Source organism: Pseudomonas sp. FW305-3-2-15-C-LB1 (assembly GCF_058787615.1).
In genome coordinates, this window is record NZ_JBYSZX010000012.1 from 1 (window position 1) to 56,125 (window position 56,125).

At 61.2% G+C, this 56,125-nt stretch carries 51 protein-coding genes, 2 pseudogenes and 2 riboswitches (1 of these 55 cut by a window edge); of the genes and pseudogenes, 26 read left to right on the forward strand and 27 right to left on the reverse strand.

Translation table 11 applies throughout. The features are described 5' to 3' along the window. Positions 1-1,228 (reverse strand): annotated as a pseudogene (locus AC3WP7_RS21290) (type IV secretion protein Rhs); the annotation flags it as partial. A 253-nt stretch (positions 1,229-1,481) separates the two neighbouring features. Between AC3WP7_RS21290 and AC3WP7_RS21295 the strand changes: the two are divergent. From AC3WP7_RS21295 to AC3WP7_RS21315, 5 genes are all read left to right on the forward strand, one after another. Then, positions 1,482-3,983: a TonB-dependent siderophore receptor gene (locus tag AC3WP7_RS21295; RefSeq protein ID WP_102592980.1), complete on the forward strand. Its 2,502-nt coding sequence runs from the start codon at positions 1,482-1,484 to the stop codon at positions 3,981-3,983. Between the two features lie 80 nt (positions 3,984-4,063). Further along, positions 4,064-4,393, forward strand: coding sequence for a hypothetical protein (locus AC3WP7_RS21300; protein WP_043206222.1), 330 nt, complete (start codon positions 4,064-4,066; stop codon positions 4,391-4,393). Between the two features lie 101 nt (positions 4,394-4,494). Continuing rightward, positions 4,495-5,190 carry a fumarylacetoacetate hydrolase family protein gene (locus AC3WP7_RS21305; RefSeq protein WP_092248803.1) on the forward strand — a complete coding sequence of 232 codons (696 nt, stop codon included), beginning with the start codon at positions 4,495-4,497 and terminating at the stop codon, positions 5,188-5,190. Positions 5,191-5,226: 36 nt separating this feature from the next. Next, positions 5,227-6,135 (forward strand): helix-turn-helix transcriptional regulator, encoded by a 909-nt coding sequence (locus AC3WP7_RS21310; protein WP_092248806.1) that lies wholly within the window; start codon positions 5,227-5,229, stop codon positions 6,133-6,135. Between the two features lie 190 nt (positions 6,136-6,325). Further along, positions 6,326-6,583, forward strand: coding sequence for a hypothetical protein (locus tag AC3WP7_RS21315; protein WP_093514539.1), 258 nt, complete (start codon positions 6,326-6,328; stop codon positions 6,581-6,583). 266 nt (positions 6,584-6,849) lie between these two features. On the opposite strand, the gene AC3WP7_RS21320 is transcribed toward AC3WP7_RS21315, so the two are convergent. Together AC3WP7_RS21320 and AC3WP7_RS21325 are read right to left on the reverse strand one after the other, a co-directional pair. Next, the gene (locus tag AC3WP7_RS21320; protein WP_093514538.1) at positions 6,850-7,794 is read right to left on the reverse strand and encodes a GGDEF domain-containing protein; all 945 of its coding nucleotides are present in this window, start codon (positions 7,792-7,794) and stop codon (positions 6,850-6,852) included. Positions 7,795-7,939: 145 nt separating this feature from the next. Then, a complete protein-coding gene (locus AC3WP7_RS21325; protein ID WP_170856113.1) occupies positions 7,940-8,080 on the reverse strand; it encodes a hypothetical protein in 141 nt (46 codons plus the stop codon). Positions 8,081-8,279: 199 nt separating this feature from the next. Here AC3WP7_RS21325 and AC3WP7_RS21330 point away from each other — a divergent pair, with 199 nt between their 5' ends. Genes AC3WP7_RS21330 through AC3WP7_RS21345 form a run of 4 tightly spaced genes read left to right on the forward strand, consistent with a single transcriptional unit; the run spans position 8,280 to position 10,077 of the window. Beyond that, on the forward strand, positions 8,280-8,591 hold the full coding sequence (locus AC3WP7_RS21330) for a YXWGXW repeat-containing protein (RefSeq protein WP_092248816.1): 312 nt from the start codon (positions 8,280-8,282) through the stop codon (positions 8,589-8,591). Positions 8,592-8,606: 15 nt separating this feature from the next. Beyond that, positions 8,607-9,185 carry an RNA polymerase sigma factor gene (locus tag AC3WP7_RS21335; RefSeq protein WP_071490701.1) on the forward strand — a complete coding sequence of 193 codons (579 nt, stop codon included), beginning with the start codon at positions 8,607-8,609 and terminating at the stop codon, positions 9,183-9,185. Then, positions 9,182-9,613: a hypothetical protein gene (locus tag AC3WP7_RS21340; RefSeq protein ID WP_092248819.1), complete on the forward strand. Its 432-nt coding sequence runs from the start codon at positions 9,182-9,184 to the stop codon at positions 9,611-9,613. Before AC3WP7_RS21335 ends, AC3WP7_RS21340 begins: the two co-directional genes overlap by 4 nt. Further along, positions 9,610-10,077 (forward strand): periplasmic heavy metal sensor, encoded by a 468-nt coding sequence (locus AC3WP7_RS21345; protein WP_092248823.1) that lies wholly within the window; start codon positions 9,610-9,612, stop codon positions 10,075-10,077. Before AC3WP7_RS21340 ends, AC3WP7_RS21345 begins: the two co-directional genes overlap by 4 nt. 36 nt (positions 10,078-10,113) lie before the next feature. Here AC3WP7_RS21345 and AC3WP7_RS21350 read toward each other — a convergent pair whose 3' ends face one another. Beyond that, positions 10,114-10,476 carry an NUDIX hydrolase gene (locus AC3WP7_RS21350; RefSeq protein ID WP_092248826.1) on the reverse strand — a complete coding sequence of 121 codons (363 nt, stop codon included), beginning with the start codon at positions 10,474-10,476 and terminating at the stop codon, positions 10,114-10,116. A gap of 126 nt (positions 10,477-10,602) precedes the next feature. Between AC3WP7_RS21350 and AC3WP7_RS21355 the strand changes: the two genes are divergently transcribed. After that, a complete protein-coding gene (locus AC3WP7_RS21355; protein ID WP_092248829.1) occupies positions 10,603-11,583 on the forward strand; it encodes a Gfo/Idh/MocA family protein in 981 nt (326 codons plus the stop codon). Between the two features lie 37 nt (positions 11,584-11,620). Beyond that, positions 11,621-12,250, forward strand: a complete 630-nt coding sequence (locus AC3WP7_RS21360) for a ribonuclease T2 family protein (protein ID WP_092248831.1) — start codon at positions 11,621-11,623, stop codon at positions 12,248-12,250. A gap of 26 nt (positions 12,251-12,276) precedes the next feature. Here the strand turns inward: AC3WP7_RS21360 and AC3WP7_RS21365 are convergent, their stop codons facing one another. Then, positions 12,277-12,975 (reverse strand): SDR family oxidoreductase, encoded by a 699-nt coding sequence (locus tag AC3WP7_RS21365; protein WP_092248834.1) that lies wholly within the window; start codon positions 12,973-12,975, stop codon positions 12,277-12,279. A gap of 105 nt (positions 12,976-13,080) precedes the next feature. Here AC3WP7_RS21365 and AC3WP7_RS21370 point away from each other — a divergent pair, with 105 nt between their 5' ends. After that, positions 13,081-13,515: a winged helix-turn-helix transcriptional regulator gene (locus tag AC3WP7_RS21370; protein WP_092248837.1), complete on the forward strand. Its 435-nt coding sequence runs from the start codon at positions 13,081-13,083 to the stop codon at positions 13,513-13,515. Between the two features lie 8 nt (positions 13,516-13,523). Here the strand turns inward: AC3WP7_RS21370 and AC3WP7_RS21375 are convergent, their stop codons facing one another. Beyond that, positions 13,524-14,366 (reverse strand): alpha/beta fold hydrolase, encoded by an 843-nt coding sequence (locus AC3WP7_RS21375; protein WP_102592981.1) that lies wholly within the window; start codon positions 14,364-14,366, stop codon positions 13,524-13,526. A gap of 226 nt (positions 14,367-14,592) precedes the next feature. Between AC3WP7_RS21375 and AC3WP7_RS21380 the strand changes: the two genes are divergently transcribed. After that, positions 14,593-15,180 (forward strand): LysE family translocator, encoded by a 588-nt coding sequence (locus tag AC3WP7_RS21380; protein ID WP_102592982.1) that lies wholly within the window; start codon positions 14,593-14,595, stop codon positions 15,178-15,180. Here the strand turns inward: AC3WP7_RS21380 and AC3WP7_RS21385 are convergent. The 9 genes from AC3WP7_RS21385 to gloB all read right to left on the reverse strand — a co-directional run bounded on the left by AC3WP7_RS21385 (position 15,122) and on the right by gloB (position 29,553). After that, on the reverse strand, positions 15,122-15,997 hold the full coding sequence (locus AC3WP7_RS21385; protein ID WP_071490691.1) for an AraC family transcriptional regulator: 876 nt from the start codon (positions 15,995-15,997) through the stop codon (positions 15,122-15,124). The genes AC3WP7_RS21380 and AC3WP7_RS21385 overlap by 59 nt on opposite strands. A 49-nt stretch (positions 15,998-16,046) precedes the next feature. Then, complete coding sequence (locus AC3WP7_RS21390) at positions 16,047-19,538, reverse strand: hypothetical protein (protein ID WP_102592983.1); 3,492 nt, start codon at positions 19,536-19,538, stop codon at positions 16,047-16,049. Between the two features lie 157 nt (positions 19,539-19,695). Next, on the reverse strand, positions 19,696-21,297 hold the full coding sequence (locus AC3WP7_RS21395; protein ID WP_093514534.1) for an ABC transporter ATP-binding protein: 1,602 nt from the start codon (positions 21,295-21,297) through the stop codon (positions 19,696-19,698). Position 21,298: 1 nt separating this feature from the next. After that, positions 21,299-22,318 (reverse strand): ABC transporter permease, encoded by a 1,020-nt coding sequence (locus AC3WP7_RS21400; protein ID WP_012723835.1) that lies wholly within the window; start codon positions 22,316-22,318, stop codon positions 21,299-21,301. Position 22,319: 1 nt separating this feature from the next. After that, positions 22,320-23,396: a microcin C ABC transporter permease YejB gene (locus AC3WP7_RS21405; protein WP_025857226.1), complete on the reverse strand. Its 1,077-nt coding sequence runs from the start codon at positions 23,394-23,396 to the stop codon at positions 22,320-22,322. Beyond that, positions 23,397-25,235 (reverse strand): extracellular solute-binding protein, encoded by a 1,839-nt coding sequence (locus AC3WP7_RS21410; protein WP_092248855.1) that lies wholly within the window; start codon positions 25,233-25,235, stop codon positions 23,397-23,399. After that, complete coding sequence (locus AC3WP7_RS21415) at positions 25,232-27,061, reverse strand: extracellular solute-binding protein (RefSeq protein ID WP_102592984.1); 1,830 nt, start codon at positions 27,059-27,061, stop codon at positions 25,232-25,234. The genes AC3WP7_RS21410 and AC3WP7_RS21415 overlap by 4 nt, the downstream gene beginning before the upstream one ends. Positions 27,062-27,271: 210 nt before the next feature. Beyond that, a complete protein-coding gene (locus tag AC3WP7_RS21420) occupies positions 27,272-28,687 on the reverse strand; it encodes a lytic transglycosylase domain-containing protein (RefSeq protein ID WP_092248861.1) in 1,416 nt (471 codons plus the stop codon). 98 nt (positions 28,688-28,785) lie between these two features. Then, positions 28,786-29,553 carry a hydroxyacylglutathione hydrolase gene (gloB, locus tag AC3WP7_RS21425; protein ID WP_102592985.1) on the reverse strand — a complete coding sequence of 256 codons (768 nt, stop codon included), beginning with the start codon at positions 29,551-29,553 and terminating at the stop codon, positions 28,786-28,788. 65 nt (positions 29,554-29,618) lie between these two features. On the opposite strand from gloB, the gene AC3WP7_RS21430 reads away from it, so the two are divergent. The 5 genes from AC3WP7_RS21430 to AC3WP7_RS21450 all read left to right on the forward strand — a co-directional run bounded on the left by AC3WP7_RS21430 (position 29,619) and on the right by AC3WP7_RS21450 (position 34,717). After that, positions 29,619-30,377 (forward strand): class I SAM-dependent methyltransferase, encoded by a 759-nt coding sequence (locus AC3WP7_RS21430; protein WP_071490683.1) that lies wholly within the window; start codon positions 29,619-29,621, stop codon positions 30,375-30,377. Positions 30,378-30,407: 30 nt separating this feature from the next. Beyond that, the gene (rnhA, locus tag AC3WP7_RS21435; RefSeq protein WP_102592986.1) at positions 30,408-30,860 is read left to right on the forward strand and encodes a ribonuclease HI; all 453 of its coding nucleotides are present in this window, start codon (positions 30,408-30,410) and stop codon (positions 30,858-30,860) included. A 70-nt stretch (positions 30,861-30,930) separates the two neighbouring features. Next, positions 30,931-31,671 (forward strand): DNA polymerase III subunit epsilon, encoded by a 741-nt coding sequence (gene dnaQ / locus AC3WP7_RS21440; protein WP_165447934.1) that lies wholly within the window; start codon positions 30,931-30,933, stop codon positions 31,669-31,671. A gap of 200 nt (positions 31,672-31,871) precedes the next feature. After that, on the forward strand, positions 31,872-34,127 hold the full coding sequence (locus AC3WP7_RS21445; RefSeq protein WP_071490681.1) for an Orn/Lys/Arg family decarboxylase: 2,256 nt from the start codon (positions 31,872-31,874) through the stop codon (positions 34,125-34,127). 8 nt (positions 34,128-34,135) lie between these two features. After that, on the forward strand, positions 34,136-34,717 hold the full coding sequence (locus tag AC3WP7_RS21450) for a GNAT family N-acetyltransferase (protein ID WP_083351445.1): 582 nt from the start codon (positions 34,136-34,138) through the stop codon (positions 34,715-34,717). Here AC3WP7_RS21450 and AC3WP7_RS21455 read toward each other — a convergent pair. Beyond that, the gene (locus tag AC3WP7_RS21455) at positions 34,714-35,607 is read right to left on the reverse strand and encodes a LysR substrate-binding domain-containing protein (protein ID WP_102592987.1); all 894 of its coding nucleotides are present in this window, start codon (positions 35,605-35,607) and stop codon (positions 34,714-34,716) included. The two genes, AC3WP7_RS21450 and AC3WP7_RS21455, sit on opposite strands and share 4 nt — an antisense overlap. A 109-nt stretch (positions 35,608-35,716) precedes the next feature. On the opposite strand from AC3WP7_RS21455, the gene AC3WP7_RS21460 reads away from it, so the two are divergent. Next, positions 35,717-36,061 (forward strand): hypothetical protein, encoded by a 345-nt coding sequence (locus tag AC3WP7_RS21460; protein ID WP_092248874.1) that lies wholly within the window; start codon positions 35,717-35,719, stop codon positions 36,059-36,061. Positions 36,062-36,122: 61 nt separating this feature from the next. On the opposite strand, the gene AC3WP7_RS21465 is transcribed toward AC3WP7_RS21460, so the two are convergent. Next, complete coding sequence (locus AC3WP7_RS21465) at positions 36,123-36,359, reverse strand: hypothetical protein (RefSeq protein WP_058426290.1); 237 nt, start codon at positions 36,357-36,359, stop codon at positions 36,123-36,125. 229 nt (positions 36,360-36,588) lie between these two features. Between AC3WP7_RS21465 and AC3WP7_RS21470 the strand changes: the two genes are divergently transcribed. After that, positions 36,589-37,146: an NADPH-dependent FMN reductase gene (locus AC3WP7_RS21470; protein ID WP_092248877.1), complete on the forward strand. Its 558-nt coding sequence runs from the start codon at positions 36,589-36,591 to the stop codon at positions 37,144-37,146. Between the two features lie 45 nt (positions 37,147-37,191). Here AC3WP7_RS21470 and poxB read toward each other — a convergent pair whose 3' ends face one another. Beyond that, complete coding sequence (gene poxB, locus AC3WP7_RS21475) at positions 37,192-38,916, reverse strand: ubiquinone-dependent pyruvate dehydrogenase (protein ID WP_092248880.1); 1,725 nt, start codon at positions 38,914-38,916, stop codon at positions 37,192-37,194. 77 nt (positions 38,917-38,993) lie between these two features. Continuing rightward, positions 38,994-40,226: an NADH:flavin oxidoreductase/NADH oxidase family protein gene (locus AC3WP7_RS21480; protein WP_093530421.1), complete on the reverse strand. Its 1,233-nt coding sequence runs from the start codon at positions 40,224-40,226 to the stop codon at positions 38,994-38,996. 71 nt (positions 40,227-40,297) lie between these two features. On the opposite strand from AC3WP7_RS21480, the gene AC3WP7_RS21485 reads away from it, so the two are divergent. Beyond that, entirely contained in the window at positions 40,298-40,711 is a 414-nt protein-coding gene (locus AC3WP7_RS21485; RefSeq protein ID WP_102592988.1) for a MerR family transcriptional regulator, read from the forward strand. Positions 40,712-40,816: 105 nt separating this feature from the next. Here AC3WP7_RS21485 and AC3WP7_RS21490 read toward each other — a convergent pair whose 3' ends face one another. Further along, positions 40,817-41,311, reverse strand: a complete 495-nt coding sequence (locus tag AC3WP7_RS21490; protein ID WP_102592989.1) for a DUF934 domain-containing protein — start codon at positions 41,309-41,311, stop codon at positions 40,817-40,819. After that, positions 41,295-42,953, reverse strand: coding sequence for a nitrite/sulfite reductase (locus tag AC3WP7_RS21495; protein WP_093127471.1), 1,659 nt, complete (start codon positions 42,951-42,953; stop codon positions 41,295-41,297). The genes AC3WP7_RS21490 and AC3WP7_RS21495 overlap by 17 nt, the downstream gene beginning before the upstream one ends. Before the next feature lie 465 nt (positions 42,954-43,418). Here AC3WP7_RS21495 and AC3WP7_RS21500 point away from each other — a divergent pair. Further along, positions 43,419-44,116, forward strand: a pseudogene (locus AC3WP7_RS21500) (type 1 periplasmic-binding domain-containing protein). Here AC3WP7_RS21500 and AC3WP7_RS21505 read toward each other — a convergent pair. Together AC3WP7_RS21505 and metH are read right to left on the reverse strand one after the other, a co-directional pair. Continuing rightward, the gene (locus AC3WP7_RS21505; protein WP_058426282.1) at positions 44,113-44,331 is read right to left on the reverse strand and encodes a DUF2970 domain-containing protein; all 219 of its coding nucleotides are present in this window, start codon (positions 44,329-44,331) and stop codon (positions 44,113-44,115) included. The pseudogene AC3WP7_RS21500 and the gene AC3WP7_RS21505 overlap by 4 nt on opposite strands. 52 nt (positions 44,332-44,383) lie before the next feature. Beyond that, complete coding sequence (gene metH / locus AC3WP7_RS21510) at positions 44,384-48,094, reverse strand: methionine synthase (RefSeq protein WP_093514528.1); 3,711 nt, start codon at positions 48,092-48,094, stop codon at positions 44,384-44,386. A 166-nt stretch (positions 48,095-48,260) separates the two neighbouring features. On the opposite strand from metH, the gene AC3WP7_RS21515 reads away from it, so the two are divergent. The 3 genes from AC3WP7_RS21515 to nfuA all read left to right on the forward strand — a co-directional run bounded on the left by AC3WP7_RS21515 (position 48,261) and on the right by nfuA (position 52,306). Beyond that, positions 48,261-50,552: a fatty acid cis/trans isomerase gene (locus tag AC3WP7_RS21515; RefSeq protein WP_092248892.1), complete on the forward strand. Its 2,292-nt coding sequence runs from the start codon at positions 48,261-48,263 to the stop codon at positions 50,550-50,552. A gap of 87 nt (positions 50,553-50,639) precedes the next feature. Next, positions 50,640-51,662 (forward strand): acyltransferase family protein, encoded by a 1,023-nt coding sequence (locus AC3WP7_RS21520; RefSeq protein WP_102592990.1) that lies wholly within the window; start codon positions 50,640-50,642, stop codon positions 51,660-51,662. Between the two features lie 59 nt (positions 51,663-51,721). Beyond that, a complete protein-coding gene (gene nfuA, locus AC3WP7_RS21525) occupies positions 51,722-52,306 on the forward strand; it encodes a Fe-S biogenesis protein NfuA (RefSeq protein ID WP_003173594.1) in 585 nt (194 codons plus the stop codon). A gap of 185 nt (positions 52,307-52,491) precedes the next feature. On the opposite strand, the gene cobM is transcribed toward nfuA, so the two are convergent. The 4 genes from cobM to AC3WP7_RS21545 all read right to left on the reverse strand — a co-directional run bounded on the left by cobM (position 52,492) and on the right by AC3WP7_RS21545 (position 54,598). After that, positions 52,492-53,238 carry a precorrin-4 C(11)-methyltransferase gene (gene cobM, locus AC3WP7_RS21530; protein WP_093127489.1) on the reverse strand — a complete coding sequence of 249 codons (747 nt, stop codon included), beginning with the start codon at positions 53,236-53,238 and terminating at the stop codon, positions 52,492-52,494. 69 nt (positions 53,239-53,307) lie between these two features. Beyond that, entirely contained in the window at positions 53,308-53,700 is a 393-nt protein-coding gene (locus AC3WP7_RS21535; RefSeq protein WP_102593302.1) for a cobalamin biosynthesis protein, read from the reverse strand. Further along, the gene (locus AC3WP7_RS21540; protein ID WP_102593301.1) at positions 53,697-54,398 is read right to left on the reverse strand and encodes a CbtA family protein; all 702 of its coding nucleotides are present in this window, start codon (positions 54,396-54,398) and stop codon (positions 53,697-53,699) included. Before AC3WP7_RS21540 ends, AC3WP7_RS21535 begins: the two co-directional genes overlap by 4 nt. An 11-nt stretch (positions 54,399-54,409) precedes the next feature. Next, entirely contained in the window at positions 54,410-54,598 is a 189-nt protein-coding gene (locus AC3WP7_RS21545) for a CbtB domain-containing protein (RefSeq protein ID WP_093127496.1), read from the reverse strand. A 97-nt stretch (positions 54,599-54,695) separates the two neighbouring features. Next, positions 54,696-54,901: riboswitch (cobalamin riboswitch) on the reverse strand. Positions 54,902-55,025: 124 nt separating this feature from the next. Next, positions 55,026-55,225, forward strand: a riboswitch (cobalamin riboswitch). 93 nt (positions 55,226-55,318) lie between these two features. Between AC3WP7_RS21545 and cobW the strand changes: the two genes are divergently transcribed. Beyond that, positions 55,319-56,125, forward strand: partial view of a cobalamin biosynthesis protein CobW gene (gene cobW, locus AC3WP7_RS21550; protein ID WP_071490665.1) — the 5' portion only. It continues 255 nt past the right edge of the window; only the first 807 of its 1,062 coding nucleotides appear in the window; it begins with the start codon at positions 55,319-55,321; its stop codon lies beyond the right edge, outside the window.

The following is a 56,125-nucleotide window of genomic DNA, read 5'->3' on the forward strand; positions in this document are numbered from 1 at the left end:
GGAGTTCCTCGCCGGTGACCATCGACACCGGGCAGCCGTTGGTGGCGGTCTTGTCCGAAGAGGCGGCAGCATCCCCATTCGGGTTGCGAGCAGAAACCGGCACGTCATCCACATGCTCTTTCTGCTTCAGCACCGCGTTCTGCCGCGCCTTCCAGCGTATCTGCATCGTGCCTTGCTTGAGCCCGCCGACTACCCCGCGAACCGCCACCGCCTTGTAGCGATCCACCGCCTGCATGAATTTGGTCAGAATCGCCAACAGGCCCTTAACAAAACCCACCGCCGCCTCAAGAATCGCCGCTCCATACTTGACCAACCGCAAGCTCAGATACGCCACACCCGCCGCCGGCAAGGCGATGGTCAACACGGCGCCAATCACCAGGTCAATCAGCAGCGACACCACTAACCCTGCCGCTACCTCGGCCATTTCACTGGGCGGTAATGCGTCCAGCCAGAGCATCGCCGTGCGTACCATCAGGTACAGCGCCGCCTCGTCACTGGCCAGCAACATGGCCTGCTCCATGACCTTTGGCGTATCGGTGGCGATTTGTGCCAACTTGGCGGCTTGATCACCTAACTGGTCGGCGAACTGCAGCGGGTCTTCAAGAATCGCCTGTACCAGCTTGATGCTGTCCCACACGTCGTGAATTGCCGCCCAACTGCCCGCCAACAGACCGCTGCCAATCGCACTGGCGGTCGAGCGCTCCCAGTGCGGTTTAAAGCCAGACCACTGCTCCCGAAGCCACTGCTGCAGATCCCCCATCAACCCGTCGTAGGAGGCAAACAACGCGTCGACTTGCTCGCTGGAAACACCGCCCTGCACCCGCACCTGATAGCGCCCACCCGCCGCGCAGTGGTGTGAGCCCTTACCCTGTTCATCCAGCATGATTACGCTGGAACTGCCGTCATCCAGGCCGATGACCTCAACCGGGATATTGCCGATCGGCACGTCATATACCGACTCGAACTTGCTCTCGATCTTCAGTTCACCGCCCATCGGGCAGCGGGTCACGGTCGAAAGGTCAGTGTCGGAAAGACTCACCGAACGCTGCGAATCGCCAACCCGCAATACCCGGTCCATCCCCAGCAACGACGGCATGTCAGCCGCATGGCTCACTGAATCCAGCGCGCGCGAATACCAGGCGTTCATCTGCTGGCGATAAATCACCAGGCTCTGATGAAAGCCATCCAGCTCAAATTCGATCAGGGCAATGTGGGCAGCGTGGGTCATCCGTGACGTCTCGGCAAAGGGCAAGGCGTCGGAGCATGCCGCAGCAAAATGCGGCTGGATGAACGGTTGGAAAATTCAGAAAGAGCCCACTACGCAGGGGGAAAAACCGCGAAAAGTCAGCTCGAAGTGCTACACCGAAAAGCGATAAACCTGATTGCAAAATTGCCCGCCAAATAAAAATCGCTCGCATCCTTGCCCGATTTCCCGACATGGCCGTCATGGTTAATAGAACCTCCCTTACGCAGGATTTCCCATGTCGCGCCTTGCTCGTCCCTTGCACCCACTGGCTCTGTCAGTGGCGATGGCTTTTGCCGCCGTGCCGTTGCTGACCGTTCAGTCTTCCTATGCCGAAGAGAGCAGCAGCGCGCTGCGCCGTTTCTCGATTCCTGCGGGTGACTTGAGCCAGGCACTCAATAGCCTGGCCGAGCAGGCGGGTCTGGTGCTGGCCTTCGATGCGGGCCTGACCCGGGGCAAGCGCAGCAAGGGTTTGAGCGGGCAATACGACACCGACGTGGCACTGAGCCAATTGCTCGCCGGCAGCGGCCTGCAAGCCTTGAAGATTTCCGCCGACCGCTACCGCCTCGAAGCCATCCCGGATAACGGTGGCGCCATGGAACTCCAGGCCACCACCATCAGCGGCGCGTACCAGGCCGAAAGCCCGACCGGGCCGGTGGCCGGCTATGTGGCCACGCGCAGCTTGTCGGGTACCAAGACCGACACCGCGCTGATCGAAACCCCGCAGTCGATTTCCATCGTCACCAAAGACCAGATGCGTGCGCAGAACGCCGAGAGCCTCAACCAGATCCTGCGCTACAGCGCCGCCGTCATCCCGGAAACCCGTGGCGCCACCGCATCGCGTCTCGATCAACTGACCATCCGCGGTTTCTCCCCGGCCACCTACCTCGATGGCCTGCGCATGCCGTCGAGCCGTGACGCCTTGCCGCAGAAAGATGCCTTCGACCTGGAACGCGTGGAAGTGCTGCGCGGCCCTGCGTCGGTGCTGTACGGGCAGGGCACGCCGAGCGGGGTAATCAACATGGTCAGCAAGCGCCCGCTGGACACGCCGTTTCATGAAGTGGGCGTGGAATACGGCACCTTCAACAAGAAGCGCACCACCTTCGACTTGAGTGGCCCCCTGGATGATCAGGGCGTGTATTCCTACCGTGTGGCCGGGCTTTTCGACGATGCCGATGGGCAGGTGGAGCACACCGAGACGCGCCGTCAGTCATTGTCCAGCGCCTTTACCTGGCGTCCGGACGATGCCACTTCTCTGACCCTGCTCGGGCATTTCCAGAAGGACCCCAAGGGCGCTTCCTACGGCTCGGTGCCGGCCTGGGGTTCGGTGCTGCACAGCCCGACTGGACGCAGCATCGATGTGGATTTCTACGATGGCGAGAAGAACTTCGAGAAAAGCGACCGCGAGTACTACTCGATCGGCTGGGCGTTCGAGCATCACTTCGATGACGTGTGGACTGTGCGCCAGAATGCGCGTTACCTGCGCAGCGAAGGCCAGTACCGCAGCCTGTACAGCAACTACCTGATGGCGGATTACCGCACCATTCGCCGTTCGACCATCGCCAGCGATGTCGACCTGGATGCCTACACCCTCGACAACCAGCTGCAGGCCAAATTCGACACCGGCCCGTTGCAGCACACCTTGTTGATGGGGCTCGACTACCAGAACACCAGCACCGACACCAAGTCCGGCTCCGGCGTGTACACCGCAGGTCCGACCCTGGATATTTTCAACCCGGTCTACGGCGCAGCCATCCCGGTGCCGGCCTACACCACTGATGGCACCTCGCGCAGCGAACAGACCGGCGTGTATCTGCAAGAGCAGATGAAGTGGGACAAATGGGTGCTCTTGCTGGGCGGTCGCTATGACTGGGCCAGCACCGACAGCAGCACCAAGACCCTGCGCACCGGCGCCAAATCCGAGTCGTCCCTGGACAGCAAGGCGTTTACCGGTCGTATCGGCCTGGTCTATCTCTTCGATAATGGCCTGGCGCCGTATGCCAGTTATGCGGAGTCGTTCAACCCGCAATCGGGTACCGGTTACGGCGGTTCGGTGTTCAAGCCGACGGAAGGCAAGCAGTATGAAATCGGCATCAAATACCAGCCGCCGGGCAGCAACAGCTTCATCACTGCGGCCATCTTCGACCTGCGCCAGACCAACGTGCTGACCACCGACCCGGACCCCACCCACCTGTGCGGCACCGGGCGCTGCCAGAGCCAGGACGGCGAAGTGCAATCCCGTGGCTTCGAGCTGGAAGGCAAGGCCAGCCTCAACGACAACCTCGACATCACGGCGGCCTACGCGTACCTGGACAACCGCATCAGCAAATCCAACAACACCGTGCGGTACGCGCCCATCAGCGATATCGGCGTAGGTCCGGCCATCCCCGCCGAAGGCACCACCACCTACGGCGTGCCGCGCCACACCGCCTCGGCGTGGGCCGACTACACCTTCCATGACGGTCAACTCAAAGGCTTCGGCGCCGGCGCAGGAGCGCGTTATGTCGGGTCTTCGTGGGGCGATACCGCCAACACCCTCAAGGTGCCGGGCTACACCTTGTTCGATGCCGCCGTGCACTACGACATCCCCAACATCACCAGCCTCAAGGACAACCTGCGCCTGGCGCTCAATGCCACTAACCTGGCGAATAAAGAGTATGTCGCGTCCTGCTACTCCTATTCGTGGTGCTGGTATGGCTCGCAGCGTACCGTGCAGGCGAGCGCAACCTATCAGTGGTGATAAGGCAATTTAATGGCCCCTTTGTAACTAAATCCTCGCCAGAATCGCTTTTATTTTCAGGTGGTTAGGTGGGGATGCAAATGCGCACTGTTGGAATCATGCTGATCGCCTGCTCCCTGGCCGGCGGCGCGGCAGCCGTGCAGGCTCGGGAGCTGCGCGAGGGTGACAAGTACATGTGCAGTTGGGGCGCCGGCACCGCGGCCAGGGCCCAGGAGTTGAAACTGTCGGGGGTGTCGCTGTACGCGGCGCGGCAGAAGATCCAGAGCATGAAGTTCAACAAATCCTGGATGCGCATGATGGCCATGGGCATCACCGAACAGACCTACGACAGCCGTTCGCGGCTCAAGCCCGAGGCGATTCGCCAGGGTTTCTATCAGGATTGCGTGCGCTACAAGGTCGCACGCAAATGATCGAGCAAGCACCGCCCCGTGCAAAATCTGCGTAAGCCTGTCCAACTTTCCCTCGGCGCCCCTGGCCATACTGGCGCCAGGCAAATCCAGAGGCACAGGCCATGACTGACTACGTATTCATCCCCGCACCAACCCCATCCCTCGCAGTACAGGGCAGCGATGCGCGCTTCCCGCTGCGCCGTGTGTTCTGCGTGGGCCGCAACTACAGTGAGCATGCGCGTGAGATGGGTCACGACCCGGACCGCGAGCCGCCCTTTTTCTTTATGAAACCGGCGGATGCCGTGGTGCCCGCCGAAGGTGTGATCGCCTACCCACCGCTGACCGCCGACCTGCACCATGAAGTGGAACTGGTGGTGGCCATCGGCAAGGACGGCGTGGATATCAGTCCGGAACAGGCGGTTTCCCACATCTGGGGGTATGGCGTCGGCGTCGATCTGACCCGCCGCGACCTGCAAGCCCATGCGAAAAAACTCTCGCGGCCGTGGGAGTGGGCCAAGGCGTTTGATGCGTCTGCGCCGAGTACCGCATTGCGCCCGGTGAGCGCGGTAGGGCATCCGTCCAGCGGAAAAATCTGGCTTGATGTCAATGGCGAACAGCGCCAGGTGGGCGACCTGGCCGACCAGATCTGGTCGGTCAGCGAAGTGATCAGCCATGCCTCAAAGTCTGTCGCGCTGAAGGCGGGCGACCTGATCTTCACCGGCACCCCCGCAGGTGTCGGTGCCTTGCAGCCGGGCGATGTGGTCACGGCGGGCATCGAGGGCATCGGCGAGTTGCAGTTCACCCTCGGCCAGGCTTGAGGCTAAAGTGGTGACCCGGCCACCCGAGAGACCGTTATGCCAGGCACCCGCGTTACCACCTACGGCATGCAGCAGCGCAGCGACCGCCCCGACTTCTACATCCGCGACAAGCGCGGGCGGGCGGCGCTGACCAGCCCGCATCGGCATGAATACTTCCAGATCCAGGTCAACCTCGGCGGCGACACTGTGCAGCACATTGGCGGCGCTGTGCGGCCGTTCCCGCGCAAGGCCCTTGCCTTTATCCTGCCCCATCGCCTGCATGTGATCCCCCACCCCGAAGACGGCGAATTCATGCTGATCAACTTCAGCCAGGGGTTTCTCCTGCCGCAACTGACCTGCGACCCCCTCGACCTGGAAGACATTCCCATCGGCCAGGCGCCGGAGCTTTCGCCGTTTCGCTTCCAGGAACACCTGGACTTCATCCTCGATGATGCGGCGTTTGAGCAGGTGCAAAGCTGGCTCGCTCACATGCGCGAACTGGATGCCCGCCGTTCCTTTGGCGCCCGCGAGCGTCTCAAGGGCTACCTGTTTCAACTGATCGGCCTGGTCTGCGGACAGTATGCCGAGCCGTTGCAGGCGTACGCCGCCAACAACGCCACCCGGCGCGGGCGCAAGGATGCGTTGGCGCGGGTGCAACGCTACATCCGCGAGCATCTGCACGAGCCGACCCTCAACCTTACTGACGCGGCGGCGGCGGCGTTCCTGTCACCCAACTACCTCACGCACCTGTTGCGCAAGGAGACTGGCAAGCCGTTTTCGCAACTGGTGCTCGACCGCCGCCTGCAGTTGGCGCGCACCTTGTTGCTCAACAGTGCGCAGATGATCGGTCCCATTGCGCACCGCTGCGGGTTTACCGATGAAGCGTACTTCTCCCGCTGCTTCCGCAAGGCCCATGGCCTGGCCCCAGGGCAATTCCGTCGCCAGCAACATGGCCAGGCCTTGTAGGGCGGCGGTTTTACAAATCCACGACAATCGCTGTGTTTCAATTTACATACAATTGGGTCCTTCATTGGGAGGCCAGTATGCAAACGCTTATCCGCGCGGCGACGCAGGACGATGTCGACACGCTCTTCACCCTTCGCACCTCGGTGGTGCAAAACCATCTGAGTATGAGAAGAGCAGGGCGCAGTGAGCCATGAGTCCATCCGAGCCGCCGTCCAACAACTTTCGCTACTTCGTGATCGGAGTGCTTTGCGCGGCGGTGTTGCTGGGGGTCTATTTTGTGCAGCTCAATGCCCAGGTCGACCGCGAGCGGGATGCGACCAATGAGCGCTTGGCGCTGTGCCGACAGGTGGAAAGTGTGGCGCGCTCGGTGTTGCCCAATAGCCTCGATACACAAGATGCCTGCGAACAGTTGAGCGAGCGTATATCGGAAAGTGTGAAGTCGCCTTAACTCAATAACCCTTTCTTATCAGTGGAAATAGCACCAGAAGTTGCACCAAAAAGTGGCACTTATAGGGTTGGCTACCTTAAAAAATGTGTGGTTATTGAATGACTTACAGCGCTTTTAATCCGACGAAAGGATTAAAATAATCTTGTTACAGCTTTTTACAATCGTTACTATAGCCGGGCGTTCACCTCCCACGGTTTATGCATTTTTAAATCCCAAGTTTCCATCAGCTACTTGGGATTTTTTTTGCCCGGGATTTGACCTTCGCGTCAAACTTCACTGTCGCCGAACTCCGCGCGCATCCGTCCATTGCGTTTGGCCTGGTACAGCAACTTGTCGACCTCTTCGACGAACCCCAGCATCGGCGTATCAGGTTTGACGATACGTGTACCCACGCCCAGGCTCAGGCTCAGCAGGCTCGATACCGCCGAATGACCATGCTCGATCTGCTGCTGGCGGATCAGGTGCAGACAGCGTTGCGCCACCTGCCTGGCCGATTGCGCATCGGTTTCCGGCAGCAACCACACGAACTCTTCGCCGCCGATGCGCGCAATGAAATCCCGTGGCCGATTGGCCGCCTGGGACAAGGTGTGTGCGACCTGGCGCAGGCACTCATCGCCCTTGATATGGCCGTAGTGGTCGTTGTACTGCTTGAAAAAATCGATATCCAGAATGATCAACGACAGTGGCAACTGGCTGCGCTGGGCGCTGGCCCACTCCCGTTCCAGCACGGTGTCGAACATGCGGCGGTTGGCGATGCCGGTCAGGCCATCCTGGTAGGAGTACTCCTCGAGTTGTTTCTGCAAGCGCACCAGGTGCTCTTCGGTCTTCTTGCGCTCGCTGATATCGAACATGAAACCGATCAGCGCCTCGACCTCGCCGTCCTTGCGCACCACGTGCACCACATCGCGGATCCACACGTAGTCGCCATTCACCGTCAGCGCGCGGTAATCCGCTTCGTGATCGACCCCGGCGCGGGACTGCGATACGCAGAAATCCACCACATATTCACGGTCGTCCGGGTGCATGCGCTCGACCCAGTCGTCCACGCTGACCCAGCTTTGCGGGGTCCAGCCGAGCAACTCCTCGATCTGCGGGCCGATATAGCTGAAGGTCATGCTCTGCCAATCAATACGCCAGGGGATGGCCTTGGTCGACTCCAGCAAGGTCTTGTACACATCGCTGTCGGGCTGGCTCGGAGGGTCGATGCTCATGGGGCGGCTGCTCTGGATGATGGCGAAAAGCCAAGAGCGTCTTTCGATCGGGGCGCCGAGTCAAGCCTTCGGCGGCGCAGCAGACGAGAGGTCGCCGGACGGGGCGACCCTCTGTTGACCGGGGTATCCGGTGTACTGCGCTGGGTCAGGCATCGACGGTGTGGCTCGGGGCATCGAGCGCGCCGTAGTAGCGCCAGCAGCAATGGCGATGTTCCGGCAGGATCACGCAGCCACTGAGGCTGACGATCAGCAGTGCGGCAACCAGCATGTAAAGTCGGCGATACATGGTGTTTCCTCTTGGGTTGATCAGCGTCAATCCTTCAACGCGGCCACCGGCATAAATCCGTCGCAAAGCTTTCAAACATTTCATCAAGCCCTGCCACCCCCTGAGCAATACTGCGCAAAAAATCTGCGACGGATTTTCCGGCCCCCGCCGTTCAACCCATCAGCACCCGCACTTTCGCGTGTTGCATGAAGGAGTTGCCATGAGACCCCTGGCCAAATTGCGCTATGCCTTGCTTGCTCCGCTGGTCCTTGCCGCGCTTGTCAGCACCCCTGTGTTTGCCCAGACCGAAATCATCATCCGCCAGGCACCGCCACCGGAACGCGTGGAAGTGATCCCCGTGGAGCGCCCGGGTTACGCCTGGGACCGCGGCCACTGGCGCTGGGAAGGGCACGGCTATGGGTGGGTGCCTGGGCACTGGCAGCCGGTGATGCGCAATGCGCGTTGGGAACCGGGCCATTGGGAGGCTCACGGCCCCAATTGGTACTGGCGTGAAGGGCATTGGATCCGCTGACCGAGAATTGCCCGATTGAAAGACACTGATCCGGACGTTGAACTGCTGGCGCGCATCGGTAACAACGAACCAGCGGCCGTCAACGAAATGGTGACGCGCAAACTGCCGCGTCTGCTGGCGCTCGCCGGCCGGATCCTGGGGGATGCCGACGAAGCCAGGGACGTGGCCCAGGAAAGCTTCCTGCGCATCTGGCGCCACGCCGCCAGTTGGCGCAGTGGCGAGGCGCGCTTCGACACCTGGCTGCACCGGGTGGCGCTCAACCTGTGCCACGACCGTCTGCGCCGGCGCAAGGAGCGCCCGTTGGAGGACGAGGAAGCGTTGGCGCTGACAGACAGCGCACTGACGCCGGATGAACAGCTGGAAGCCGCCGATCGCAGCGCCCGGATGGCTGCCGCCCTGGCGGCGCTGCCCGAGCGTCAGCGCGAAGCGATTGTGTTGCAGTACTACCAGGAGCTGTCGAACATCGACGCCGCGGCCCTGATGAACATCAGCGTCGAGGCACTGGAGAGCCTGCTGTCGCGGGCCCGACGCCAGTTGCGCAGCCAACTTGCCGACACACCCGGGCTTGCCCGCCCAGGAAGGGGAAAACCATGACACCCGAACGTTTTGCTTACCTGGCCGACGCCTATGGCGCCGACCTGCACCGCTGGCCCCGCGCCGAACAGCCCGCAGCCCAGGCTTTGCTGGACAGCGGCAATGTGCTTGCGCATGAGGCCCAGCAACAGGCGCGCTGGCTCGACGGTCAACTGGACAGCCATCAACTGGCCTACGTCGATCCTTCGCTGGCGCGGCAGATTCAGCTGTCGGCCCCGCGCGGCCATTCGTTCTGGTCGCGCTATGCCCGCTGGTTGTCGCCGGCCGGCCTGGTAGGCGTGGGTGTTGCGGGCATTGTCACCGGGATGCTGGTGGCATCCCTGAGCGTGCCGCTGCCGATGCTGTCGTCCGAGGTGTTGCCCAGCGTCTTCGATCAAGGCGATGCGCAAGTCATCTTTACCGTCAATGCCGAGGACACCGAGCAATGAGCCTGAAGTCCCTCAAACCCTGGCTGCTGGCCTCGGCCTTGCTCAACGTGTTCCTGATCGGCGGCGTCGGCGGTGGCCTCTACCACTGGATGGCCAGTGCAAAGCCCGCGGAGGCGGTGGTCAATCAGCACGGCTTGCGCCAGGCGATGATCAAGCTGCCGCCGGAGCGCCGCCGGGAATTGCGCCAACTGCTGCGGCACAACCGGGCCGACAGCCAGCCGCTGATCATGGCCGGGCGTGAAGCGCGCATGGGCGTGATCAAGCAATTGGAAGCGCCGACCCTGGATCGGGATGTGCTGGTGGCGGAACTGGCCAAGGCCCGTGAAGCCGATATGGCGCTGCGTGCGTTGGTGGACACGACGTTGGCGCAGTTCGCCAGCACCCTGCCTCGGGAGGAGCGGCAGAAGTTAGTGGAGGCGTTGTATCTGCGGGGGCAGGCGGCAGGCCGCAAGCCTCAGTCCTGAACGTGGCGCTTGTAGGTCTGCGTCCGGAGCGCTGAACTACAGGCGACGCAGGAAGGATTTGACGATGTGGCGGGTGGCATCGGTGGTGTCCAACTCGTCCATGGCGCCATAGGGGTGCCACTGGCAATCGACTATTTCATTGCAAGGTTTCGCATCGGCGACGTTCACCACCGACGCTTCGAACACGTGGTGCACGGTGTCGCGGGCCTTGAGTTCCTGCAAATACAGCAAGCCGTCCACGTTCAATCCGGTTTCTTCTTCCAGCTCGCGTTCGGCCGCGCCGACCGGGCGCTCGTTGCGTTCGACCTTGCCTCCCGGCAATGCCCATTTGGATCTGGCCTTGCGCACGAAGAGGATATGCCCCTCGTGTTCGCAAATGACCGTTGCACGTATTTTCATCGTCTGTGCCCCGCAGCGGGATGAGTGTCATAAAAGTGTAATGCAATTGTCATGCTAAGTGCTTATGGCGCTGACGTGTGGGGATGTGGATACTGCCCGATTGATCAAAACGCACGAGGAGGGCAGATGAGCACCGTACGCTGGGGCATGATCGGCTGTGGCAGTGTCACTGAATTGAAGAGTGGACCGGCTTTCTACAAAGCGCCAGGTTCTGCGCTGGTGGCCGTGATGGGGCGCCGCGAAGCGGCGGTGCGTGATTATGCGGCACGCCATGGCATTGCGCGTTTCTACACCGATGCCCAGGCGCTGATCAACGACCCCGAGGTGGACGCGGTGTACATCGCCACGCCGCCGGACAGCCATCTCGAATATAGCCTGATGGTCGCGGCGGCCGGCAAGCATTGCTGCGTCGAGAAGCCCATGTCGCTCAACGCCGAGCAGAGCGCGTTGATGCAGCGCACCTTCGAGCGTGCCGGGCTGCATCTGTTTGTGTCCTATTACCGCCGTTCACTGCCGCGTTTCCAGCAAGTGCGCGATTGGTTGCGAGATGGGCGCATCGGCGAACTGCGCCACCTGACCTGGACCTTGTGCAAGCCACCGGGTGCCGACGACGCCAGCCCCGCCAACTGGCGCACCGACCCGACCATCGCTGGCGGTGGTTACTTCGCCGACCTGGCCAGCCATGGTTTCGACCTGTTCCAGTACCTGGCCGGGGATATCGTTGAGGTCACAGGGTTTACCGCGCGACAAGCCGGGAGGTATGCGGCCGAGGATGCAGTGACGGCGTGCTGGACGTTCAGTTCGGGCGCACTGGGCATGGGCTGCTGGAATTTTGTCGCGGACCGTCGCGAGGACCGGGTGGAACTGATCGGCAGCCATGGGCGCATCCGATTCTCGGTCTTCGAAGACCAGCCGCTGCACCTTGAGGGTGAATCGTGCGAAGTGCTGGAAGTGCCGTGCCATGCGCATATCCAGTGGCACCACGTGTTGGCGATGAACGCACATATCCGTGGCGAAGCCGAGCACCCATCGCTGGGCATCGAAGCGTTGAAGACCGATCGGATCCTGGACAAGGTGCTACAACGTAACCCCCATCGTCCTGAGTAGGCGCGTTAGGGTGGTCTTTTTTCCAAGGAATAGACAAATGAAATACTGGATGGCGATGTGGCTGGTGCTGGCCACCAGTGCGATGGCGGCTCCGCGCAGCCAAGGCACACCGGGGGAGTTTGATTTTTATGTGCTGTCGTTGTCGTGGTCGCCGACTTTTTGCCTGACCCACCCGGACAATGAACAGTGCTCCGGTAAAGGCTACGGTTTTGTATTGCATGGCCTGTGGCCGCAATATGCGCGTGGCGGCTGGCCGGCATCCTGTGCGCCGCAGTCGCCGTTGAGTCGTGAAGAAATCGAGAAGGGCGCAACACTGTTTCCGACCCGTGCATTGCTCAAGCATGAATGGTCCAAGCATGGCACCTGCAGTGGCCTGGAACCGTCGGCCTACCTGGAAAAAACCGACCAGGCGCTGGGGGTGGTGAGCATTCCGCAGCAACTGCAGCCGTTCAATACGCCGCCGGCGTTGCAGGCCAGTGAGATCGAGGCGTTGTTCCGTGAAAGCAACCCGCGCATGGGCAATCATGGGCTGGCAGTCATCTGCAAAGGCAAAGTGCTGTCCGAGGTGCGGGTATGCCTGACCAAGGACCTGGCCTTTGCTGGTTGCCCGCGCAGTGTGAAAACCCAGTGCCGCGATGGCGACGTGCGGATTCCCGCGCAGCGGTGATAAGCCGCTGGCGGGCATCGGGTTGATCAGTTGTTGAGGTAGACCGGGCTGTCAGTGGACAACGAGGCCTTCACGGCCAGGGTCATGTCGGTGATCAGCACTTCCTCGCGGTCTTCGCTCAGGGCCTTGAGGGTGATGGCGACCACGTCCTGGGGCGTGCTCTTCGGCGCCTGCACGTCGGCCACCATATCGGTGTCGATGTAGGCGGGGTGCACGCCGATCACCAGGGTCTTCTGTTCGCGCAGTTCGCCGCGCAGTCCATTGGTCAGGCCCCACTGGGCGGACTTGGAGGCGCTGTAGCCGCCAGTGCCGGGCGGGCTGAGCCAGCTCAATACCGACAGCACATTGATCAGCGCGCCGCCGCCTTGCCTGGCCAGGATCGGCGCAAAGGCACGGCTGACGCGCAGGGTGCCGAAGGTGTTCACGTCAAAGTGCTGTTGCAGGTTTTCGACGCTGTCTTCAGCCAGCAGCGCGCCGTATTTCAGGAACCCCGCGTTGTTGATCACCACGTCTACATCGGTGCACTGCTCCGCGGCGCGCTGCACGCTGGCCTGGTCGGTGATGTCCAGGGCAATCGGCGTGCTGCCGGGGATGTTCACGCTGCCTGGATCGCGTGCGCCGGCGTAGACCTTGGCCGCGCCGGCTTCCAGCAAGGCAATGACGAATGCTTTACCCAGGCCGCGATTGGCGCCGGTGACCAGTACCACTTTTCCACGAATATCCATGATGCGCTCCAGACAGTTAGTTAGGTTTAATAATGAAACCGTTTTATCCTGAGCCTGTTGGTCCTATAATGCAACCTCATTTTGCAAGTGCCCGGAGGCCCGACGATGAAACGCAAATGCCTGGAAGGCGATGGCTGCCCGGTGGCCCGCGCCCTGGACGTGGTGGGCGACTGGTGGACGTTGTTGATCATCCGCGACGCCTTTGCCGGAGTAACACGTTTCGGTGATTTTCAAAAACACCTGGGCGTGGCGAAAAACATCCTCGCCACACGGCTCAAGGACATGGTCGAGCAAGGCCTGTTGCAGACCAGCGAAGTCGGCGCACGCAGCGAATACCAACTCACCGACAAGGGCCGTGCGCTGATGCCGGTGCTGGTGACGCTGGCGCAGTGGGGCCAGGCCTATACCGAGCCGGAGGAGGTCGGCGCGCAAGTCTTGGATGCGCGCTCGCTCAAGCCACTGCGCAAGGTCGAGATCCTCGCCGAGGATGGCCGGGTGTTGGGCATCGGCGACATCGTCACCCAGATGCCCGGAGCTTGAGGCGGTGCCTACTTGCTGTCGAGGAAGCCCAGCAGGGCTGCGTTGAACAACGCCGGGTCTTGCAGGAACGCAAAGTGGCTGGTGTTCGGCAGGATCAGCAGGCCGGCGCCGGGGATGGTTGCGGCCATGTACTCGGTGTGTTCGCGCTTGATCGCTTCGTCATGGTCGCCGTCGGCAATCAGGATCGGCGTCTTGATGCTTTGCAATTGTGCGTCAGTCCAGTTCGGCTGGCTGGCCCACATATGGCTGATCTGCTCGACAAACGCGTCGTACTCTTTCGGCGTCGGCGACAGCTTGGCGTACTCCTTGCCGGCGCGCTCGATGAAGGCGGTGAAGGTCGGGTTCTTCTCGACGCCTTCCTTCACCCCGGCGGTCTGCGTGTTGGCGGCGAAGGCGAAGACTTTGCCGAGGCGGTCCGGGTGACGCAGGGCCAGGTCGATGCCGATGATGGCGCCGTCGCTCCAGCCGACGATGTCGGCGCGGGGGATTTTCAGGTGGTCGAGCACGGCCACCACGTCATCGGCCATCAAGTCATAACCATAGGGTTTTTCATCCCGCGAACTGCGCCCGTGGCCGCGGCTGTCGATACTGATCACCGTGTGCCTGGCTGCCAGGGCCTTGACCTGATTACCCCAGTAATCGGAGTTGGACAGGCCGCCATGCAGCAGCACCACCGGCGAGCCATGGCCGGTACGGGTGTAGTAGACCTTGATGCCGTTGACGGCGGCATAGCCGGTCTTGGCACCGGCCACGGGGGCGGGTGTTGGCGGCAGCGTTTCCCAGCGCTCAGCGGCTTGGGCGGCGGAAAAACACAACATCAGGCAGGCGGCTGCCAGCAGGCGACGTGACATGGCGGTTCCTTTTTTTGATCAGTAGGAATTGAACTCTAGCATCGGCCCCCGCACGGCAAATACGCATTTTTGCCTATCAAAATCGCCAGTGCGAAAGAAAAAAATACAGTTATATCAATGGAATAAAAGCATCTAAGTGAGCGAGGGGCATTTTCTTCAATACCTCGACCGAGCGGCCCCTTTACCGTGGTCCCATCGTCACTCGCTCGAATAAAAAGGAACTGCAATGAGTCTGATCATTTCCATGGCTGCCTTCGCACTCGCCACGTCTATCACCCCCGGCCCGGTGAATGTGGTTGCACTGAGTACGGGGGCGCGTTTCGGTTTTGTCGCCAGCCAGAAACACGTCCTGGGGGCCGCCGTGGGCTTCACCTTGCTGTTGGTGTTGATTGGCCTGGGGTTGCATGAGGTGCTGATACGTTGGCCGATACTGACCCAATTGATCCAGTGGGGCGGGGTGGCTTTTTTGCTGTACATGGCCTGGAAGCTGGCGGTGGACGATGGTCGGTTGGACGCCGATGGCAGTGCCATGGCGCCGTCGATGCTGTACGGCGCGATCATGCAGTGGCTCAACCCCAAGGCCTGGCTGGCGTGTGTGGCCGGGATGGGGTTGTTCGTCGCTGATGGCGATGCAGGGCAGGTGTGGTTGTTTGCCGGACTCTACCTGGTGATCTGCTATCTGTCGGTGGCGTGCTGGGCCTATGCCGGCACGTTTCTGCGGCGCTACCTGGGCAACCCCCAGGGCGTGCGCGTATTCAACCGTTCAATGGCCGCGTTGCTGGTGGCCAGTGTGGGTTATTTGCTGATGGCTTGAGCACGTCGCGGTATTGCCCTGGCGTTGCGGCGAAATGCTGTTTGAACGCGCGCTGGAAATGCGCCTGGTCGGCAAACCCCGCCGCCAGCGCCACGTCGGCGATGGGCGCGCCCTGACGCAATCGGGCGCGAGCGAACTGGATGCGCTGGTTGACCAGGAAGGCATGGGGTGTCAGCCCGTAATATTGCTTGAAGGCGCGGATCAGGTAGGACGGCGACAGTTCGGCCGCCAGGCAGATGTCTTCCAGCTTCACCCCTTCGGTGCAGTGCGTGCGGATGTACTCGGCGGCCCGCTCCAGCTTGTGGTTGACCTCGCGCAGCGGGGTGCCGGCTGGGTTGAGGCGCTGTTGTACGTCGCTGAAGTAACTCACCAGCGCGTCCTGTTTCTGCAAGTGCTCGGCCTGTTCATCGACCAGGATGCGGTACAACTCCAGCAAGCCACGGTACAGCACGGCGTCCTGGGTATGGGGCGTATTGAACGGTCGGTAACCCTGGTCGGTGCTGAAGCCCAACTGATGCTGCAACTCCGTCAGCCAGGGCGTGTCGATGTACAGCATCTGGTAGGACCACGGTTCATTGTCGATGGGGTTGCAGGCGTGCACATCGCCCGGATTCATCAACACCACCGTGCCGGCGCTGATCTGGAATGTCTCGCTGCCATAGTGGTAATAGCTGCGCCCGGTGGTGATCGCACCGATGGAAAAATGCTCATGGGCATGCCGGCTGTAGGTGACCTTGCGCCCATCGGCGATGGTCCGCGCCTCGATAAAGGCCAGCGCGGGGTCACGCCAGAAATACGGAGCAGTGGCAGCAGTCATGGGCGGGCGCTTCCTCGCAGCAGTTCAACGGGCAGGCGAGCAGCGTCAGCTAAAACCCGCCATTGTTCAAGCCCTGACGTACCGGCGGTGCACAGCGGCGCAGGTAGTCGGCCCATGGATCGTAACCGGCCACGGCCTCAGCCAGGGTGACCGGTTGCCGGGCCTTTTCCCGCAGGGCCTCGCCGTCATGCAGCATATGCCGCTCGACGATGACACTCATCAAGGCGCGGCTGCGTGGTGAGTCGAAGGTGCGCGGCACCCTGCGTCCGAAGAGGTCCGGGGCGGGGATTTCGGCGGGTGCGAAGTTGTCGAGCTGATGGATGACCAGGTCTGTCGCCGCCGTGGTCAGCGCCACCTCGGCAGGTCGGGTGCCTTGCGCGTAGGCCGGCCAGTCGAAACGCATCCAGGCACCGCTGGCGCCGTCCTTGGCCGCCTGCATGACCCGATTGTAGTCAAGGTCTGGACGTGGACGAACCAACAGGTGCCGGGGAAAAACTTCATAGAACTTTCTGTCGCTGTAATGCGAGACATACATCAGTACACCGAACCGGCCGACTTCGCCGTGCCTCTGGGTGAGACCGAAAAAAAGCACCAGGCCGTATTCCAGGGCTTCACGACTGGGCAGGGTCAGGTGCGACAAGCCGTAACGGAGCGCGGTCCCGTAGGCTTCTTTCAACTGCCCGAGCTTGCGATCAAAGGTGTCGAAAAAAAGCCGATTGATCGGAGTGAGCAAGTGGAATTGCCGAGCCAATTCCCGATATTTGACCCCAGCGTTTGCCGAGTGCCAGCGTTTCGAGGTGACATCCAGGGCACCGGCACTGTGCAGGTCGACGAACGAGTACAGAGGGCCCGTATACACGCCCTCAAAGCGGCCGTCTTCGGAAAACGGCGAATGCTCCGGCAGCCACATCAGCACTGGCTCTTCAAGCAAGGTGTTGTCGGCATACACTCGGCGCAGATCGTCCAGCGCGGTCTGGCGCAAGGTCACCACAGGCTGTGCAAACGTCTCGACGGCGTCGGCCAGGCTGGCACGCTGTCGATTGAGGCCTTCCAGTGCCGTATTGATCGCCAGCACATCGTAACGCGGTCGAGGGTCCAGCATGCCGTTGACCACGGCCCATTCCAGCACCGGCGGCGTTGCTTCGCTGCTTTCGAGGAAGCGCTTCCAGCTGCCGTGTGGCGCCAGCCCGGCCAGGAACATGATCTGGTTGTAAGTCAATTGACGGGAAGACCCCGGCATGACCTTTTCCATGTACATGACGTATTGATGATACAGCACCCAGGTCTGGGCGCTCAGGCAAGGCGTGGCGTCGGGTATGTCGCGTACGAGCAAATGTGGACCCTTTTCGCTCAGCAACAGGTGCGCGGCCAGTGCTGCGGTAGCTGGGTGGAGCCCGGCCAGGCTGCTGTCGATGCACTGGCGTATGAACGGCACGTGCTCACCCCAGAAGTAATCGTCGTGCCAGTCGACCAGATTGATCCGGTTCGGGTACGCATCGGGCTCGGGGTCCAGGCTCAGGATCAGTGCTGCCAGTATCAGTGCACTGCGGCTGCCACTTTCCGTGCGCTCGCCGGCGTGGCCGCCATGCCAGTGCAGGGCGTTCGACAAAGCGTCTGCCAGTTGCTGGGCCAAGGGTGTTGCGAGCAGGCGGACCATGAGGAAATCCGCTTCCGCCCGCACATCGGCTATCGACTTGCCGGCGACGATGGGCTGGCCGAGGTACTCGAACAGCGGCACGTCCTGGTCGGCCGTGAAGCGCTCGATGATGCGCATGATTTGCGTGCGATCGAGCACCGACAGTTTCCAGGCTGAGGGTTGTGAACCAGACAGCGGCTTGAGCGCTCGCCAGTAGTGGCCCTGACGCGTCGGCAGGGGTTGGCTGACGGTCAGTTGCTGCAACGTCAGGCGTGCCTCGTGCAGTGTGTGGGGGCGTACAAGGTGGTAGAGGTTCAGTGCCTGGCTGAGCGTCACCTTGAAATGACTGCGCAAGTACCCGCCTGTCTTGGCCGCTACCAGCTTCAGGCGCGACACCAGAGGGGCAAGTTCAACATTGCTCATCACTGGGTCGGTCAGGGTTTTCCAGGTGCCGTCCAGGCCATTGGCGCCAACGCTACCCTCGGCAGTGAGCAATACGTGGCTGGCAGGGTCGACGCGTTCCCGGGTGCGGATGGCCAGGAAGTCAGGGTGGTCGGTCAGCACGTGGATCTGGGCGTAGGCTTTTTTAACGGTTGCCTGGAGTGTGTCCGGGTCAACGCTGGCGCCTACCTCAAACCGATCGGCATCATTCAGGTTCCCGCCAGCGATCACCGTCGACAAGGCGTTGCGCAGTACGTGGCGATCATTGAGCAGACCGATGTACTGCCGATAGCGGTACAGTTCGCCGAACGACCGGGCGCTGTTCAATATCACCGGCACCGCAGGCGCCGGCCAGTCGCGCAGGCGCTGGCTCAGGAGGCTGACCTCCGTCCTGCTCAGCGGGCGCTCGATGGCATACGCCTGCAAAGCCCCGACCATACTGATGCGCTGGTCGGTATAGACATGGCTGCCCAGTTGTTCGCCGAGTGTGGCCAACCGGTTCCAACGCTCATCGGGTGCCTTTGGCACCAAGGTGTTTATTTCGCGCCCGCTGTCCGGGTTCAGCACACACAACACTTGCCGCTGGTAATCGAAGTAAGCGGGCGCTGGCGCGTCGTCCGTGCTGCCCAGGTCGTTGCTATTGATGATTGCCTGCAACAGGCCCGCCGCCTCCTTGAGGTTTCTGGACAACCGCGAATCGGATGTCAGATACAGCACAGTGCGGTAGATATCCAACGCGTCAAAGCTGTTCTCGTCCTTGACCAACCGTTGCAGGGCCTCTGCCAGCTGTCGATAGTCGAGCATCTGCTGGCTCGACTCGGCGTAGCTCATCGACTTGCTGCGCCCGTTATCGTCAAAGCCGGGAAAACCCTTCAAGGCGTCGAGCTCTTCGACAATGGTCTGCGCCTGCAGGCGGTTGGCAGGCATCGGCAAACCATGGAACGCCAGCGTCAGGTTCAAGGGAAAGGTGCGCGCACCGGCGGGAGGCACAGGTGCGATATACGGCATGCCCAGTGCGGTCGGGTCCAGGAGTTGGCTGATGTAGATGATCGGGTTGGCCAATGTCCACCAGGCGGACGTGTCGGCCAGGGTGTAGACCCTGGGCTGCCCGTGAGCCGTCACGCTCAGCCGGCTGTTGTGCACGCGTAGCGTGGCCAGATCAAACCCCTCGGCGTTGGCCCAGTCAATGAAGTCTTTCTGATTGATGGCCTTGCAAAAGGCTTCGCACCATTGGCCCAACTGAGAATGCGCGACCATTGTCACGGGATGCGTGGGAGGCGGTAATGATTGGTTCGAAGCGATGGCCAGCAGGCGGCTCAAGTGGCCGATCAGGGTCGTGTCGCCTTCGCTGCGCAGGGATTGGCGTTCGTTCAGGTAGGCGATAGAAGGGCTGAGACTGAGTGGCAGCGGCGTGTCGCCGGGGAGGCTGTCCCAGGTCAGGGCAAGGGCGTGAATGTCATCCATGAGGTCGGTTCCGGCTGATGAAACCCCGGATCATCCGCCACGAGGAGGGGGCCTCTGTAGCAGGTGTTTCCTGCAAGGCCGTGGCTTGCGTCAGCCACGGTCGCAAGGTTAAGGCCTGCGGGCGGCAAGCCTCCTCTCAGACTTTTTCAAGGTTGTGTCAGGCGGGAACCAGGAAAGCGGCTTCCAGCAACTGGCGGGTATAGGCATGCTGCGGATCCGCAAAGATCGCCTGCGCATCCCCTTGCTCCACCACCTGCCCATGCTTGACCACCATCAATTGGTGACTCAGCGCCTTCACCACCGCCAAGTCATGGCTGATGAACAGGTAGGTCAGGTTGTACTTGGCCTGCAGGCTGCGCAGCAGTTCCACCACCTGGCGTTGCACCGTGCGGTCGAGGGCCGAGGTGGGCTCGTCGAGCAGGATCAGACGTGGCTTGAGCACCAGCGCGCGGGCGATGGCAATGCGTTGGCGCTGCCCACCGGAGAACTCGTGAGGGTAGCGATGCCGGGATTCCGGGTCCAGGCCCACTTCCTTGAGCGCCGCGATAATCGCCGCTTCCTGTTCGGCCGGCGTGCCCATCTTGTGGATGCGCAAGCCTTCGCCGACGATCTCGCTGACGCACATGCGCGGGCTCAGGCTGCCGAACGGGTCCTGGAACACCACCTGCATTTCCCGGCGCAACGGGCGTACCTGTTGTTGGCTGAGCTTGTCCAGTTGCTGGCCTTCGAAACGAATACCGCCCTTGCTGGCGATCAACCGCAGGATCGCCAGGCCCAGGGTGGACTTGCCCGAGCCGCTTTCACCGACGATGCCCAGGGTCTGCCCCTGGGGCAGGCTGAAGTTGATACCGTCCACCGCCTTGACGTAGTCAACGGTGTTGCGCAAAAAGCCCTTCTTGATCGGGAACCACACTTTCAGGTCATCGACCTCCAGCAACGGTGGGCCAACATCGTTGGTCGCCGGGCCGCCGCTGGGTTCTGCCGCCAACAACTCCTGGGTGTACGGGTGCCGGGGTGACTGGAACAGCGTCTCGCACTCCGCCTGCTCGACGATGCAACCCTTTTGCATCACGCACACGCGGTGGGCAATCCGGCGCACCAGGTTGAGGTCATGGCTGATCAGCAACAGCGCCATGCCCAGGCGCGCCTGCAGTTCCTTGAGCAATTCCAGGATCTTCAATTGCACCGTCACGTCGAGTGCGGTGGTCGGCTCATCGGCGATCAGCAATTCGGGCTCATTGGCCAGGGCCATGGCGATCATCACCCGCTGGCGCTGACCACCGGACAGTTCATGGGGCAGGGCCTTGAGGCGCTTGTGCGGCTCAGGAATACCCACCAGCTCCAGCAGCTCCAGGGTGCGCTGGGTGGCGACCTTGCCTTGCAACCCTTTGTGCAGGCCCAGCACTTCGTTGATCTGCTTCTCTATGGTGTGCAACGGGTTCAAGGAGGTCATCGGCTCCTGGAAGATCATCGCAATGCGGTTACCGCGAATGTGGCGGATGGTTTTTTCCTTGAGGGTCAGCAGGTCCTGGCCGGCATACTCGATGGTGCCGGAGGGATGGCGCGCCAGCGGGTAGGGCAGCAGGCGCAGGATCGAGTGGGCGGTTACCGATTTGCCCGAGCCGCTTTCACCCACCAGTGCGATGGTTTCACCGCGCTTGATATCGAAGCTGACATGGTTCACCACGCGGTGGTGGTGTTCGCCCGTGACGAACTCGACGCAGAGGTCGCGGACTTCGATCAGATTGTCCTGATTCATCTCATTTCCTCGGGTCGAAGGCATCGCGAGCGGACTCGCCGATAAACACCAGCAAACTCAACATGATCGCCAGCACGGCAAAGGCACTCATGCCCAGCCACGGCGCTTGCAGGTTGGATTTGCCCTGGGCCACCAGTTCACCCAGGGACGGCGAGCCGGCGGGCAAACCGAAGCCGAGGAAGTCCAGGGCGGTAAGCGTACCGATGGCGCCGGTGAGAATGAACGGCATGAAGGTCATGGTCGACACCATCGCATTGGGCAAGATATGGCGGAACATGATCGCGCCGTTCTGCATGCCCAGCGCCCGCGCCGCCCGCACATATTCCAGGTTACGCCCACGCAGGAACTCGGCGCGCACCACGTCCACCAGGCTCATCCACGAGAACAGCAGCATGATCCCCAGCAGCCACCAGAAGTTGGGCTGCACGAAACTGGCGAGGATGATCAGCAGGTACAGCACCGGTAACCCGGACCAGATCTCCAGGAAACGCTGCCCGGCCAGGTCGACCCAGCCGCCATAGAAGCCCTGCAGGGCCCCGGCGATCACGCCGATGATCGAGCTGAGCACGGTGAGGGTCAGGGCAAACAGCACCGACACGCGGAAGCCGTAGATGACCCGCGCCAGCACGTCGCGGCCCTGGTCATCGGTGCCCAGCAGGTTGACGCTGGAAGGCGGCGCGGGGGCCGGCACCTTGAGGTCGTAGTTGATGCTCTGGTAGCTGAACGGGATCGGCGCCCACAACGTCCAGGCGTCCTTGGCCTTGAGCAGTTCCTGGATGTACGGGCTCTTGTAGTTGGCCTCCAGAGGGAATTCGCCGCCGAATGTGGTCTCCGGGTAGCGCTTGAGCGCCGGGAAGTACCAGCCGCCGTCGTAGTGCACGGCCAGGGGTTTGTCGTTGGCGATCAGCTCGGCGCCCAGGCTCAGCACGAACAGGATCAGGAACAGCCACAGCGACCACCAGCCACGCTTGTTGGCCTTGAACCGTTCGAACCGGCGGCGATTGAGGGGGGACAGGTTCATCTCAATGCTCCCGGCTGGCAAAGTCGATCCGCGGATCGACCAGGGTGTAGGTAAGGTCGCCGATCAGCTTCACGATCAACCCCAGCAGGGTGAAGATGAACAGCGTGCCGAACACCACCGGGTAGTCGCGGTTGATCGCCGCTTCAAAGCTCATCAGGCCCAGGCCGTCGAGGGAGAAGATCACTTCCACCAGCAATGAGCCGGTGAAGAAGATCCCGATGAAGGCCGAGGGGAAACCGGCGATCACCAGCAGCATCGCGTTGCGGAACACGTGGCCGTAGAGCACGCGGTGGTTGGTCAGGCCCTTGGCTTTGGCGGTGATCACATACTGCTTGTTGATCTCGTCAAGGAAGCTGTTCTTGGTCAGCAGGGTCATGGTGGCGAAGTTGCCGATCACCAGGGCCGTGATGGGCAGCGCGAGGTGCCAGAAGTAATCGAGGATCTTGCCGCCCCAGCTCAGTTCATCGAAGTTGTTGGAGGTGAGCCCGCGCAGGGGGAACCAGTCCAGGTAACTGCCGCCGGCAAACACCACGATCAGCAGGATCGCAAACAGGAAGGCCGGGATCGCGTAGCCGACGATGATCGCCGAGCTGGTCCACACGTCGAAATGGCTGCCGTGCCGCGTGGCCTTGGCGATCCCCAGGGGGATCGACACCAGGTACATGATCAGCGTGCTCCATAACCCGAGGGAAATGGACACCGGCATCTTTTCTTTGATCAGGTCGATGACCTTGGCGTCGCGGAAGAAGCTGTCGCCAAAATCCAGCTGGGCGTAGTTCTTGACCATGATCCACAGACGTTCCGGCGCCGACTTGTCGAAGCCGTACATTTTCTCGATTTCCTTGATCAGCGCCGGGTCCAGGCCCTGGGCGCCGCGGTAGCTGCTGGAGCCGGCCACCGATACCTCGGCGCCGCCGCCGGCAATGCGGCTGGTGGCGCCTTCAAAGCCTTCGAGCTTGGCGATCATCTGCTCCACCGGGCCACCGGGGGCGGCCTGGATGATGACGAAGTTGATCAGCAGGATCCCGAACAGCGTCGGGATAATCAGCAACAGGCGGCGAAAGATATAGGCCAGCATTTAATCGCCTCCGCTCGCCGGATCGGCGCTCGTGTTGGTGTCCGGGATGACGGCCGGTTTGACGTCGGGCTTGGCCCACCAGGTGGCCGTGCCGACGTCGTAGCGCGGTGGGACTTTCGGGTGGCCCAGGTGATCCCAGTACGCCACGCGGAAAGTCTTGATGTGCCAGTTGGGGATCACGTAGTAGCCAAATTGCAACACGCGGTCCAGGGCCTTGGCATGGGCCACCAGGCTTTTGCGTGAATCGGCGTCGATCAACTCTTCCACCAACTGGTCGATGGCCGGGTCCTTGAGACCCATGTAGTTGCGGCTGCCGGGTTTGTCGGCGCTGGACGATTTCCAGAACTCGCGCTGTTCGTTGCCCGGTGAAGTGGACTGCGGGAAGCTGCCCACCAGCATGTCGAAGTCCCGCGAGCGGATACGGTTGATGAACTGCGACACGTCGACCCGGCGGATCACCAGGTCGATGCCCAGGTCGGCCAGGTTGCGCTTGAACGGCAGCAGGATGCGTTCGAATTCGGTCTGGGCCAGCAGGAATTCGATGGTTACCGGTTTGCCAGTGGTGTCGACCATCTTGTCATCGACGATGCGCCAGCCGGCTTCCTGCAGCAGTTGGTAGGCCTCGCGTTGCTGGGCGCGGATCATGCCGCTGCCGTCGGTCCTGGAGGGTTCGAAGGCCTGGGTGAAGACTTCGGGCGGGATCTTGTCGCGCAGGGGCTCGAGAATCGCCAGTTCATCCGGGCCGGGCAGGCCGGTGGCGGCCATTTCCGAGTTTTCGAAGTAACTGCGCGTACGGGTATAGGCGCCGTTGAACAGCTGCTTGTTGCTCCACTCGAAGTCCAGCAACAGGCTGATGGCCTTGCGCACGCGCACATCCTGGAACATCGGCTTGCGCATGTTGAACACAAACCCCTGCATCCCGGTGGGGTTACCGTTGGGGATTTCTTCCTTGATCAGCCGGCCCTGGGCAACAGCGGGGATGTTGTAGGCGTTGGCCCAGTTCTTCGCGCTGAATTCCAGCCAGTAGTCGAACTGCCCGGCCTTCAAGGCTTCCAGGGACACGGTGCTGTCGCGGTAGTAGTCGGTGATGCGGTTGTCGAAATTGTAGAAACCCTTGGTGATCGGCAGGTCCTTGGCCCAGTAATCCTTGACCCGCTCGTAGCGGATCATTCGTCCGGCCTTGACCTCGGCGACCTTGTACGGCCCGCTGCCCAGCGGTATTTCCAGATTGCCCCTGGCGAAGTCGCGGGTGGCCCACCAATGCTTGGGCAATACCGGCAGTTGTCCGAGGATCAGCGGCAATTCGCGGTTGTTGGTGCGCTTGAACTTGAACAGAACCTTGAGCGGGTCTTCGGCGATGACTTCGTCGACGTCGGCGTAATAAGTGCGGTAGATCGGTGAACCTTCCTTGATCAGTTCCTGGAAGGTAAATACCACGTCCTCGGCGCGGATCGGGTGGCCATCATGGAAGCGCGCTTCCGGGCGCAGGTAGAAGCGCACCCAGCTGTTGTCCGGGGCTTTTTCGATCTTGCCGGCCACCAGACCGTATTCGGTGATGGGCTCGTCCAGGCTTTGCATGGCCAGGGTGTCGTAGATCAGGCCCAGATTGTCGGCCGGTACACCTTTGCTGATATAGGGGTTGAGGCTGTCGAAGCCGCCCATGGCCGACTCGCGGAACGTGCCACCCTTGGGCGCGTCCGGGTTGACGTAGTCGAAGTGCTTGAAGTCGGCGGGGTATTTCGGCGGTTCGTTGTACAGCGTCAACGCATGTTGCGGGGCGGCCTGGGCCGCAGTGCACAGCAGCAGGCTGCCGAGCAGGGCAGTACGCAAAGATATCATTGGGCTTTCTCCGAAGCTTTCAGCCACCACGCGCTCAGGCCCAGGCTGTAGGGCGGCGTGGTGACAAAGGCGAACCGGTTGCGGTACGCCAGGCGATGATAGTTGAGGTACCAGTTGGGAATACTGTAGTGCTGCCACAGCAGCACCCGGTCGAGGGCACGGCCGGCGGCCAGTTGCTCTTCGCGGGTCTTGGCGGCCAGCAGTTGTTCCAGCAGGTGATCGACAATCGGATTGTTGATGCCTGCGTAGTTCTTGCTGCCCTTGATCGCGGACTGGCTGGAGTGGAAGTACTGCCACTGCTCAAGGCCCGGACTCAAGGTCTGGTTGAGGGTGATCAGGATCATGTCGAAGTCGAATTGGTCCAGGCGCTGCTTGTACTGGGCACGGTCGACGGTACGCAGGCGCGCGTCGACGCCGATGCTGATCAGGTTCTCGACATAGGGCTGCAGGATGCGCTCCAGGTTCGGGTTGACCAGCAGGATCTCGAAACGCAGCGGCTGGCCATCCTTGTTGACCAGGCGCTGCCCGGACAGCTTCCAGCCAGCCTCGCCGAGCAGGGCCAGCGCGCGGCGCATGGTCTCGCGAGGGATGCCGCGCCCGTCGGTCTGGGGCAGGCTGAAGGCTTGCGTGAACAGGTTGGCCGGCAACTGCTCGCGGTAGGGCGAGAGCATCAGCCATTCACGGCCGGTGGGTACGCCGGTGGCGGCGAATTCGCTGTTGGGGTAGTAGCTCAAGGTGCGCTTGTACGCGCTGCTGAACAGGGTGCGGTTGGTCCACTCGAAGTCGAACATCAGCCCCAGGGCTTCGCGCACCTTGGTTTGGCTGAATGTGGGCCGCCGCGTGTTCATGAACAGACCCTGGCTCTGTGTCGGGATTTGGTGGGCGATCTGCGCCTTGATCACGTCACCCCGGTTCACCGCCGGGAAGTTGTAGCCATTGGCCCAGTTCTTGGCCTGGTGCTCGATATAGATATCGAATTCACCGGCCTTGAAGGCTTCGAAGGCCACATCGCTGTCGCGGTAAAACTCCACCTCGACCTTGTCATAGTTATAGAAGCCCTGGTTGACCGGCAGGTCCTTGCCCCAGTAGTCCTTGACCCGTTCGAACACCAGTTGCCGTCCGGGCGTGACCTTGCTGATGCGGTAGGGACCGCTGCCCAGGGGTGGTTCGAAGGTGGTGGCCTTGAAGTCGCGGTTTTTCCAGTAGTGCTGGGGCAATACCGGCAACTCGCCCAGGCGCAGGATCAGCAAGGGGTTGCCGGCACGCTTGAACACAAAGCGGATGCGGTGGCGGTTGAGGATATCCACCCGCGCCACTTCCTGCAGGTTGGTGCGGTATTGCGGGTGCCCTTCGGTCAGCAAGGTGCGATAGGAAAACGCCACGTCATACGCCGTGATCGGCTTGCCATCGTGAAAGCGCGCTTCGGGACGCAGGTTGAACACCACCCAACTGCGGTCCTCGCTGTACTCCACCGATTGGGCGATCAGCCCATAGCTGGAGGTGGGTTCATCGCCGGAGGGCGCATACAGGCCGGTGCCGACCATCAAGGGCTCATTCAGCTCATTGACGCCATATTGCAGGAAGTTCGGCGTGGAAACCGGGCTGGAGCCCTTGAAGGTATAGGGGTTGAGGGTGTCGAAAGTGCCAAAGGCCATGACCCGCAATGTCCCGCCTTTCGGCGCTGCAGGGTTTACCCAATCGAAGTGGGTGAATTTGGCCGGGTACTTGAGGCTGCCGAACTGCGCATAACCGTGGCTCTCGGTAATCGTCGCGTTCGCTGCAAAGCTCAAGGCCAGACTTATTAGTAGAAGGAGGGGACGCTTCAAGTCAGAGATCCGATCCAGGCGGCTTGGGCTTTATGATCGGTACAGTAACAGCTTGTTCCGGTTGGAAAAAGGCCGTTGGATTGACGCAGAAACAATGTGGGAGGGGGCTTGCCCCCGATAGCAACACACCAGCCAACAGATTCATTGGCTGGCCTACCGCTATCGGGGGCAAGCCCCCTCCCACATGGGGTCCCCATTGTTCCAGAGGCCTTAGCGTGGCCCGGAGACCACCAGCATCTGCCCAGGCTTCAGGGCCTGGCCGGTACGCGGGTTCCAGCGCTTGAGGTGTTGCATCTCGACATTGAAGCGCTTGGCGACGATGTACAGCGAGTCGCCTTTCTTGACCTTGTATTGCACCGGTTTCTTGCTGTCGGCCTTGGCCACCAGCTTGCGCGTGTCCTGCATTACCAGGGTCTGGCCGACCTTGAGGGCCTGGCCGTTGAGCTTGTTCCAGCGTTGCAGGTCATGTACGTCGACCTTATTGGCCTTGGCGATCAGCGTCAGGTTGTCGCCGGTGCGTACCTTGTAGCTGCGAGTACGCCCGGCCACCCGTGCGGTCTCGACCTCGTCGAACACCTGCTTTTTCGGACGCATCGCCAGCAATTCTTCAGGCTTCATCGTCGAAAGGGTGCTGGTCAGCAGTTGCGCCTTGGAACTGGGCACCAGCAAATGCTGCGGGCCATCCAGGGTGGTGCGTTGTTTCAGCGCCGGGTTGAGCTGGAACAGTTCGTCTTCGTCGATCTCGGCCAGCGCGGCAACCCGTGACAGGTCCATGCTCTGCTTGACTTCCACCACTTCGAAGTAAGGTTGGTTGGCAATCGGGTTCAGGTTGACGCCGTAGGCCTCGGGTGCCAGCACCACCTGGGACAGCGCCAGGAACTTGGGCACGTAGTCCTTGGTTTCCTGGGGCAGGGGCAGGTTCCAGTAGTCGGTCGGCAGGCCGAGCTTCTCGTTGCGCTCGATGGCCCGGCTCACCGTGCCTTCGCCGGCGTTATAGGCGGCCAGGGCCAGCAGCCAGTCGCCGTTGAACATGTCATGCAGGCGGGTCAGGTAGTCGAGGGCGGCGGTGGTGGAGGCGGTGATGTCGCGACGGCCATCGTAGGCACGGGTCTGGCGCAGGTTGAAGTAGCGCCCGGTGGAGGGGATGAACTGCCAGAGGCCGACCGCATCGCTGCGCGAATAGGCCATCGGATTGTAGGCACTTTCAATCACTGGCAGCAGCGCCAGCTCCAGGGGCATGTTGCGTTCTTCGAGACGTTCGACGATGTAGTGAATGTAGAGGCTGCCGCGTTCTCCGGCATTCTCCAGGAAGGACGGGTTGCTGGCGAACCACAGGCGCTGTTGCTCGATACGCGGGTTGACACCTAGACCCTCCTGCAGTTGAAAGCCCCGGCGCATGCGTTCCCAAACATCCTGGGGTACGTCGGGAGCCGGTTTTTCTGAAAGCCAGATGACGGGTTTCTGTTTGATTTTGGCGGTGAGGTTTGGCTTGGGTTGCACGGTGGATTGTGCGGTGAAATTGCTTGATTGGCAGCCCGCCAGTGTGGCGGACACAGCCACCGCCACAGCTTGAGCCAGGCGGGTCAATGCGTCTGAATGGTTGGATTTACGAATAGATGACGACATTGGCTGGAAGTAAGTTCCGGGCAAAAATGTCGGGCGATTCTAGAAACCCGTTGGGTTCCGGTCAACCATTCAGAAATTGCGTATCAGATTGCTTCCCTTTAGAACTTATCTTTCCAAGCCCTCAAGCTAGCAAACACCTCGGCCCCAGAGCGGTTGTCACGGCCATTCCGTTCGTCCGCTTTTTGTTTAACGGATGTTTCAGAGGTACGCAGAAAGGGGTTGGTCAGCTTTTCCAGGGCCAGGTTGGAAGGCAGCGTGATCTCGCCTCTGGCCCGCAGTTGGCGTACGTTCTCCACTCGTTCGGCTATATCTGTGTTTTCCGGTTCCACAGCTTGGGCGAACTTGAGGTTACTCTGCGTGTATTCGTGGGTGCAGTACACCAGGGTATCGGCGGGCAGGGCGGCCAGGCGCTCGAGGGAGCTGTGCATCTGTTCCGGCGTGCCTTCGAACAGGCGCCCGCAACCGGCGGCGAACAGGGTGTCGCCACACAACAGCACGCCCGGGTGATAAAAGGCGATATGGCCCAGGGTATGGCCGGGAACGCTATAGATGTCGAAGTCCCAGCCGAGTACCGTGATGCGGTCGTTATCGTGCAACGCCACGTCCCGCGCCGGGATCTTCTCGTTGGCCGGGCCGTAGACCTTGGCGTCGGTCTCACGCTTGAGCTGTTCGACACCGCCGACGTGATCGTGGTGATGGTGGGTGATCAGGATGTCGCTGAGGCTCCAGCCAGGGTTCTGTTCGAGCCAGGCCAGCACGGGCGCGGCATCGCCGGGGTCGACCACGGCGCAGCGTTGGGTGCGAGGGTCCTGTAACAACCAGATGTAGTTATCGGTGAAGGCGGGCAGGGCACTGATCTGTATCATTCTTCGATTCGCCAAGCTGAACACATTGGTGCATCTTAGAACGTCTAGGCGAGTTGGAGAATGCAATGACTGATAAAGCGTTCGCCCAGGCCGATCCTGAGTGGCTGGCCCTGATCGGCGCGGCCCGCGAGTGGCTGTCCGGTCCCATCGGGCAATTTCTGCTGGACGAAGAACGGCGCATGCTCGAAGACGAGCTGGGCCGGTTCTTTGGTGGCTATCTGGTGCACTACGGCCCCTCGGCCGAAACGCCGCCCTGCGCGCCGCAGGTGCAACGCAATGTTCGCCTGGGGGCACCGTTGCCAGGCGTGGAGATCGTGTGCGAGGAACAGGCCTGGCCGTTGAGCGAGCATGCTGCCGATGTAGTGGTGTTGCAGCACGGGCTGGATTTCTGCCTGTCGCCCCACGGCTTGTTGCGCGAGGCGGCGAGCAGCGTACGGCCCGGTGGCCATTTGCTGATCGTGGGGATCAACCCCTGGAGCAGTTGGGGCCTGCGCCATGTGTTCGCCCATGACGGCCTGCGCCAGGCGCGCTGCATCTCGCCGCAGCGGGTGGGCGACTGGCTGAACCTGCTGGGCTTCGCGCTGGAGAAACGCCGCTTCGGGTGCTATCGTCCGCCGCTTGCGTCGACCAAGTGGCAGGGCCGCCTGGCCGGCTGGGAACGCCGGGCCGGCGCCTGGCAATTGTCCGGTGGCGGCTTTTACCTGCTGGTGGCGCGCAAGATCGCGGTCGGGCTGCGCCCGTTGCAGCAGGTGCGCCGCGAGCCGATGGGCAAGTTGGTGCCATTGCCGATGGCCAAGGTCAACCGCAAGCAAAGCGATGCGTAATCCTCTTTTTGAATTGATACCGAGCAACCGATGACCGATAGCGTAGAACTCTTCACCGATGGCGCCTGCAAGGGCAACCCGGGCCCCGGCGGCTGGGGCGCGTTGCTGGTGTGCAAGGGCGTGGAGAAGGAGTTGTGGGGTGGTGAGGCCAACACCACCAACAACCGCATGGAGCTGATGGGCGCCATTCGTGGCCTGGAAGAACTCAAGCGCCGCTGCAATGTGCTGCTGGTGACCGACTCGCAATACGTGATGAAGGGCATCAACGAGTGGATGGTCAACTGGAAGAAGCGCGGGTGGAAAACCGCCGCCAAGGAACCGGTGAAAAATGCCGACCTGTGGCAATTGCTCGATGAGCAATGCAATCGCCATGACATCACCTGGAAATGGGTACGCGGCCACGTCGGCCATCCCGGCAACGAACGTGCTGACCAGTTGGCCAACCGTGGCGTGGATGAAGTGCGGGGCTACAAGCAGAGTTGAAGGCGACTCACGTGGTAACATCGCGCCCTTTGAAATACACCAAACCGTTGAGAGCTGAACCCTGATGGCCATCCGATCTGTTGTACTCGATACCGAAACCACCGGCATGCCGGTGACCGACGGTCACCGGATCATTGAAATCGGCTGTGTCGAATTGATGGGGCGTCGCCTGACCGGCCGTCACTTCCACGTCTACCTGCAACCGGACCGCGACAGTGACGAAGGCGCAATCGCCGTCCACGGCATCACTGACGAATTTCTCAAGGGCAAGCCGCGCTTCGCCGAAGTCGCCGATGAGTTCTTCGAATTCATCAACGGTGCCCAGTTGATCATCCATAACGCGGCGTTTGACGTCGGCTTCATCAATAACGAGTTTGCCCTGATGGGGCAGACCGATCGCGCGGACATTTCCCGGCACTGCTCGATCCTCGATACCCTGATGATGGCCCGTGAGCGCCACCCGGGTCAGCGCAACAGCCTCGACGCCCTGTGCAAACGTTATGGCGTCGACAACTCCGGCCGTGAGCTCCACGGCGCCTTGCTCGACTCCGAGATTCTCGCTGACGTCTACCTGACCATGACCGGCGGGCAGACCAGCCTGTCCCTGGCGGGCAACGCCTCCGATGGCAGCGGTTCGGCGGAAGGCTCGGGCAACCGTCCTTCGGAAATCCGCCGACTGCCGGCTGATCGCAAGCCGACCACTATCATCCGCGCCAGCGAACAGGACCTCGCGGAACACGCGGCTCGGCTCGAAGCGATCGCCAAATCGGCGGGCGCGCCGGCATTATGGACCCAACTGACCCAGCAATAACCCCTGGCTGAACTCGATTGGAACTGTGGGGGCTTGCTCCCGATAGGGGCAGGCCAGTCGAAACCTGTGTTGACTGATGTACCGTTATCGCGGGCAGGCCCCCTCCCACAATTGATTTCAATTGCCTGTCAATCTTCATTCGCGTCATGGCCGCCAAGCTTCTACCCTTGAGTGCATAGCCCTCAGGACGACAAGCACACATGTATAAAGACCTGAAGTTTCCCGTCCTGATCGTGCACCGCGACATCAAGGCCGACACCGTTGCCGGTGACCGGGTCCGAGGCATCGCCCGGGAGTTGGAGCAAGAGGGCTTTTCTATATTTTCCGCGGTGGACTACGCCGAAGGCAGGCTGGTGGCGTCTACCCATCATGGCCTGGCGTGCATGTTGATCGCCGCCGAAGGCGCTGGCGAAAACACCCACCTTCTACAGAACATGGTCGAGCTGATCCGCCTGGCGCGGCTGCGGGCGCCCAACCTGCCGATCTTTGCCCTGGGGGAGCAAGTCACCCTGGAAAACGCGCCTGCCGACGCCATGAGCGAACTCAACCAGTTACGTGGCATCCTGTATCTGTTCGAAGACACCGTGCCGTTTCTCGCCCGGCAAGTCGCCCGTGCGGCGCGTACGTATCTGGATGGTCTGTTGCCGCCATTCTTCAAGGCGCTGGTGCAGCACACGGCTGATTCGAACTATTCCTGGCACACACCGGGCCATGGCGGCGGTGTGGCCTATCGCAAAAGCCCGGTGGGGCAAGCGTTCCACCAGTTCTTCGGGGAAAACACACTGCGCTCGGATCTATCGGTCTCGGTGCCCGAGCTGGGTTCGCTGCTGGATCACACCGGGCCGCTGGCCGAAGCCGAAGCCCGTGCTGCGCGTAACTTTGGCGCCGACCATACGTTCTTCGTCATCAACGGCACCTCCACCGCCAACAAAATCGTCTGGCATTCCATGGTCGGGCGCGATGACCTGGTGCTGGTGGACCGCAACTGTCACAAGTCGGTGCTGCATTCGATCATCATGACCGGCGCCATCCCGCTGTACCTGTGCCCGGAGCGCAACGAACTGGGGATCATCGGTCCGATTCCCCTGAGCGAGTTCAGCCCCGAGTCGATCCGCGCCAAGATCGACGCCAGTCCCTTGACCCGTGGCCGCCCGCCGAAAGTGAAAATGGCGGTGGTCACCAATTCCACCTACGACGGCCTGTGCTACAACGCCGAGCTGATCAAGCAGCAATTGGGTAACAGCGTCGAGGTGCTGCATTTTGACGAGGCCTGGTACGCCTACGCGGCGTTTCATGAGTTCTTCGCCGGGCGCTACGGCATGGGCACCTCGCGCACGGCGGACAGCCCGCTGGTGTTTACCACTCACTCCACCCACAAACTGCTGGCCGCTTTCAGCCAGGCTTCGATGATCCATGTGCAGGACGGCGGTGCCCGCCAACTGGACCGTGACCGTTTCAACGAGGCGTTCATGATGCATATCTCCACATCGCCGCAATACAGCATCATTGCCTCCCTGGACGTGGCTTCGGCAATGATGGAAGGCCCGGCCGGGCGTTCGCTGTTGCAAGAGATGTTTGATGAGGCGCTGAGCTTCCGCCGCGCCCTGGCCAATCTGCGCCAGCATATCGCCGCCGAGGACTGGTGGTTTTCCATCTGGCAGCCACCGTCGGTGGCGGGGATCGACAAGGTCGCCACCGCCGATTGGTTATTGCATCCCCAGGATGACTGGCATGGCTTCGGTGATGTAGCCGAGGACTACGTGCTGCTCGACCCGATCAAAGTGACCCTGGTAATGCCCGGTCTCAATGCCGGCGGTGCCTTGAGCGATTGCGGGATCCCGGCGGCGGTGGTCAGCAAGTTCCTCTGGGAGCGTGGCCTGGTAGTGGAAAAGACCGGGCTGTATTCCTTCCTCGTGCTGTTCTCCATGGGCATTACCAAAGGTAAATGGAGTACCTTGCTCACCGAATTGCTGGAATTCAAGCGCAGTTACGACGCCAATATCAGCCTGGCCAGTTGTTTGCCGTCGGTGTTTGCCCAAGGGCCGACGCGCTACCAAAGCCTGGGCTTGCGCGACCTGTGTGACCAGTTGCACAGCTGTTATCGCAGCAACGCCACGGCCAGGCATTTGAAGCGCATGTACACCGTATTGCCGGAAATCGCGATGAAGCCCGCCGACGCCTACGACCAATTGGTGAGGGGCGAAGTGGAGGCGGTTTCCATCGACGCCTTGCCAGGACGCATCGCAGCCGTGATGCTGGTGCCTTATCCGCCGGGCATTCCGTTGATCATGCCGGGCGAGCGCTTTACCGAGTCGACGCGCTCGATCATCGACTACCTGGCGTTTGCCCGGACGTTCGATAGCAGTTTCCCCGGTTTTGTCGCCGATGTTCATGGGTTGCAACACGAGGATGATGGCAGCGGTCGTTGTTACACCGTCGATTGCATCAAGGGTTAAGGATGTTTATGCAGGCTGTAATGAACCCGAAGTATCCCGGACTCAGTGTGCGGGTCGCAGATGAAGGCTTTGATGCCTATGTGTGGGGCAATGACTTCAGCTTTGAGGTCAGCGCCTACGGTGAGCCGCAGATGGGCAAGCGGGTCGATCAATGGCCCGTGGAGCGTATCTTGCCGTACCGCAAGTGCTACGGCATTGACCCTGAGGAGTTCGCCAGTTTCCGTGACGCGCCCGACAGTGCGATCTTCATGGCCTACCTGGACGACCGGGCGGTGGGGCACATCGTGGTCAGCACCAACTGGAACGGCTTTGCCCATGTCGACGAGTTGGCGGTGGCCTTGCCTGCGCGCCGCCACGGAGTAGCCAAGGCGTTGCTGGATGTGGCGCAGTTCTGGAGCCGCAAGAAAAACCTGCCCGGCATGATGCTCGAAACCCAGAACAACAACCTCGGTGCCTGCCGCTTGTACGAGCGTTGCGGCTATGTGATGGGCGGCATCGACCATCTGCGCTATCGCGGTATCGACCCGCAGACCCGCGAAGTGGCGATATTCTGGTATCGGTTGTTCAAGAGCGAAGCCGGCAACGCTTAACCCGCCAACAAACCCTCGGCCTTCTGCGTCACGATCTCCAGCAGCGCATTCAGCGCCGGGGAGGTCGGGCCATCCTTGAGGGTCAGCGCATACAGGCTGATCATGATCGGCGGCGACACCGGGCACGCATCCAGCCCGGCCTCGCGGGCTCCGAACGCGGTGAACGGGTCGACCACCGCCAGGCCTTCGCCTGCTTCCACCATGCTGCGCATCATCTGGTAGGTCTGCACCCGCGTCTGCACCACCGGCAGCGGGCGCAAGGCTTGCAGCTTGGCGTCCAGCAGGCGGCTGAGCGGGTCCTGGCCCTCCAGGCCGATCATCGATTGTCCGGCGAGGTCCTGCAGCGCAATGTACTTCTGCTTGGGTTTGAGCCAACCATGGGGGGCCAGCAGTTGCAGCTTGCCCTGGGCGAGTACGGTGCAGTGGATCTGCGGGTGCTCCGGGTCATGCAGGCTCAAACCCACGTCGGCTTCGTGCAGCAGCAGGCTCCTGATGATCTCCCGGGTGGGTTGGCTCGACAGGTTGCAGGGCGTGTCCTGGAAGCGTCGGCGCAGCACCGCAATACTGTGCGGCAACAGCTGATTGGCCAGCGGCGGTGTGCAGAGCACGCGCAGGGCAGGGGCATGATGGTTTTTCAGGCGGCTGGCCAGGCGTTGCACCGGCTCCAGGGCCTCATACACATGGGCAATTTCCGCCTGCAGTTCCAGGGTTTCCCGGGTAGCTTGCAAACGCCCGCGCACACTGGCGAACAACATGAAGCCGAGCTGTTGCTCGGCGTCCTTGAGCGCCGCGTCCACATCGCCCACGGAAAGTTGCAACCACTCGGCGGCCGTGCCGAGGTGTCCGGTCTGCAAGATGGCCTGAATCACTTCGATATGACGTAAACGCATCGCCGGAGTCTATGTGCAGCGAGCCGGGTATTCAATAGAATGGCTTCGCTGATCATTAACGACCAAAGCCGGCTGCCGGCATTAACAACAAAAACAGGTCTGGTCTCACATGCCTCTACCCTCGATATTCCTCGGGGTAACGGTCAAGCAACTGCTGGTCCTGGTGACCGTAGGGTGCGTGGCTGCTTATCTCTTCAACAGTCAAAACGAAACCGCGCCGGAAAACCTGGCACTTGAAGCGTTTATCCGTTCCCAGGAACAGGTCATCGAACAGGTGGGGGCGGTGTTGGGTATTGAACTGGTCAGGCAGGTGGTGGCGCACCCAGGCTACAACACGGCGGGCTACCAGCGTTCCATGTTCGCGGTGGAGGGTGAGCGGGGGCGATTGGTGGTGACCGTGAAGAAGGTCGAGGGCGAGCAGGGCATTGAAGTCACCGAGATCCGTCGCCCGTGATCACCCCAGCCCAGTCAACGCCGTCAATGGCCAGGACTGAGCAGGTGGATAAGGCGGGATCTTATGACGCGAGGGTGGTTTGCGATTCGCGCACGAGAATGGTGCCCGACTGGATCAGCTTGAATTCGTCGCCTTCCAGTTTCTCTACACGGTCGCCAATGGCCAGCTTGTAGGTAATGGTAGGTGCCGAGCCAGCCAGGTCGCCTTGCGCCGGGTTGGATTCCTGGAACTCATGCACCGAATACACGCGTCCCTCTGCGTCTCTGGCATGAAACTGTCCGACTAGTACTGCTGCCATCTGTTTAGAACCTCTGGAGATAAACACTCGATTTGCGGTTCTGTAGACCGTCATGGAGCTGGGTAGTTTACTTACGGAATAAAAATACTATTCGCCGATGTTTTCAGATGCTTCCTACATGATGCTGCGCAATGCAGGTGCCCGCAGGATTATCAAAAAACCTTCTGGTGAACCCGTCGCGAAGACTTTATAACTACAAGCTCCTTTAGTCAGACGTCGGGAAGCCCCAATGAGCAAGGTCTACACCATCGCCGTCGTGGTCGGCAGCTTGAGAAAAGACTCGATCAACCGCAAGGTTGCCCTGGCATTGGCTGAACTGGCCCCTGCCAACCTGAAGTTGAACATTGTGGAAATTGGCGATTTGCCGCTCTACAACGAAGACATTGACGGAGCATCACCGCCGGCAGCCTACAGTACTTTCCGCAAACAGGTGAGCTCATCCGACGCGGTGTTATTCGTGACCCCGGAATACAACCGCTCCGTCCCGGCCCCGTTGAAGAATGCCATCGACGTGGGTTCCCGGCCGTACGGGCAGAGCGCCTGGAGTGGCAAGCCGGGGGCGATCATCAGCGTATCGCCGGGTGCGATTGGCGGGTTTGGCGCCAACCATCACCTGCGCCAGTCCCTGGTATTCCTCGATGTGCCGTGCATGCAGCAGCCGGAGGCCTACCTGGGCGGCGCGGGCAGTGTGTTCGATGAGGCGGGCAAGGTGTCCGAGAAGACCAGACAGTTCCTGCAGGCCTTCATCGATGCCTACGGTAAATGGGTCGAAAAACAGCTCGCTTGATCGGGCAATCAGGTCCAGCAGTGGGAGCAAGCTCCCACGCTGGGTTCAGCGCAGCCAGTTGGTGCGTGCCAGTTCGATCACCTCATCGCCACGCCCACTCATCACCGCCTTGAGCATGTACAGGCTGAACCCCTTGGCCTGTTCCAGCTTGATCGTCGGCGGCATCACCAATTCCTGAGTGGCGGTGACCACATCCACCAGCACCGGGCCGTCATGGGCCAGGGCGCGGCGCAGGGCCGGTTCCAGGTCTTCGGATTGCTCCACGCGAATGCCTAGGATGCCCATGGCGTTGGACATGGCGGCGAAATCCGGGTTTTTCAGCTCGGTGCCGGCGTCCAGGTAGCCCGCCGCCTTCATTTCCATGGCGACAAAGCCCAGGGACGAGTTATCGAATACGATGACTTTGACTGGCAGCTTCAGTTGCGCCAGCGAGATAAAGTCGCCCATCAGCATGGCGAAACCGCCGTCACCCGACATCGAGATCACCTGGCGATTCGGGAATGCCGCCTGCGCACCAATGGCCTGGGGCATGGCATTGGCCATCGAACCATGGTTGAACGAACCGATCAGGCGGCGCTTGCCGTTCATCTTCAAATAGCGCGCTGCCCACACGGTGGGAGAGCCGACATCGGCGGTGAAGATCGCATCGTCATCCGCCAACTCACTGAGCAGGCGTGCCACGTACTGTGGGTGAATCGGCCGATTGGCTTTCGACGGCTGGGCCAGGTCGTCCAGCCCTTGACGGGCTTTTTCATAATGCTTCAAGGACGTTTCGAGAAAGCTGCGATCAGTCTTGCGCGTTAACCTTGGCAGCAGCGCAGCGAGGGTTTCGCTGACGTCGGCGGCAATACCCAGGTCCAGCGTGGCACGTCGACCGAGTGCCTGTGGGTTGCGGTCGACCTGGATGATCTTGGCGTCGGTGGGGTAGAACTGGCGGTAAGGGAAATCGGTGCCGAGCATGATCAGCGTGTCGCAGTCGAGCATGGCGTGGTAGCCGGAGCTGAAACCGATCAGGCCGGTCATGCCGACGTCGAACGGGTTATCCCACTCCACATGCTCCTTGCCACGTAGCGCGTGTACCACGGGGGCGCCCAGTGCGTCGGCGAGGGCGACTACTTGATCATGAGCTCCGGCACACCCGCTGCCGCACAGCAGGGTGACCTTGCGGCTGTTTTCGAGGATATCAGTGAGGCGTTGCAGGTCCTGTTCCGCTGGCAGCGTACGCGGTGCATGCAGGGCGGGCCACGGCTTGAGTTTGTCCTCGACCTCCAGCAGCGATACATCGCCCGGTATGACCACCACGGCCACGCCGCGATTGAGGATCGCCGAACGCATGGCGCGATGCAGTACCTGGGGCATCTGCTCGGGGTTGGTGACCAGCTCGATAAAGTGGCTGCATTCCTTGAACAGTTCCTGGGGATGGGTTTCCTGGAAGTAGTTCAGGCCAATCTCTGAAGATGGAATTTGCGCGGCAATCGCCAGCACCGGCACATGGTTGCGATGGCAATCGAACAGTCCGTTGATCAAATGCAGGTTGCCCGGCCCGCAACTGCCAGCGCACACCGTCAGCTCGCCAGTAGCAGCCGCTTCGGCACCGGCGGCGAACGCCGCCACTTCTTCGTGGCGCACGTGCATCCACTCGATGCTGTCCATGGTGCGCAGCGCGTCGGTGAGGCCGTTGAGGCTGTCGCCGGTCAGGCCCCAGATGCGCTTGATGCCCGCCTGTTCAAGGGTGGTCGCCAATTGCTGGGCCAGGTTGATTTTCGCCATGAAGAACTCCAATCGTCAGTGAGGTTAAAAACTGCTGATCAATAGGGGACAGTTCGATCACGGCGAATGCTCCGCCTTTAATGTGAAGATTGCGTCATGGCCGCGCGGTATTGCCGGGTGCGCCGGGCCAGAAACCATTGGTCACGCACCAGCGCCATGCAAGGTGCGACGTGGGCCTTGGGCAGATGGCCGCGGCTGAGGCGGCGCATCTGGTAGCGCACCACGGCGAGAATGGCCAGGGATGCCAGGGGCTTGCGCTTCCAGTCGATGGGTTTGAGTTGCGGGTTGGGGTCGCGGCCTTCGCGCCAGTGCTGGATCAGTTGCGGTTCCAGCGTCAGGGCGGTGGCGATGCCGGCCATGGCGATACCGCTGTCGAGCACTTGTTGCACGATGGGCAGGCGACGGATGCCGCCGGTGACCATGACGGGCATCTGGGCAATGGCGGCGACTTCGCTGGCGAATTCGAGGAAATACGCCTCCCGGGCCAGGGTCCGGCCGTCCCGTGCTTCGCCTTGCATGGCCGGTGCTTCATAGCTGCCGCCGGACAATTCCAGCAGGTCGATGGACAGCGGATTGAGCATCTCGACCACGGCGCGTGCATCCGCTTCTTCGAACCCACCGCGCTGGAAATCAGCGGAGTTGAGTTTGACCGACACACAAAACGACGGGCTGACACTGGTGCGGACCGCACGGATCACGTCCAGGAGCAGGCGTGCACGGTTCTCCAGTGAACCGCCCCAGCGATCCGTACGTTGGTTGCTCAACGGCGACAGGAATTGGCTGAGCAAGTAGCCGTGTGCGCCGTGGATCTGTACGCCGGTAAAACCGGCTTTCTCGGCCAGGCGGGCGCTGGTGGCGAAGCGCTGGATCACGTCCTGGATGTCGGCCTCGGTCATGGCCTTGGGCGTGGCAAACATCTTCGAGAAACCGCCGAGGTCGAGCGCCACGGCGGACGGTGCAATGGCCTGCTGGCGCAGGTTGGCGGGTGTCTGGCGCCCAGGATGGCTGAGTTGCACCCAGAAGTGCACGTTCTTGCGCCGCGCCACGTCGGCCCATTCGCGAAAGCGCTGCAGTTGCTGCTCGTCCTCAAGGGCAACGCCGCCGGGGCCGGTCATGGCGCGGCGGTCGACCATCACGTTGCCGCTGATCAACAGGCCCGGCTCGCCATCGGCCCAGGCCGTGTAGAGCTGCTTCAGCTCGGGGGAGGGCGCTTGCCGGGCGTCCGCCATGTTCTCTTCCATCGCCGCCTTGGCGATACGGTTGGAAAGGACTTGGCCATTGGGCAGTTGCAGGGTTTCAAAGGGCGACATGAGTTGACTCCTGAGCAGGGGAAGCCTCAGGCTAAGCTTAAAGGTAACTTTAAGGTCAAGCAGGTAGTTCGATGAATATTGGAGAACTGGCAAAACAGAGTGGGCTGGCGGCGTCGCGTATCCGGTTCTATGAGGTGCAGGGCCTGATCAGCCAAGTGGGGCGGCAGGCCAATGGCTATCGACGCTATGCACCCGAAGCATTGCAGACCCTGCAATTGATCCAGAGCGCGCAACAGGCCGGGTTCACCTTGCAGGAACTCAAGGCGTTGATGCCCGCGCCAGGGGAGCACAAGCGTGAGGCGTTGCTTGAAGCGCTGGAGCGCAAGGTGGAGCAGATTGAGGCCATGCAGGCGCAGTTGGCCCACAGCAAGGCGCAACTACTGGGTGTGATCGAGGCAGTGCAGGCGCAGCCGGAAGGGGTGCCGTGTTCGATGGGGCAGAAGCAGGTGCTGGCGTCGATCAAGACCGGTCTACAGAGCAAGTAGATGCCAATGTGGGAGGGGGCTTGCCCCCGATAGCAGAGGGCCAGTCAACAGATTCATTGACTGATCCACCGCCATCGGAGGCAAGCCCCCTCCCACCTTTGATACTCAGCGCCGGCGGAACAACGGCAACGGCTCATCCGTTGCCGCCTGGTACGTCACCGAGAAGTCCTTGAGGCTCTCCAGTGCTTCGTACGGGTCTTTATCGGCGCGCAGGGCGAAGGCATCGAACCCGCAGCGGCGCAGGTAGAACAGCTGGTCGCGCAGCACGTCGCCAATCGCACGCAACTCCCCCTTGTAACCGTAGCGGTCACGCAGCAGGCGCGCATTGGAGTAGTTGCGACCGTCGGTGAAGGCCGGGAAGTTCAGGGCGATGACCTGGAAGTGTTCCACGTCGTCGCCGATCTCCTCGGCTTCTTCATCGGCGTCCAGCCACACACCCAGGCCGCCGTCGCGGGCCTTGAGGGCGTGGCCGTGTTCGCGCCACAGGCCCAACGGCACGATCAGGTCGTCGCAGTTGGAAATGCCGTCGAAGCTCGCGTCCTTGGGCAGCAGGTGCCAGGTTTCGTCGAGGACTTCGTTGTTCTTAATGATTCGCTGCATAGACGCGCTCCTTGAACAGGTCGATGCCGATGCGCTGGTAGGTGTCGATGAAGCGCTCATCTTCGGTGCGCTGTTCGATGTACACGTCGATCAGCTTGCCGATCACCTCGGGCATGGCTTCCTGGGCGAAGGATGGGCCAAGGATCTTACCCAGACTCGCATCGCGGCTGGCGCTGCCACCCAGGGACACTTGGTAGAATTCTTCGCCTTTCTTGTCCACGCCCAGGATGCCGATGTGGCCGACGTGGTGGTGACCACAGGCGTTCATGCAGCCGGAGATGTTCAGGTCCAGCTCGCCGATGTCGAACAGGTAGTCCAGGTCGTCGAAACGGCGCTGGATCGATTCGGCGATCGGGATCGACTTGGCGTTGGCCAGGGAGCAGAAATCGCCGCCCGGGCAGCAGATGATGTCGGTCAGCAGGCCAATGTTCGGCGTGGCGAAACCGCCTTCGCGCAGCTCGCCCCACAGAGTGAACAACTGGCTCTGCTCAACGTCCGCGAGAATGATGTTCTGCTCGTGGGAGGTGCGCAGTTGACCGAAGCTGTAGCGCTCGGCCAGGTCGGCGACGGCGTCCAGCTGTTTGTCGGTAATATCGCCCGGCGCTACGCCGGTAGGTTTCAACGACAAGGTCACCGCCACATAACCCGGCTTTTTGTGCGCCAGGGTATTGCGGGCACGCCAGCGGGCGAAGCCTGGATGTTCTTTATCCAGCGCGGCGAACTCGGCGTCCTGATTGCTCAAGACCTTGTACTCAGGGTCGACGAAGTGCTTGGCCACACGATGCACTTCAGCTTCGGTCAGGGTGGTCTGGCCGCCGCGCAGGTGTTCCATCTCGGCATCGACTTTCTGGGCGAAGACCTCTGGGGTCAGCGCCTTGACCAGGATCTTGATCCGGGCCTTGTACTTGTTGTCTCGACGGCCGTAGCGGTTGTAGACCCGCAGGATCGCGTCGAGGTAGCTCAACAGGTCCTGCCATGGCAGGAATTCATTGATAAATGCACCGACCACCGGGGTACGGCCGAGGCCGCCGCCCACCAGTACGCGAAAGCCCAGCTCGCCGGTCGCGTTGTACACTGGCTCCAGGCCGATATCGTGCACTTCGATGGCCGCGCGGTCTGAGGTCGAGCCATTGATGGCGATCTTGAACTTGCGCGGCAGGTAGGCGAATTCGGGGTGAAAGGTGGTCCACTGACGCACGATTTCACACCACGGGCGTGGGTCGATCAGCTCGTCGGCGGCGACACCGGCGAATTGGTCGGTGGTCACGTTGCGCAGGCAGTTACCGCTGGTCTGAATGGCGTGCATCTGCACGGTGGCCAGCTCGGCCAGGATATCCGGCACGTCTTCCAGGGCCGGCCAGTTGAACTGTACGTTCTGGCGGGTACTGATGTGGGCGTAGCCTTTGTCGTAGTCGCGGGCAATCTTGGCCATCATGCGTACCTGGCGCGACGTCAGTTGGCCGTAGGGCACGGCCACCCGCAGCATCGGCGCAAAGCGCTGAACATAAAGGCCATTTTGCAGGCGCAGAGGGCGGAACTCTTCTTCGCTCAGTTCACCTGCCAGATAGCGTCGGGTCTGATCACGGAACTGCTTGACGCGGTCCTCGATGATGCGCTGATCGTATTCGTCGTATACGTACATATAGGTCCTGTTCTCGGCAAATCTGCGCGCACGGCCGCGCACTCCCAACGGAGCCGGCGCACGATACCAGTTTGCGTTTATGCGCAAAAGTGATGTTTGAGTATATGCAAATAACCAAATTGACTAATGAGAACCGTTATCGCCATACCCACATTTGTCATACGGGCAATCGTCGACTTTACTGTGAGCGTGTTTAAGCGTTATCTCCTATAAAACCGACAAGAGGCGATGCGATGAGCAATCCGACAAAAGCCCGTAAACCTGATAGTACCGTTGATGCCTGGGCCATTCTGTTTCTGATCATCCTGGTGGTGGGAACCGCCGTATTCTGGGTGAGCCACCAGTAAAGGGCCTCGATTGACTGTCGCCTTGCCACTATCCATGGCGGTCAATGTTCAAGGCTTGATAACCCTATCGAAGGTGCTGATTGCGTGTGTGTGGTTGCTGGGATCGGCGTATGGGGCCATGGTCCATGCCACGTCGGTGGTGTTTCTCAACCCGGGCATGTCGACGGAAACCTTCCGGGTCAGCTATGCGCAATTCATGCAGGCCGGTGCCAAGGACCTCGGCCTGCATCTGCGCGTGCGCTACGGATCGCCAGCATGGTCAGCGATGATGAACAGGCCGGCTACCTGATGCTCACGGGTCTGCTACGTCTGCACGGTCCCGTTGCCGCTGGCCAATCCATCGAACTGCTGGCGTTCTCCGGTACCAAGACCACTCCGGCTGCGCAGTTGCGTGAACAGGGCCTGCGCCGCGCTTGGCCGAGCACCTCGAAGTGCGCCTGCGTCATTTGGTCTATGGCGATGCAGGCCTTTCAACAGAGCGGGCGAGTGCCTGGCAAGGACGTACTGTTCAGCGCCGTCAACAGCTCGCCGGCTATCTTGCAGGCACGCTTGGATGGTCGCCTGAGTACGCTGGTCGCAGGCCATTTCACCCTGGGTGGTTGGGCGATGGTGTTGATCAACGATGATGCCAAGGGCGTGAATATCGACGCCCATGGCGGGCGTGACCGCCAGGAGGCGTTGTTCCAGCTGATCGATGCGACCCAGGCGCAACGCCTGCTCGGTCCGTTGGCGCCGGTGGATTTCCGCGCACTGTCAGCCGTCGGCAAGCCGGCGTCCTACCGTTACCCCTTCAGTCTGCAACTGCTGCTGCGCTAGACGCCGGCCAGGTGCAGCACCAGCTTGACGATGCCGAACAGCGTCAAGGCAAACACCGCGGTGAACAGAATGCCCAGCACCACAAAGTGGCTGGGCTTGCCGTGGGTGAAGTCGCGGGCGCGGTTCTTGCCGCTTTGCACGCCAAACGCAGCCGCCACCACGCTGTGCAGCATCTGCCAGAAGGTAGGGGGCTTGTTGTTGACTGGATCGTCCATACATCCCTCGACACAAGGTGTGTGAGGGAGAGCATAGACAATCCAGCCGGGCTTAGTTGTCGTACCCCAGGTTCGGCGCCAGCCACCGCTCGGTCACGCTCAGGTCCTGGCCTTTACGCGCGGTGTAGCTGGTCACCTGGTCCTTGTCGACCTTGCCTACGGCAAAGTACTGCGCCTGCGGGTGGGCGAAGTACCAGCCGCTGACGGCAGCCGCCGGGAACATTGCGTAGTGTTCAGTGAGGAACACACCGCTGCGGCCGGCCTGCATCTCGCGGGCCTCGGGGTCGAGCAACTGGAACAACTGGGCTTTCTCGGTGTGATCCGGGCACGCCGGGTAGCCCGGGGCAGGGCGGATGCCGCTGTATTGCTCCTTGATGAGCGCCTCGTTGTCCAGTTGCTCGTCCTTGGCATACCCCCAGTGCTCTTTACGCACCTGCTGGTGCAGCCATTCTGCGCAGGCCTCGGCCAGGCGGTCGGCAAGGGCCTTGACCATGATCGAGTTGTAGTCGTCGCCCGCGTCCTGGTAGGCCTTGGCGACTTCTTCAGCACCGATGCCGGCGGTGGTGATGAAGCCGCCGATGTAGTCGGTCACGCCGCTGTCCTTGGGCGCCACGAAGTCGGCCAGGGAGAAGTTCGGCTTGCCGTCGGTCTTGATGGTCTGCTGGCGCAGGTGGTGCAACCGGGCAATCGGCTGGCCGTCATCGCCGTAGACTTCCAGGTCATCGTCCTGCACCTGGTTGGTCGGCCAGAAGCCGAACACCGCACGGGCGCTGATGAGTTTTTCGTCGATCAGCTTCTTGAGCATCTCCTGGGCGTCGGCGTACAGCGCAGTGGCCGCTTCACCGACCACTTCATCGTCGAGGATGCGCGGGAACTTGCCGGCCAGGTCCCAGGAGATAAAGAACGGTGTCCAGTCGATGTACTCGGCCAGCACCTTGAGGTCGATATTGTCCAGCACCTTGGCGCCGGTAAAGGTCGGCACCACCGGCGTGTAGCTGCTCCAGTCGAACTGCGGCTTCTTGGCGATGGCGGCCGGGTAGCTCAGGCGTTCGGTGCGGGCGCTGCGGTTGGACGTGCGTTCGCGCACTTCCACGTACTCTTCGCGGGTGCGCTCGACAAAGCCGGCCTTGAGTTCCTTGGACAGCAACTGCGTGGCCACGCCGACCGCACGCGAAGCGTCGGTCACGTACACCACCGCATCATTGCTGTACTTGGGCTCGATCTTCACCGCCGTGTGCGCCTTGGAGGTGGTCGCACCGCCGATCATCAGCGGCAGGTGGAAGTCCTGGCGCTGCATTTCGCGGGCCACGTGCACCATCTCGTCCAGGGACGGGGTGATCAGGCCGGACAGCCCGATGATGTCGCATTTCTGCTCCTTGGCCACCTGCAGGATCTTCTCCGCCGGCACCATCACGCCGAGGTCGACGATGTCATAGCCGTTGCAACCCAGCACCACGCCGACAATGTTCTTGCCGATGTCATGCACGTCGCCCTTCACGGTGGCCATCAGGATCTTGCCCTTGGCTTCCGGCTTGTCGCCTTTTTCCAGCTCGATGAACGGGATCAAGTGGGCCACGGCCTGTTTCATGACGCGGGCGGACTTCACCACCTGGGGCAGGAACATTTTGCCCGCGCCGAACAGGTCGCCAACGATGTTCATGCCGGACATCAGCGGGCCTTCGATCACTTCAATCGGACGCGCGAACGACAGCCGGGATTCTTCGGTGTCTTCAACGATATGCGTGGTGATGCCCTTGACCAAGGCGTGTTCCAGGCGCTTGTTCACGTCCCAGCCGCGCCATTCCTCGGTCTCGGCTTCCTTGACGCTGCCGTCGCCCTTGTACTTGTCGGCGATGGCGAGGAGGGCGTCGGTGCCGTCCGGGGTGCGGTTGAGCACCACGTCTTCCACGGCGTCGCGCAGCTCGACCGGGATCTGGTCGTAGATCTCCAGTTGGCCGGCGTTGACAATACCCATGGTCAGGCCGCTGCGGATCGCATACAGCAGGAACACCGAGTGGATCGCCTCGCGCACCGGGTTGTTGCCACGGAACGAGAACGACACGTTGGACACGCCGCCGGAGGTCAGCGCGTAGGGCAGTTCGTCTCGGATATAAGCGCAGGCGTTGATGAAGTCGACGGCGTAGTTGTTGTGCTCTTCGATACCGGTGGCGACCGCGAAGATGTTCGGGTCGAAGATGATGTCTTCCGGCGGGAAGCCGACTTCATTCACCAGGATGTCGTAGGAGCGTTTGCAGATCTCTTTCTTGCGCGCTTCGGTGTCGGCCTGGCCGGCTTCGTCGAAGGCCATCACCACCACGGCCGCGCCGTAGCGCTTGCACAACCTGGCGTGGTGGATGAACTGCTCGACGCCTTCCTTCATGCTGATGGAGTTGACGATGCCCTTGCCCTGGATGCACTTCAGGCCCGCCTCGATCACGTCCCACTTGGAGGAGTCGATCATGATCGGCACGCGGGAGATGTCCGGCTCACCGGCAATCAGGTTGAGGAAGGTCACCATGGCCTTCTTCGAATCGAGCATGCCCTCGTCCATGTTGATGTCGATTACCTGGGCGCCGGCTTCCACCTGCTGCAGGGCGACTTCGAGGGCCTCGGTGTAGTTGTCTTCACGGATCAGCCGGGCAAACTTGGCGGAGCCGGTGATGTTGGTGCGCTCGCCGACGTTGACGAACAGCGAACTGCGATCAATCGTGAACGGCTCCAGGCCCGACAGGCGGCACGCCTTGGGGATGTCCGGGATCACGCGTGGCGCATAACCGGCCACGGCCTTGGCGATGGCCTCGATATGGCCTGGCGTGGTGCCGCAGCAGCCGCCGACAATATTGAGGAAGCCGCTCTGGGCGAACTCTTCGATGACCTTGGCGGTTTGCGAAGGCAGTTCGTCGTACTCGCCGAATTCGTTGGGCAGGCCGGCGTTGGGGTGCGCGGACACGTGGGTGTTGGCCTTGTTCGACAACTCTTCCAGGTACGGACGCAGTTCGCTGGCGCCCAGGGCGCAGTTCAGGCCCACCGAAATCGGCTTGGCGTGGGCGACCGAGTTCCAGAACGCTTCGGTGGTCTGGCCCGACAGGGTACGACCGGAGGCGTCGGTGATAGTGCCGGAGATCATGATCGGCAGTTCGGTATTGAGCTCCTCGAACACACCTTGCACGGCGAAGATCGCGGCCTTGGCGTTGAGGGTGTCGAAAATGGTTTCGATCAGGATCAGGTCGGCGCCGCCTTCGATCAGGCCTTTGGTGGCCTCGGTGTAGTTTTCCACCAGTTCATCGAAGGTCACGTTGCGGTAGCCGGGATTGTTCACGTCTGGTGACAACGAGCAGGTCCGGCTGGTCGGGCCGAGCACGCCGGCGACGAAGCGTGGCTTGGCCGGGTTCTCCAGGGTCTTGGCGTCGGCGATCTTGCGCGCCAGGCGTGCGCCTTCTACGTTCAGCTCGTAGGCCAGCTCTTCCATACCGTAGTCAGCCATGGAGATGCGGGTGGCGTTGAAGGTGTTGGTTTCGAGGATGTCGGCACCGGCATCCAGGTAGGCTTTTTCAATGCCGCCGATCACGTCCGGGCGAGTGATCACCAGCAGGTCGTTGTTACCCTTGACGTCGCTCGGCCAGTCGGCGAAACGTTTGCCACGGTAGTCTTCTTCTTCGAGCTTGTAGCTCTGGATCATCGTGCCCATACCACCGTCGAGGATCAGGATACGTTCCTTGAGGGCTTGATGAAGGGCTTGCAGACGAACGCTACGATCGGACATGGGACTACTCTGGTCAGGCATCACGGAGGGCGTGGATCATAACAAACCTGTGCGGTTTTGCAGTATGCCCGGTTTTTAGATGAATATCGCTCATGTTGCAGGGCCGTATGGCCCGGTAGAATCACCGGCAATTTTCCAGCGCACGCATTGAATCGGGACCGGATACATGTCACTTCGCCTCATCACCAGCGCCGTCCTGGCACTGGTCGCCTGCATCGCACAGGCCGACGGAGCCGCCCCGGCGATTTCGTACACCCGCGACATTCAACCGATCTTCACCGAGAAATGCGTGGCCTGCCATGCCTGCTACGACTCCGCCTGCCAGCTCAACCTGGGCAGTGCCGAGGGCGCGGCGCGCGGCGCGAGCAAAGTGCCGGTCTACGATGGCGAGCGCAGCCAGGCTACGCCGACCACCCGCTTGTTCTATGACGCCTTCGGCAAACAGGCCTGGCAGCAGAAGGGCTTCTATTCGGTGCTGGACGCCCAGGGCAGCCAGGCCGCGCTGATGGCGCGCATGCTGGAGCTGGGCCACAACGCGCCGTTGCAACCCAACGCCAAGCTGCCCGAAGACATCGTGCTGGGCCTGAACCGCGAGAACATGTGCGCCATGCCCGGCGAGTTCAATGCCTATGCCGGCGCCCACCCCAGGGAAGGCATGCCGCTGGCGGTCACTGGCCTGACGGACCAGCAGTACCAGACCCTGCAACGCTGGCTTGCCTCCGGCGCGCCGATTGATGAACAAGGCCTGGCGCCCAGCGCGAAAGAAGCCCTGCAAGTGCAGCAGTGGGAAAACCTGTTCAACCAGCCCGGCGCCCGCGAAAGCCTGGTGGCGCGCTGGTTGTTCGAGCATTTATTCCTCGCGCACATCTACTTCGAGAATGGCGAGCCGGGGCATTTCTTCCAGTGGGTGCGTTCGCGCACGCCGAGTGGCCAACCGATTGACCTGATCGCTACGCGCCGTCCCAATGATGACCCCGGCACCCGCGTGTATTACCGCCTGTGGCCGGTGCAGGGCGTGATCGTGCATAAAACCCACATTACGTACCCGTTCAGCGCCGAGAAGATGGCCCGCATCAAAGAGCTGTTCTACGCCGGCAATTGGCAGGTCAACGCCTTGCCGGGCTACGGTCCGGGCCGCCGTGCCAACCCTTTTGAAACCTTCGAAGCCATCCCGGCCAAGGCGCGCTACCAGTTCATGCTGGATAACGCCGAATACTTCGTGCGTACCTTTATCCGTGGGCCGGTGTGCCGTGGGCAGATCGCCACGGATGTGATCCGCGACAATTTCTGGACCCTGTTCCAGGACCCGGACCACGACCTGTACATCACCGATGCGCGCTATCGCGGCCAGGCCACGCCGCTGCTGGCCATGCCGGGACAGAACGATGACGTGGGCAGCGTGCTCAGCCTGTGGTTGGCCTACCGCGATAAGCGCAACGAATACGAGGCGCTGCGCCGCGACAGCTACGCCGACCTGCCGCCGCCGAGTTGGTCGAGCCTGTGGGCAGGCAATGACAATGCCTTGCTGAGCATCTTCCGCCACTTCGACAGTGCCGCGGTCAACAAAGGCCTGATCGGCGAGGTGCCGCAAACGATGTGGCTGTTCGACTATCCACTGCTGGAGCGCACCTATTACCAATTGGCGGTGAATTTCGACGTGTTCGGCAATGTGTCGCACCAGGCCCAGACCCGGCTGTATTTCGACCTGATCCGCAATGGTGCCGAGCAGAACTTTTTGCGCCTGATGCCGGCCGATTCGCGTGATGGTTTCCTCGACGATTGGTACCAGAACAGCGGCAAGCTCAAGCTGTGGCTGGATTACGAGGCGATCGATGACGACAAACCCACTGGTCTGCACCTGAACAAAAACGATCCGAAGCGCGACTTTGCCAACCAGTTGCTCACCCGTTACGGCGATTTGAACGCCAGCCCGGACCCGATCAACCGCTGCAGCGGCGCCTATTGCTCTCGCGATGGGATCGACCCGGCCTTGCAGGATGCGGAGCAGGCCCTGAGCCGCCTGACCTCACGCCCAGCTGCCGGGCTCAAGGTGATTGATCAATTGCCTGAAGCGACGATGCTGCGGGTTGAAACCGCCGGTGGCAAGCGTGTGGTCTATAGCATGCTGCGCAATCGTGCCCACAGTAATGTCGCGTTTTTGCTGGGGGAGGCCTATCGCTACCAGCCGGGCCTGGATACGGTGACGATTTATCCGGGTGTGCTGAGCAGCTACCCGAACTTCATGTTCAATATTCCAGCCCAGGACGTGCCTGAGTTCGTGGCTGAAATGGAGCAGGCCAAGGATGCCAAGGGTTTCGAGAAGATTGTGGATCGGTGGGGTGTGCGGCGCAGTCATCCGTTGTTCTGGCAGTATTTCCATGATCTGTCGCGGTACATTCGTGAGACTACGCCGGTGGAAGAGGGTGTATTGGACATGAACCGCTATGAGAACCTATAACTAATGACAGTGATCCAGTCATCTCTCTGAGCGGGTGCTGAAGCGGTCGGATATCTATCTTGCGGGAATGGAACAGGTATTCCGATCATGTTGATTTCAGTGCAAGCGCTACGTGCCTTGGCGGCGTGGATGGTGGTGGGGGTTCACTTCGTACAGTTGTTTTTCGACTTTGAGGCGCATAACTGGCTGGAGGACCTGTTGGTCGAAACAGGCGGGGTCAGGGTCGATATATTTTTTGTTATCAGCGGGTTTGTGATTTTTCTTTCGACTGCGGACAAAACCCTGACACCTTGGCGTTTCATGCTCATGCGTGTGGCAAGAATCGTTCCGGCGTATTGGTTTTATACCCTGCTCATGATGCTGCTGGTTGCGACTGTGCCTGCGATGTTTCCGTACGAGAATATCGAGCCGGGCTATGTGTTGATGTCGCTGCTGTTCATTGCCGCCCCGAGCCCGCCGGGTGTGGAGGTTTACCCTCTGCTGGGCGTCGGGTGGACCCTGAACTTCTTGATGCTGTTTTATCTGCTGTTTTCCTTCTCTTTGTTCGTTCGGCAATCCTATCGGCTGTGGGTTGTCGCGGCACTGCTTTATCTTGTGTGTTACATCGGCCCCGCCCTGGGTCTAGCCAGCGGTTTTTACAGGAATGACATTATTCTCGACTTTCTGATGGGTATTGCCATCGGCATGCTGTACCGATGTGGCCTGTGCCGGTCCGGCTCATGGTTGCCGTTATTGGGTATCCTGGTCTCGTCAGTGGCGATTTATCACGGGGCAAATCTACCGCGTTCGTTGGAGTGGGGGGTGCCAAGCGCTGTGTTGGTGATCAGTTGTGTGGCGTTGGAACCCTACTTTCAGGGCTCCCGCCTTTTGAAGATGCTGGGAGACTGCTCTTACTCGGTTTACTTGATCCACGTGCCGGTACTCGCTGCTGGGCTATTGATTGCCAAGAGTATGGGAATAGATCCCTACGCGATGCTGCTGGTGTGCATCGCAGCAATAGCGTTGGGCTCATATTGGAGCTACCAATGGCTTGAAAAGGGAACCTATCGCGCCCTCAAGCGCTGGCTTGACATAGAGGGGCCGGAATCTATTGCCCGACAAAAATACTAGGACTTTGTACCTGCGTAATATTTTGGCGTAAACTGCCGGCAAGCCTGTGAGGAGTTTCCATGACTGCCATAACCATTACCGACGCCGCCCACGATTACCTGGCCGACCTGCTGTCCAAGCAGAACACCCCGGGTATCGGCATCCGCGTCTTTATCACCCAGCCCGGCACCCAATACGCCGAGACGTGCATTGCCTACTGCAAGCCCGGCGAAGAGAAGCCTGAAGACACCGCCCTGGGGCTGAAAAGCTTCACCGCGTACATCGATGCCTTCAGCGAAGCTTTCCTTGACGATGCCGTGGTCGATTACGCCACCGACCGCATGGGCGGCCAATTGACCATCAAGGCACCGAACGCCAAGGTGCCGAACGTCAACGCTGACAGCCCGGTCAACGAGCGTATCAACTACTACCTGCAGACCGAGATCAACCCAGGTCTGGCCAGTCACGGCGGCCAGGTCAGCCTGATCGACGTGGTTGAAGACGGTATTGCCGTGCTCAAGTTCGGCGGTGGCTGCCAGGGTTGTGGCCAGGCGGACGTGACCCTGCGCGAAGGCATCGAGCGCACCTTGCTCGAGCGTATTCCGGAGCTCAAGGGCGTACGTGACGTGACCGACCACACGCAGAAAGAAAACGCCTACTACTGAGTAAGGCGTTCGCTGCGGACATAAAAACGGCGCCCCGTGAGCGCCGTTTTTTTTGCTTTAAATTCAATAGATTACGCTATCTATCTAATGTTGAGTGTTCATTGCGAAAGCTGGGCTGTCAGATTTTTTTTAATAAATTTACTCAATAAAATCAATATGTTGTAAATGTTTTGTGATGTTGAATATCAAGATCGATAAAGATGCGCATGCCCCGCCCGATACAACGATGACTCACTGAAACTGTCACTCGCCAACACCCGACCCACCACAATCAACGCCGTACGCCGAAACCCTTTGGTCGCCACTTTTGCAGCGATGTCACTGAGGGTTCCGACCGCCCAATCCTGATCGGGCCACGTCGCCCGGTGCACCACGGCAACCGGACAATCCGCGCCATAATGGGGCAGCAGTTCGGCGACGATCCTGTCCAGGTGGTTGACCCCCAGATGAATCGCCATGGTGGTGCCATGTCGCGCCAGGCTGTCGAAGTCCTCACCGGCCGGCATGCTGGTTTTATCCGCGTAGCGGGTCAGAATCACGCTCTGGGCAATGTCGGGCAGGGTCAGCTCGGTTTCCAGCAGGGCCGCGCAAGCGGCCACCGCCGTAACGCCAGGGATGATCTGGAACGGGATGCCCAGGTCGCGCAAATGGCGGATCTGCTCGCCGATCGCGCCATACAGGCTGGGGTCGCCGGAGTGCACGCGTGCCACATCCTGGCCCTTGGCATGGGCGGCCTTGATCAGGTCGATGATCTGTTCCAGGTGCAGTTCGGCGCTGTTGGTCACCGTTTCTGCCTGATGACCTTCCAGTACCGCCGCCGGCACCAGCGAGCCGGCATAGATGATCACCGGGCAACTGCGGATCAGCCGTTGGCCTTTGACGGTGATCAATTCCGGGTCGCCGGGGCCTGCGCCGATGAAGTAGACGGTCATGGGAAATCCTGATGAAAAACGGGCGAGCATGAAATCTGCTCATGATCGAAAGGGGCGATTATCGGGTTTTCAGTCGGCGCACGCCAATGCAAAGGTGGCCAGGGCGGTTTTCTGGCGGGTGATCAGCAGGTGCGCAGGGGCGTTGGCGAGCTGTTCGGCCAGGGCCAGGGCGGCGCTTTCGGCGATGCCGTAACAGCCGGTGTGGGCAAAAGCCACGTCCGATTTATGGCTCAGCCGGTCGGCATAAATCGCCAGTCGTTCAGCGTTGAAACACTGCAACGGCAGGTTCAGCCGCGCGGCCAAGGCCAGTAGCCCGGGTTCTTCCTGTTTGCGATCAAGACTGGCCAGCGCAGTGATACGGTGGCGCTCGATACCGCCCTCGACGAGGGCGGCGTCAAACAAGGCCAGCAGAGTGTGGACATCACAGCCCTCCCGGCAGCCCAGGCCGACGACCAGTTTCACGCCGAGTATCGATCGTCACGGTTGCGGCGGAACAGCCAGGCGCTGATCAGGCCGAGGGCCAGCCAGAACGCCACGTTGGTCAGCTGCGAAGCAATCTTGAACTGCGCTTCCAGTGCTTCCGGGGCCAGCATCGAATGCACTTGCGGTTGTGGCGCGCCGATCACGTGCGGCACCACCAGGATTGCCGCGCCCAGCGCCTTGAGCAGCCAGTTGCGACCGAACACGATCAGCGCGATACCGGCTGCAGTAGACGCGGCAGTACCGATCCACCAGATCTGCCGTTGTGCCAGGTCAGCGGCGGCGGTGCCCGGCAGCTCGGGCGGCAGGCCCAGGGTAGGCGCCAGTACAAAGGTCGCATAACCCGCCAGGCCCCAGAGCAGGCCTTGGGCGGTACGGGTTGGTGCACGCAGGGTGTACAGGCCGGCCAGCATCAGGGCGAAGCCAACGGCGACCACCAGGTTTCCACCCGTGGTGGACAGCACGCGCTGCCAGCCGTCTTCAGGCTCCCAGGCTTCGGCGTCATGGGTATGTGCAGTTGCGCCGTCGGCGTGTTCGTGCAGTTCAGTCGCTGCCGGGGCCTTTTCAAAGGTCTCCGCCTGCAGAATCAGCGGGGCGACCCAGAAACTTTGCAGCAAAGTCAGCAACAGGGCAGCCAGAAGGCCGGTGAAACCTGCGGTTTGCGCAATACGCTTGATCATGTCGGCAAGCCTCAGTGGCACGGGAACGCGGCGCTGTGGCGGGTATCGTGGGCAGCGTTGTGTACCGCCTCGATATGCGAGAAGCCGGCGAAATACACCAGGCACGCGCCGAGGATCGACGCACCGATGGCGGCGGTCAGGCGTTGGCCCAAGGTAGAGGTGCTGCTGGTGGCGTGCGAAGTGCTGCTGATGATCGACATGGCGCGTCCCTTTCAGGTGTCAGGGTGAAACGAGCGCATGAAAGCCCCGCGAGCCAGGCACGCAGGGCTTTGAACAGCGCCCGCCCACCGCGGGTTTGTTATCTGATTTTTTCGGGCCGGTCTCCGGGCTTGCGAGGGGCTCAATGCCTGAAAACGTCGCCTTCCCATGCCGACTGGCACAGTGGATATGACGTTTCGCTCGCTTACCGTTGCGGGGGCAGCACCGGACTGTCATGCGTGTGTGCATGAGTCACCGGTTTCCCGTTTCACCCTTTGCAGGGCACCCGAAACAAGATGTGTAGGAGAGCATGGGGGTGGGAGGGGAGTCAATTGGGGATGTGCGTTCTGGGGGCATGTCCGTTACCGCAGCAATGGATATGTACTCAAGCCAACCCAACCCCATCATTGACCATCCCCCAAGCACTGCGTAGCCTTGCACCCTCGAGGTTCTTCGGCCCAGGCCGAAGCTAAGAAGGGAACGCGGTCCAAGCCGCGGCTGCCCCCGCAACTGTAAAGGGTTCAGCTGACTGCCACGCCACTGCCGACAAGGCGGGAAGGCGCAGCCAGCGCCGGTCGCAAGACCCGCAAGCCCCAAGCCAGGAGACCTGCCTCGCAACCGATTTTCTACTTCAACCGGGCGGGGTGATCCGGTGACGAAATCCGCTGCTGCGCGCCGTCGCAGCGCCAATCGTCCCATATGCCCGCCCCCAAGGGCATCCGATGAAAACACTGGCCAAACTCCCCGTTACCATCGTCACCGGCTTCCTCGGCTCGGGTAAGACCACCTTGCTGCGCCACATGCTGGACAACGCCCAGGGCCGTCGCATCGCGGTGATCGTCAACGAATTCGGCGAGCTGGGCATCGACGGTGAAATCCTCAAGCAGTGCTCCATCGGTTGCACCGAAGAAGAGGCCAACGGCCGCGTCTACGAATTGGCCAATGGCTGCCTGTGCTGCACCGTGCAGGAAGAATTCTTCCCGGTGATGCGCGAATTGGTCGCCCGCCGCGGCGATCTCGACCATATCCTCATTGAAACTTCCGGCCTGGCATTGCCCAAGCCATTGGTGCAAGCCTTCCAGTGGCCGGAAATCCGCAGTGCCTGCACCGTGGATGCGGTGATCACCGTGGTCGACAGCCCAGCCGTCGCCGCCGGCACTTTCGCTGCCTTCCCGGACCAGGTGGACGCACAGCGCAAACTCGACCCGAACCTGGACCACGAATCGCCGTTGCACGAGTTGTTCGCCGATCAACTGGCGAGCGCCGACCTGGTGATCCTCAACAAGGCCGACCTGATCAATGCCGAAGACCTGGCTCGCGTGCGCCTGGAAGTCGCCGAGGAGCTGCCGCCGGCGGTGAAGATCGTCGAAGCCAGCAGTGGTCGCTTGCCCCTGGACGTATTGATCGGCCTGGGCGCCGGTTCCGAAGAGCACATCGACGGCCGCCACAGCCACCACGATCATCACCACGAAGGTGAAGACGACCACGACCACGATGCGTTTGACTCGATTTCCATCGACTTGCCGCAA

Coding starts and splice junctions, on each gene's coding strand:
- AC3WP7_RS21295 (WP_102592980.1), top strand. CDS start 1,482: ATGTCGCGCCTTGCTCGTCCCTTGCACCCACTGGCTCTGTCAGTGGCG.
- AC3WP7_RS21300 (WP_043206222.1), top strand. CDS start 4,064: ATGCGCACTGTTGGAATCATGCTGATCGCCTGCTCCCTGGCCGGCGGC.
- AC3WP7_RS21305 (WP_092248803.1), top strand. CDS start 4,495: ATGACTGACTACGTATTCATCCCCGCACCAACCCCATCCCTCGCAGTA.
- AC3WP7_RS21310 (WP_092248806.1), top strand. CDS start 5,227: ATGCCAGGCACCCGCGTTACCACCTACGGCATGCAGCAGCGCAGCGAC.
- AC3WP7_RS21315 (WP_093514539.1), top strand. CDS start 6,326: ATGAGTCCATCCGAGCCGCCGTCCAACAACTTTCGCTACTTCGTGATC.
- AC3WP7_RS21320 (WP_093514538.1), bottom strand. CDS start 7,794: ATGAGCATCGACCCTCCGAGCCAGCCCGACAGCGATGTGTACAAGACC.
- AC3WP7_RS21325 (WP_170856113.1), bottom strand. CDS start 8,080: ATGTATCGCCGACTTTACATGCTGGTTGCCGCACTGCTGATCGTCAGC.
- AC3WP7_RS21330 (WP_092248816.1), top strand. CDS start 8,280: ATGAGACCCCTGGCCAAATTGCGCTATGCCTTGCTTGCTCCGCTGGTC.
- AC3WP7_RS21340 (WP_092248819.1), top strand. CDS start 9,182: ATGACACCCGAACGTTTTGCTTACCTGGCCGACGCCTATGGCGCCGAC.
- AC3WP7_RS21345 (WP_092248823.1), top strand. CDS start 9,610: ATGAGCCTGAAGTCCCTCAAACCCTGGCTGCTGGCCTCGGCCTTGCTC.
- AC3WP7_RS21350 (WP_092248826.1), bottom strand. CDS start 10,476: ATGAAAATACGTGCAACGGTCATTTGCGAACACGAGGGGCATATCCTC.
- AC3WP7_RS21355 (WP_092248829.1), top strand. CDS start 10,603: ATGAGCACCGTACGCTGGGGCATGATCGGCTGTGGCAGTGTCACTGAA.
- AC3WP7_RS21360 (WP_092248831.1), top strand. CDS start 11,621: ATGAAATACTGGATGGCGATGTGGCTGGTGCTGGCCACCAGTGCGATG.
- AC3WP7_RS21365 (WP_092248834.1), bottom strand. CDS start 12,975: ATGGATATTCGTGGAAAAGTGGTACTGGTCACCGGCGCCAATCGCGGC.
- AC3WP7_RS21370 (WP_092248837.1), top strand. CDS start 13,081: ATGAAACGCAAATGCCTGGAAGGCGATGGCTGCCCGGTGGCCCGCGCC.
- AC3WP7_RS21375 (WP_102592981.1), bottom strand. CDS start 14,366: ATGTCACGTCGCCTGCTGGCAGCCGCCTGCCTGATGTTGTGTTTTTCC.
- AC3WP7_RS21380 (WP_102592982.1), top strand. CDS start 14,593: ATGAGTCTGATCATTTCCATGGCTGCCTTCGCACTCGCCACGTCTATC.
- AC3WP7_RS21385 (WP_071490691.1), bottom strand. CDS start 15,997: ATGACTGCTGCCACTGCTCCGTATTTCTGGCGTGACCCCGCGCTGGCC.
- AC3WP7_RS21390 (WP_102592983.1), bottom strand. CDS start 19,538: ATGGATGACATTCACGCCCTTGCCCTGACCTGGGACAGCCTCCCCGGC.
- AC3WP7_RS21395 (WP_093514534.1), bottom strand. CDS start 21,297: ATGAATCAGGACAATCTGATCGAAGTCCGCGACCTCTGCGTCGAGTTC.
- AC3WP7_RS21400 (WP_012723835.1), bottom strand. CDS start 22,318: ATGAACCTGTCCCCCCTCAATCGCCGCCGGTTCGAACGGTTCAAGGCC.
- AC3WP7_RS21405 (WP_025857226.1), bottom strand. CDS start 23,396: ATGCTGGCCTATATCTTTCGCCGCCTGTTGCTGATTATCCCGACGCTG.
- AC3WP7_RS21410 (WP_092248855.1), bottom strand. CDS start 25,235: ATGATATCTTTGCGTACTGCCCTGCTCGGCAGCCTGCTGCTGTGCACT.
- AC3WP7_RS21420 (WP_092248861.1), bottom strand. CDS start 28,687: ATGTCGTCATCTATTCGTAAATCCAACCATTCAGACGCATTGACCCGC.
- gloB (WP_102592985.1), bottom strand. CDS start 29,553: ATGATACAGATCAGTGCCCTGCCCGCCTTCACCGATAACTACATCTGG.
- AC3WP7_RS21430 (WP_071490683.1), top strand. CDS start 29,619: ATGACTGATAAAGCGTTCGCCCAGGCCGATCCTGAGTGGCTGGCCCTG.
- rnhA (WP_102592986.1), top strand. CDS start 30,408: ATGACCGATAGCGTAGAACTCTTCACCGATGGCGCCTGCAAGGGCAAC.
- AC3WP7_RS21445 (WP_071490681.1), top strand. CDS start 31,872: ATGTATAAAGACCTGAAGTTTCCCGTCCTGATCGTGCACCGCGACATC.
- AC3WP7_RS21450 (WP_083351445.1), top strand. CDS start 34,136: ATGCAGGCTGTAATGAACCCGAAGTATCCCGGACTCAGTGTGCGGGTC.
- AC3WP7_RS21455 (WP_102592987.1), bottom strand. CDS start 35,607: ATGCGTTTACGTCATATCGAAGTGATTCAGGCCATCTTGCAGACCGGA.
- AC3WP7_RS21460 (WP_092248874.1), top strand. CDS start 35,717: ATGCCTCTACCCTCGATATTCCTCGGGGTAACGGTCAAGCAACTGCTG.
- AC3WP7_RS21465 (WP_058426290.1), bottom strand. CDS start 36,359: ATGGCAGCAGTACTAGTCGGACAGTTTCATGCCAGAGACGCAGAGGGA.
- AC3WP7_RS21470 (WP_092248877.1), top strand. CDS start 36,589: ATGAGCAAGGTCTACACCATCGCCGTCGTGGTCGGCAGCTTGAGAAAA.
- poxB (WP_092248880.1), bottom strand. CDS start 38,916: ATGGCGAAAATCAACCTGGCCCAGCAATTGGCGACCACCCTTGAACAG.
- AC3WP7_RS21480 (WP_093530421.1), bottom strand. CDS start 40,226: ATGTCGCCCTTTGAAACCCTGCAACTGCCCAATGGCCAAGTCCTTTCC.
- AC3WP7_RS21485 (WP_102592988.1), top strand. CDS start 40,298: ATGAATATTGGAGAACTGGCAAAACAGAGTGGGCTGGCGGCGTCGCGT.
- AC3WP7_RS21490 (WP_102592989.1), bottom strand. CDS start 41,311: ATGCAGCGAATCATTAAGAACAACGAAGTCCTCGACGAAACCTGGCAC.
- AC3WP7_RS21495 (WP_093127471.1), bottom strand. CDS start 42,953: ATGTACGTATACGACGAATACGATCAGCGCATCATCGAGGACCGCGTC.
- AC3WP7_RS21505 (WP_058426282.1), bottom strand. CDS start 44,331: ATGGACGATCCAGTCAACAACAAGCCCCCTACCTTCTGGCAGATGCTG.
- metH (WP_093514528.1), bottom strand. CDS start 48,094: ATGTCCGATCGTAGCGTTCGTCTGCAAGCCCTTCATCAAGCCCTCAAG.
- AC3WP7_RS21515 (WP_092248892.1), top strand. CDS start 48,261: ATGTCACTTCGCCTCATCACCAGCGCCGTCCTGGCACTGGTCGCCTGC.
- AC3WP7_RS21520 (WP_102592990.1), top strand. CDS start 50,640: ATGTTGATTTCAGTGCAAGCGCTACGTGCCTTGGCGGCGTGGATGGTG.
- nfuA (WP_003173594.1), top strand. CDS start 51,722: ATGACTGCCATAACCATTACCGACGCCGCCCACGATTACCTGGCCGAC.
- cobM (WP_093127489.1), bottom strand. CDS start 53,238: ATGACCGTCTACTTCATCGGCGCAGGCCCCGGCGACCCGGAATTGATC.
- AC3WP7_RS21540 (WP_102593301.1), bottom strand. CDS start 54,398: ATGATCAAGCGTATTGCGCAAACCGCAGGTTTCACCGGCCTTCTGGCT.
- AC3WP7_RS21545 (WP_093127496.1), bottom strand. CDS start 54,598: ATGTCGATCATCAGCAGCACTTCGCACGCCACCAGCAGCACCTCTACC.